Consider the following 57,671-nt stretch of genomic DNA (forward strand, 5'->3'; position numbering starts at 1 on the left):
CATCCAAAATTGAAAATGCATTTCCATCTTTTAATACAATGTCCATTAAGACAATCTCTGGCCGAGTTTTATTAATTAAATCAATGGCATCAGAAACAGAACATGAAAACCCTTCAATACTTACAGCTTCGTTTTCTTTGATTAGAATTTTTTCGAGATATTTTACTGTATCAAGATCATCTTCTATAATTACAACCTTTATTTTTTTTTTCATTGCTTTGTTAGGAAATAAACCTTTATTAGAAATAAATGATTTCAAATTTAGAATCAAAAAAGATAGGTATAATATTTATATTAAGCTTAATCAGCTTTTCATTCAATATATATGCTCAAAAAGAATATTCTTATAAAGAAATTTCTGAATATAAAATAAAACCGTTGAATGGAGAAAATTTGATCACTTTCAAAAAGATTCTTTTGGATAACGAACTAACATATGGATGGACTAAATACAATGCGTATTACAGTTATTATATGTTGAAAGAACAAAAACGTGATTCTGCCATCTTTTATGCTAACAAAGCTATAGTTATCTATGAAAGAGTAAAAAATAAGTACCCTAAAGAAGAAGCTAATCTCATTAACGCATATTTTGCAAAAGGAAGATCATATGCAGAGAATAAGGATTACCAAAATTCTACAATTGCTCTACTTAAGTGTTTAGAAATTGAAAAAAGATATCCTTCAAAAGCAAGAGGTTATCTTTTTACCGGAATAGCAAATAATCATTTAGCGATAGGAAATGATAGTTTAGCACTAAATTTTTATAAAAAAGCATTAAAAGATTCATTTTATGTTTCTACTCCGAGATCTTTAATCACAGCGCTTACCAGGGTTGGTGCACTATATGATTATGATTTTTTAAATAAAATTGATTCGGCCAAATATTATACTCATAAAGCAATTAAACGCTCTTTAGCATTAGATTATAAAAACAACCTCTCTACTTTATACGGAAATTTAGGAAGTCTTTATAAACGAGAAAATAAAATAGATTCTACTATTATATATTACACTAAAGCACATGAAATCCTAAAAGAACATAAACCAATTACTAAAGAAGGAGCATTAAAAACATCTCTTTATGATATCGCAAATTATAGTTACGTAAAAATTCATTCTGGTAAACTTGATGAGGCTATTATGGATTTACAAAGCGTTTTAGATAGCTTAGGTAAGTTCACCGAATATAATAAAGATGATAAAGGGCTTTTTCTTTCGGTATATGAAAACATGACTCTCGCTTATCAAAATAAGGGGAATTATATTAAGTCTAATGCAGTCCTGAAAGAGAAAGAAGAATTCTTAAACCAGTTTCATAAACAGCAATTAAAGCAAGAATTAGAAAAACTACAAGTTAAGTATGAAACCAAAAAAAGGAAATCTGAAATTCAACGTTTGAAGACACTTACGGCTGACCAAAAGACAATTCAAAAGCAGCGAAATATTATATTCTATAGTATTATTGCGTTAATGCTAATTTTCTTGATTGGTGTCATCTTTTATTTTTATCAAAAGAAACTCAATGATAAATTTAAAAAAGTAGTTCTGCAACAACAATTATTAAGAACACAAATGAACCCTCATTTTATTTTTAATGCTCTTAATAAGATTATTGTATTAAATGAAGAACAACCTAATAAGGTGCAGAATTATGTTTTAGGGTTGTCTAAACTAATAAGACTTACGCTTGAAAATTCTAGAGAAGAATATGTCCCTTTAGAAAAAGAAGTAGGAGCATTAGAGAATTATTTGATATTACAGTCTAATTTCTCAACAAGTTTCACGTATACTATTGAAATGGATCCTGAAATAGAATTAGAATTTTACCATATTCCTCCAATGATAATACAGCCATTTGTAGAGAATGCAATTATTCATGGAATCGCAGAAAAAAAAGAAAAAGGAATCGTAAAAGTAATATTTGAAACGAATACGGAAAACACAATAATTTGTAATGTGATCGACAATGGAATTGGGTATTCTCATCAATTTAATAAGAATATTTCTAGACCAAAGGATCATACTTCGTTATCAGAAAAAATTGTACGAGAACGATTGGCCATTTATAATAAAAAACTCAAATCCGATGCTTCTTTAGAAATTAAGGATTTAAAAAACGAAACTAATGATCGCATAGGTTCTGTTGTAAGAATAGTACTTCCTTTTTATAGTATTTAGATGCTTTCACATGTTGTTGGTTGACGCTTAGATGAAAAACAGCTTCGCTTATGTATTTGTCCTTCGAAAAAAACTTTATTAAAGGTTTCTTTATGATAGTATTATTCTTAAATCTAATATGTAAATATCATGAAGAAACAAAAATTAACATCAAAATTAACATTGTCAAAACAAGTGATCACTAAATTGCAATCTAGTAGCATAAGAGGAGGAGGTACCCAAATTTGTAGTAATACCAATGCAGGATATGGTTGCCCTCAAAGACAAACAAAGTTTTGTGATGCTTAATACCAAATGCATAAAAAATGATGTTATGCATTATTTTTTATAAAACAAAGGGATAATCAAAAAGATTATCCCTTTGTTTTTAAGTACTGACGCGATTTACGAAACTCTAAATGATACTTTCTAAAAGAGGCTCGGCCATGGCTGCTGATACATCTCTGGTATCAATAGTGATAATATGCCCGTGATATTTAAAATGATATCGAATGTGAGTCAATGCGCCTCTATAAAACCATGCAGTATTTCCTGTGTATTTAAATTTTGTATTTATGTTCTTCAGAATTGGTAAAGAAGATTTTTCTTTTGACCCTTTTTTAGGGTTGAGTGCTCTGGTTAGTTCTAAACGTTTTTGTGAACAACACGACATAATTTTCTTTTTTAAATTATTGTTTTGATGTAGCTTGTTCTAACAAACAAGCAAACCCCGATAATGCAAACCAAAGCAAGAGTATTTGACTCCAGCTCTCTCCTTTCCAAATTGCAAAAGGTAAGCTTACCCATATGCTAAGGCAATAAAAACAATCGAATAAGGATCCAAAAAATCCTTGCCCTAACCATTTCCTGATTGTAATTATGATATCGAAGGGGCCGTCTTCGGCACTACATAAATGTGTAATTCTCCAGATGCACAGCCCCTTTAAAATAAATATAAACCAATCCATTGGTTATGGAGTTGGTAAGTTTATACGTTCCATCAAAATACTTCTGTGAGCTTGATACAAGCTACTAAGCCCACTATTATACCCATTAGTAATTCGTTTACGAGCAGTGAGATGAAAAGAAAGACGCGTAAAATATTCATTAGCTTTTATCCATCCTCCTTCTGTTAATGCTGGTTGTATTCCTGCATTGATTAACCCGGCATCCGAAAATTCCTGAAGAGTTCCACTATATCCGACACAGGCATGAGGTTCGTTCCCCGATGCATTTCCCGAAGAAAATATAGTATCTCCAGAAACTGTATCAGATAGAGGAGGGTTAGGCGTATTAACTCGTAACCCAATCATCGGACCAGGGCATCTGCTCATCGTTAGAGCATAAGAATCAACAAAACCATATGGATCATTTGCTCTAAAATTGAAATTGATCTCGGTGTTAAGTTCATAGTCTTCTAAGCGATATAATCCGCAACCTGCATTTACAATTGAAGTATCTGCAAAAGTTAGAGCAGAAAGATCAAAGTTTAATGGTTTGTTATGGATGTATAAAGCAATCATATCTGTAGCATTAGCTACCGGATTACCATTACCGTCATAACCATCTACACGTACATAGAATGTTCCCGGTTTGGTTTCACCTTGCACTTTATCGTATATACTGGTCCTAAGCTGCATGTATCGCCCAATTTTATCTGGTATCCAATCTATATGATCAACATTCATTTCTCTCTGAATATTCTTGTAGGCTGGTACACTCACAGCGGGACCTCCATCAACTTTTAGTAATTGACTATAAAATGGGCCCACGTCATCCCCGTTATAATTTGGTAAATTACGTTTAGAATATCGAGGATGCTTGTAATTTTGACTAACAAATACCCAAGGAATAGTTCCTGAGCGTTTTATACGAATGGTATACCATTTTATTTTATTTTGCACGGCTGTTTTACTCACATCATACATACAACCGGTCATGTCTATAGTACCTCCCCAGGCAGCACAATCTACTTTGAAACCTGCCAGGCTACTGTTTACCGAAATTTTTCCATTTGGCTCTAAGTCATTGTTAAACCCATTACGATGCAATTGAGATGGAAAAAAAGAAGCTGTTGTATTTTGATTTCCACCTATAAAAACATTTCCTAAGCTGCCAATCAAGTTTCCGTTAAAACATGCAGACGAAGGTTGTATTTGTGATTTTGGCAAACAAAGGTTTATTCGTTTCTTGTTTGGAATATTATAATAAGGAGCACTTTCATATAAAATAGTATTAGGAGCAAGGCTAGTAACTTTTACAATTACATCTGGATACGCAACTACATTAATGTTTTCGCCTGGAGCTTGATCACTAGAATCTTCGATCCCAGGGAAACTCATATCGAATGAGAACCTAAAAATATAGTTTCCATTCATATCGGTGATCGTATCACCCAATAATCTTCTGTTCCCTTCTCCTGTATATGCATCTCCTGCTATTTCTGCGGCTGTACGGTCGTATTCCTCAAAAGTTAATGTAATATTATTTGCTGGTTCTGTATTACATCTAAAATATAACCCCTCAATGGCTTTTACCAATCTTAGATCTTTTGCTCTTGAAGTATCAACCAGAGAAACTTCTCGTTTTCTAGAACTGATAAGCTTGTAGTTTGTAGCAGCAAATTCAGAAGCTTTTTCTTTTGCTTTTTTCTTAGTTATCAAATCAGGATTCTCTAACCTTTGATATAGTAATTCTGTTTTTGGTTTCGTAGCCTCTCCTTTTAAATCGATTACCATAGGTTTAAAAGGAGCAGGGTCTGGTGGAAATGGACCTATATCTTCTGGGATCCTCTCTGGGTATATTTTTTCTATATACTTTTTGATTTTATTATTCTTTAGTGCCTCGAGTAAACCAACATAGGTGTCAATTACAAAAGGCCCTCTCCAACATGGGTTAAATAAACATCTTCCGCTATACATGGAAACATGACCATAAATAAGAAAATCATTAATGTTTACTGGTGTAGAACATTCGAGTACCAAGTCGTTAAAATCTGAATCACCTCCAGCATCATTAGATAGAATTTCGAAAGAGTGATTGCCTCCGATGGTTTTTGGAAATTTAATTTTGGTATCAGATTGTTGATATCCTCCTCCTGGATCGTTTTGTATGGCAATTGCCCATTGATCACCTGTTACATTAACGGTAGTTCCTACAGTTCCCGAGTGAGTTCCGTTTCCGGTATCCGCTCCGATGACGATAAATCTTTGAGGATAAGAAGCAGATTTTGCTTTTACCTTAACATTCCAATCCCCTTGCATTGAAATAATCATAATATACTTTTTTTAGTTAATATGGATTAATGAAGATTATAAAAATAAAATAGAAAACAATGAGTGTCAAGGTGTGTAAAACCCTTAAATCAAGGTGTTTAGACTGTGTTTTTTTAGTGTTAATACCCCGGATTTAATGAGTGGTAAAACGGTGAAATTATATGTTGAGATTTTTGTCTATATAGTAAAAAAGTGCTGCTTCATAAAAAGTAGCATTAATATTTATTAATAACTTTGTAGCGAGTTATTGATCACTTTATTACCTTTGATTGTTTCCCAGAAAATGATTATTGTTATCAATAAAATGAGTGTAGTTTCCTGAAACCTGTTTTTTATAAAAGGGATGGATTCATAAAAAATACGATACAATGAGTATGGCTAAAAATTCTATTTTCAATCGGTCTACCTACCTATTACTTAATGTTGCAAATTACATTAATATAAAATCTCCTTTTTCATAATAATTTTAACTTGATTACTAATGTATTACCTGCTATTTGAGTTTTTTCATAACAATACTCATTTGGCATAATTATCCTATCTCGAATGATTTTGTTAAGCATAGTAAAAACAGAGTTATATCGAGGTCGTATTTAAATCCATATTAAACAGATCAAAATTATGAATAGAGAAGAACTATTAAAAGCTATAGACAATAAGTATAAAGCAATGGGGCAGGATCCCGATGTACATCTATCGGGTTTATTGCATGCAGAACCTATGAAGTATTGGGATTTTATTCAGGTAGATGCCTTATTAGGACTACAAACCCAACGAACACAATTACCAGATGAGATGGTGTTTATCATGTATCATCAAATTAATGAATTATTGTTTAAAATGATCCTTTGGGAAATGAGTCAAATTTCTCATACAGAAAATATAGAACCTAAAAAATTCGAAATGCACCTTATGCGTGTGAGTAGATATTTCGATATGCTTTCGAATTCATTTGATATTATGGGCGAGGGGATGGAGATTGATCAATATATGAAGTTTAGAGATACGCTAACACCTGCAAGCGGATTTCAATCTGCACAATATCGTAAAATAGAGATTGCTTCTACAGAACTCATTAATCTAATCGATTTTAGATTCAGGAAAACTATAGATAGAAATACTCCTTATGAGTATGCTTTTGATAATATGTACTGGCAGGCAGCAGGCACAGATCATAAAACTGGTAAGAAGAGTAAATTGATGATCAATTTTGAAACGAAGTATAAAAAAGAACTGATCGAATGGATGAAAGAATATAATACAGTTAATTTATGGACAAAATTTAAAGAGCTTCCTAAAGAATATCAGAAAAATACCGAGTTGATTAATGCTATGCGCCATTATGATCATACGGTAAACATTAATTGGGTAATGCACCATTATGATGCCGCAGCAAAATATTTGGATCATGGAAAAGAAAATGTAGAAGCAACCGGAGGTAGTGATTGGCATAAATATATGCATCCAAGATATCAAAGACGCATATTTTTCCCAGAATTATGGAGCGAGGAAGAACTAGAAAATTGGGGAATTACCAACCTTAAAGGATATGAGAAAATTTCATAACCTCATTCTACCTATATGTAATTTTGATATAATGTTCAGTTCCTTAAAAACAGAACTTAATTGGCATTAAGTTCTTGCAGTTCCATTTCGGTAGCTTTTAAAAGTTTTTTTAATTTTCTTTTTGTAAATCTACAATTAGAGTTTGATATATCTTCTGTTGTACGATACATTAGGGATTCGCAATATTTAATTCGATTAGCAATGGGGAGCTTTGAGATAACATTTTTATAAAGTTGATCTAAGTTCCTTAATGAGTCTGGGGGATTCCTCTTAAATGAAAACATTATTGGCTGTAATTTTAGTTGTGTTAGGGGTTGCTGGTTTTAAAAATTAGACACTAACTGCCAAACAGAATCAAATTTCATTCCCAAGTCTACGCTAAATAGTTAAATTTTTGATAAGAGTAAGTATATTGATGTTTAACCATATTTACTATAAAACATAAGAAACTGGTAGTATGTAAAATAGGGTTGAATATGTTAAATTGTTATTTTAATACCATTTTTGCTTCTAAAACGTTATTTTTAATAACCTTAACCTACATTATCCTTTTTTGAATCTTTATATAGTATCTTTATTATTGGTTGAAGAAGAACCTTCTAACACATTATTCCAAAACATACTTGGGGTGTTTGTTACTGTTGGTATCGTTTCGATATGTATATATTATGTTTTACGATATTTAGAATCAATTTATGTTAAGTATAAGAAAAAGCCCTATTTCATTCACCTTTATTTTACTCCGAAGAAATTGCCACCGCATTTGCAGGCATTCCTGGATGAGAATGATTTTTATACTAATCTCGATAAAAAAAGAAAACGATTTTTTGCACATAGAACAGTTAGGTTTCTTGAAAACACTCGTTTTGTAGGTAGAGAAGGGTTGGTCATCGATGATTTTATGCGAATGCAAGTAACTATTATGGTTACGCAGCTAACTTTTGGGATGCGCCATTATCTATTAGAATATTTAAACACAATAGTTTTATACCCAACATCATTCTATTCGATTTTAAACAAAACAGAAAACATAGGAGAGTTTAATCCTATATCTAAGGCATTAGCCTTGTCCTGGAAAGATTTTCAGAAAGGAAATTTACATTTGGACAAAGGAAAAAGTTTGGGAGTTCATGAAATAACACATGCTATTCATTATAACTCTATAAAAAACAATAACATTAGTTGTGAAATTTTTTATGACACTTTTTTATTGTTAGAAAAGTATCTGGGTGCCGAAGAAATAAGGAAAAAGATAGTAGATTCTAAGATATTGAGAGACTATGCATATACCGATAAATTCGAATTTATTGCGGTTCTGGTTGAAGTTTTTATGGAATCGCCCAAGGAGTTAAAAAAACAATTTCCTGAGATATATTATTATGTAGTACAGATGTTTAATTTTAGATATTTTGAGGATTAATTACGATGTCATTCTTAAGAAACGATTATATTTATAACCATAAATAATTTAAATTTATATTTATATATATGGAAGAATTTCAGCAAATACTACCTGTTAGTTCACTCACCGACGAAAAAAGGGTTGCTTTTTATAAAAAGACCTATACCCATCTTGCTATGGCTGTTTTACTTTTTGTAATCGTAGAATGGATATTTTTTCAAATAGAACCTATTGTAAACTTTGCATTTTCTATGACGCAAGGATGGAGATGGCTTGTTATGCTGGGTGGTTTTATGCTGGCAACAAATTATGCAGAAAAAATGGCATTTAAGAATCATAATATCAATCAACAATATTTAGGATTATTACTATATGTTGTAGCAGAAGCTTTTATCTTTATTCCGCTTATTGGAATTGCTATGATGATTGCAGAAAGTGGGGGAGCTAATATTCTTAATCAGGCAGCAATTTTGACGCTATCATTATTTACAGGGCTTTCTGCTGTTGTTTTAATTACCAAAAAAGATTTTTCGTTTTTAAAATCGATACTTGCAATTGGTTTTTTTATTGCAATAGGACTGATTGCAGCGGGATTATTATTTGGATTTAATCTTGGTCTTTGGTTTAGTGTTGGGATGGTAATTCTGGCTTCTGGATCGATTTTATATCAAACCTCTAATATGGTACATAAATATTCTGAAGACCAATATGTAGGAGCATCATTAGGATTATTTGCCTCGTTAATGTTATTGTTTTGGTATATATTAAGTATCCTCTCTAGAGACTAATTAACACTTATTATAAATAGTAAAACCAGACTTAGTCTGGTTTTTTTGTTGCTATTTTCCTTCGGTAATTGATTTTAATATTGTTTTGGCATGAATTCTCGAGTTTTCGATAAACCAAACATGAGTGTCCATACCACCACATATTACTCCTGCCAAATAGAGATTTTTGATATTAGTTTCCATTGTTTTTTCGTTATATTGAGGATATAATTTGGCATCGTTAGAGAGTTGGATTCCTATTTTTTGCAGAAATTCGAAATTTGGTTTATAACCCGTTAGTGCCAATACCCAATCATTTTGAATACTAAATTCTCCCTGCGGTGTTTGGATATCGATTTTTTTGGGTAATATCTCTTTTATAGTAACATTGTAGAAAACTTTGATACTCCCTTCTTCAATACGATTTATGATATCGGGTCTTACCCAATATTTTACACGTTTTCCAATTTCTGGTCCACGAACCAACATTGTTACTTCTGCACCTTTTCTATAACATTCTAAAGCTGCATCTACAGCAGAATTACTCGCGCCAATAACAGCTAATTTTTGTTTAGCAAAAAAATGAGGATCTTTATAATAATGAGAAACTTTAGCTAAATTTTCTCCAGGAACACCCATAGTATTAGGAAGGTCATAAAACCCGGTAGCAATGATTACATAAGTAGAAGTATATTGTTCTTTATTGGTTTTGATATGAAAAACACCTTGTTTTTTATGTACTGTACTAACTTTTTCAAACAGATTAATGTTTAGCTGGTTAGAAGTTACAATCCTACGATAATATTCAAGAGCTTCATTGCGTTTTGGTTTGGCTTCATTACTGATAAACGGGATATTATCAATTTCAAGCTTTTCAGATGACGAGAAAAACTGCATATTAAGAGGGTAATTGTATAAAGAATTAGTGATGACCCCTTTTTCAATAATACAATAATCAAGTCCTTTTTTCTTTGCTTCAAGACCACAGGCTATACCAATAGGCCCACCGCCAACAATTATCAAATCTATATGCTTCATTAAAAATCATATTGATAAGGTTCTAATTCTAACTTTTAGAGTGATACCTTATTTTACTCTTGTAAAACTAATGATTTTTGTAATCTCAAAAGTAAAAAAGGTAGGGTTCTGTTACGAACCTCACCTTTTCTAAGTAGTGATTAACTATTATTTAATAACTAATTTTTTCATAACTGTTTTTTTCCCGAGTATAATATTCATAAAATAATTTCCTGGCGATAAAGAAGCAGTGTTTAGTATAATTTCCTGATTGATATTGAAATTGGTTTCCGAAATTTTTAACCCCGAGGCATCCATTATTTTAACCGTAATAGGAGTATTTGTTTCTACATTATTAATTTTGACTTTCACTAAGTTTTTAGAAGGGTTTGGATATACGATTACTTTAGGATTGTTGTTGTTTCTCTTTTTTATAGGTGGATCAATTGGTTTTTTTTTACCTTCTTCTATAGTATAAAATTTATTTACTCTTAGTTTGATATATGTATCGACATTTCCTGATGGCCAATAGATAGTTAATTTATCGATTTTTGGAGCTTTACCAAGTCCAAAATGAACTCGTAAGCTATTATGGCCCATAAATGTATTTGACGCAGAGACTTCTCTTTTTAGCGTTACCAATTTTCCTTTGATTTTGGTCATTAGTTCTAATCGAGTTCCTAGTGCGGCTTTATTTGAAGGATTACCAATAAGTTTAATATTTACAAAATGATTTTTTATTGCTAAATCATTTCTAAAAAGTCCTTTTACGCCTTGGCCAACAACAAAGAAATCTAAATCACCATCATTATCGTAATCCCCAATAGTTGCCCCGGTAGAGTTTCCAGAAGTGGCTGTATTAATAAGATTAGTATTATTTTCTGTAAAAGTTCCATCTCCATTATTAACAAAATACCCACTACCCGTTGTGCTAGAAGCTGTAATGATGACATCTAAATCACCATCATTATCAAAATCTCCCCAGGCATTGGCTAAGTTTTGATTGTTACCAGCCGTAAATGGGGTATTGGTACTTTGATATGCACCAGAATTATTAATATAAAATTTGTTTTCGACTCCAGAATAGTTGGTAAGACAAATATCGAGATCACCATCGTTATCATAATCGATTGCATTATAGCATTGCCCATCTTGTGGATCTTCTGCAAATGAGAGATCGGTATTGGTTAATTTTACAAATCCTTCATTTCCGGTTTCGACTTGTAGGTTTTTAAATAAAAAATCGCGCTTGATTCCTGTAGGACCAGCTGCAGGACCACTGGCGATGAATAAATCTGTATCTCCATCTTCATCATAATCAGTCCAATTAGATACCGTATAGGCTGCTTTTTCTGTAAGAAAATCGTAGGGTTCTGTTACTTCGGTAAAGGTACCATCACTATTTCCTCGATATAAACGATTAGGAAATCGATTTGTCCCAAGAAATAAGTCGGCAAAGGTTAAAATAAAATCAACATAGTTATCATTATTATAATCACACCATTGTACACTCCAGGTTGCAGAATTGATTGTGTTTAAAATTGTATTCGTTTCTGTAAATTGACCATTACCGTCGTTAGCATAAATTCTGGTTTGCAAAGTAGACGGTGCCGTAAACCGTGAATAGATTAGGTCGAGATCTCCATCATTTTCATAGTCTGCCCAGCTACAACTGTTAAGTGATGTGGCAGTAGGGATTGTTGTACTACCATCTGCAATTTTAAAATTTCCATTCCCAAGATTTTTGTAAATGGTTCCGGCATAAAATAGATCTAGATTGCTATCATTATCAATATCTGTCCATCCTGTGCCAAAATAGGTTCCTCGAATAGTCGAATCGGATACTATAGGATTAAGACTGTCTTTGATAAGTGTAAACTTTTGCGCAAAAGCGGTAATCGTAAAACTGTAAAAAATGAATAAAAATAAAGTTCTCATAAGCTCAAGATTTTTAAGAGTTATAAGATTAAAGTTCATTAAAACGGGAAGGGAATAGGTTTAGAATTATAATTTTTAACCTTTTTATACTATTAAGAGAGTATTCAAACTATAACTGGCGTTAATTATTCTGAACTTCTAATTTTTTTCTTTTATATTCAGAAGGAGTACAATTGAACTTATTTTTGAAAGCAGTATTAAAAGTAGCTTTGTTATTAAATCCAACATCAAAATAAATCGTTTTAATACTAGCTTCAGAATTTTTTAGAAGTAGTTTTTTAGCTTCTTCTAATCTATATTCGTTTATAAATTGGTTAAAGTTCTTCTTAGATTTTTCGTTTATAAGTTTTGAAAGTATGTGGCTAGAAAAACCGATATTATCTGCTAATTGTACTAGGCGTAAATCATTGTTTAAATATGGTTTATTTGTTTTAATATATGACAATAACATATCGTAAAACTCATCCTTGGTAGACTCGGTTAATTCCTGATGATTTTCTTCTTTCAAAAATAGATTAGATAATAATTCTCCGTTAAAGATAGAAGGTTCTTTATATACCATATAACCAATGCCATAGATAGCTATAGACATTGAGAAAGAAATTGCATAATCCCAATGTATGTTGAAAAAAGAGAATTTAACCAATACATAATAACTTATATAGGCGATAATAAAGACTAAGAATAAATTGATAAGGAAAGTAGACCATTTTTTTCTGATCATTTCGTATTGAGACTTTTTATCGCTTTTATGAAAGGTGATAAAATCTTTTATGATGATTATATAAATTATTAGTGATAAAGCTACCAGCCAGGGAGAGCGAATCGACCAAAAGAGATAAAAAAGAAAATCACCTTTATAATCTTTAACGTTTTGAAAACCTTCTGATGCAATAAGATAGTATCCGTTAATAATAAATGATAAGATCGCTGGTGCAAAGTGGTACCATCGTATTTTGAAGTTTTTACTGTAAAATCTTGTAATATATACATACAGCAGAGGTCCAAACGCGAGATACCAGCTAGAGTCAAAAAAATAAAAATAAGGATATACAGACCCGTAATTAGTCCAGAAAAATACGTATTGCAGTAGAATAAAAGAAAAACCTAAGATAAGTAAAACAACAGGAAGGTTATTTATCCTTCCTGTTTTACGAATACTTAAAATAATACTTAAGAAGAACCCTAGTGAGCTTACGATTAGGAAAATTGATGTCCAGGTATCAAAAGACGGAATAGGATTCTGTTCCATTTTGTATAGACTAAGTGTTTATAATCTCTTTTAATTCTTTAATGGTTTGGTTAGGATTAGTACTTTTAAAAACAAAACTTCCGGCAACTAATACGTCCGCTCCGGCATCTATAAGTTGTTTTGCGTTTTTATTGGTTACTCCTCCATCAATCTCAATTAATGTGCTTGCATTATTTCGTACAATAATTTCACGAAGTTGTTTTACCTTTTTATAAGTATTTTCGATAAATGATTGACCACCAAATCCAGGATTTACGCTCATTATGCATACCAGGTCGATATCATTAATAACATCTTCTAGTAAACTTACATTGGTATGTGGGTTTATAGCAACGCCCGCTTTCATTCCTTCTGCTTTAATAGCTTGCAATGTTCTGTGTAGATGTGTACAAGCTTCATAATGTACAGTAAGAATATTACTTCCCAGATCAGCAAAAGTTTTAATATATCGATCTGGATCAACAATCATAAGGTGTACATCAATTGTCTTGGTAGCATGTTTTACGATATCTCGCAAAACAGGCATCCCAAAAGAAATGTTGGGAACAAAAACACCGTCCATAATATCTATATGAAACCAATCTGCGTCACTTTTGTTAATCATTTCTACATCGCGTTGCAAATTAGCAAAATCTGCAGCTAATACTGAAGGGGCTATACGTTTTGAAGCCATAAATCTATGTTGTTTCCCGCAAAAGTACTATTTAATATATTTATCCTTTGAATTTACTATAATAAAAATCTTCTTTTTTCGCTACTGTTTCAAGAAAAGAAAAAACGGTAGCTCCTCGTATACTTGATATCTAGTCTTGCTAAGCATAAACTTTTATTGTTTAATAGTGCAAAAACAGGAATTCTCTTTTTTTAATAAATTTAGATGATAAATGATGTAGGTTGTGTAATTAGAGCAAGCTCTATTTTGAAAGCTTATGATAGTCTGTAGTTAATTGAATTTCATGAATTTTTGAGCTAGATATGAAATACTTTTGTAATGTTCTGGATTATGTTCTTCTTCTTTTTTTAAGAATTGATGTAACTCACTTTGATTGTAATGATCAGATATTACTGTAAATGAAGAACGAGATTCTGAGAAGGAAGAGCTTAAGATTTCTTTATCCAGCATCTTAATGATATTATAGTGTCGATGATCTTTTCTTATCTTTTCGAACATCATTTTAACGGTTTGTTCTTCACCTTCTAGAATTTGAAAAAAATTTCCTTCAGAATATATCAATATCCCCATAAGACCAATTGCATTATTATTAAGCCTAACATAATCCATAAGCTCTGTCATATCAGAATTTGATATGTTTGGATTTACGGTGCTAACATAACTTATTATATATCTCATGATGAATAATATATTAAGAGGGGGGTAGCTACTTAAATATACGAATTTTGAGATACTTTTACTAGAATATTGGGGGTTCTGTTAGGGGAAATTGTAATATTTATGTGTAAAAATGTTTTTTTTATGGGTTCCCGTAAAGTTTTTACGGATTACCGTAAGAAAAAACCTCCGGTAATCAGCCGGAGGTCATTCATCAATCAAAAAACGAACAGTTATGTTATAAAACTGTTTGTAACCGCAATTTAGGAATTTATCCTAAATAAGTCTTTAATATTTTACTTCTAGATGTATGTTTTAATCTTCGAATTGCTTTTTCTTTGATTTGACGTACACGTTCACGTGTAAGATCAAAAGTTTCTCCAATTTCTTCAAGAGTCATTGGGTGTTGATCTCCAAGACCAAAATATAATCGTATTACATCTGCTTCTCTAGGAGTAAGTGTTTCTAGAGCACGCTCTATTTCTGTACGAAGAGACTCGTGTAATAGTGTCCTATCAGGATTTGGTGACTCTCCAGAATTTAATACATCATAAAGATTAGAATCTTCTCCTTCAACAAGGGGAGCATCCATACTTACATGGCGTCCAGAATTCTTCATCGATTCTTTAACATCGTTGATGGTCATATCTAATTCTTTTGCAATTTCTTCGGCACTTGGTGGGCGCTCATGTGATTGCTCTAAGAATGCATATGTTTTATTGATCTTATTGATCGAACCAATTTTGTTTAATGGTAAACGAACAATACGAGATTGTTCTGCCAACGCCTGTAGAATAGATTGACGAATCCACCATACAGCATAAGATATAAACTTAAATCCACGGGTTTCATCAAAACGTTTTGCAGCTTTAATTAGTCCAAGGTTACCTTCATTAATTAAATCGGGAAGAGTAAGTCCTTGATTTTGATATTGTTTTGCAACCGAAACTACGAATCTAAGGTTAGCCTTTGTTAGTTTTTCAAGAGCTCTCTCATCACCAGCTTTTATACGCTGAGCTAATTCCACCTCTTCATCTGCAGTAATAAGGTCTACTTTTCCTATCTCTTGCAAATACTTATCTAGCGATGCAGTCTCACGATTTGTTACCTGCTTCGTAATTTTAAGTTGTCTCATCTATAGTTCTCCTTGAAATTTAATTTTGTGAATATTTAGGGCCTTTTATCTATTATACGTAATATGTTATAGAAATGTTACAAAAAGATTGTTTTTTTATGAGAGATATTCTTTTGTTTTACTTGTTATCTATTGTTAACAGGGGTTTTGAGGCGGTTTGATTATTTTTTATAAAATTCGTTGTTTTTTTAAAAAAGACTCAAAAAACAACGAATTTTATGAAGAATGTAGAAAACAATGTGGTAGTATTAATATGGTTTAAAACTCATAAGAAACCCCTGTCTGAATTGTAAAGTATAAAGGTCGATAACTTTCAGAATTTTGACTTGCATTTTTTAATTGATACTTCAGTAAAGGCTCAACATTGAAAAATATTTTTTTAGATAGCTTATATCGAAGATTTGCGCCAATATTAATACTGAAATTTGTTTTCAGAATATTAGTATTGCTCCCTAATTTAAAATTATTAGAAGTAGTATGTATTTTAATATTGTTTTCATCAAGAAATAGAAAACCTAATTCTCCTATTAGCGCTGTGCTAATTTGATTATCTAAGATTTGATATTGTAATCCAAATAAAACCTCATTATAAATAGTCTTTTGTATTAGGTCTATCTTTTCAGAATTTTCTATAGTATTATTTGCAGGTAAAATTATTCCCAAATCATTAAGTATAATAGGTAATTGATCGGTTGGAACATTGTTTATTTTGTTACTTAGTTTTAATCGATTATATCCAACCCTTAGTGCTATTTTTTCTGTGTAGTATGTCTTAAAAAGAACACCATAACTTAAGCTTATTCTGCCACGATTTGTGTTTTTTGCAAGATGGTTGCTTATCAAAGATCCATTAGGAGCTATTGTATATGTTGGGGTAACATGTACTCCGATACTAAATTTTTGAAATGGCTTTTTCTTTATAGGAGTCATATATACTAATGTATCCTTGTTTTTACGATTATTGATGGATGTATTCTTTTTGGATGCTATTAGAGTTGTTAGGGAATCATCTTTATTTTCTTTAAGCTTTTCGTTTTTAGACGCTCTGTTGCGACTATTGTTTAAAATTTTATCCGATTTATTTCTTATTTGGTTTGTAATTGAAGTTGAGGATATTGATGTCTTTTTATTTGTAGGATTAGTTTTTGCATTAGAATTAGTAGAGTTTTGGGTGTTTTTTATTTCTTCGACACCTTTGTTCATAACATTTTTTACCCGGGGTGCTTGTTTACTAGTTCTATGAGTAGAAAGAGGCATTTTTCTGGTTACTATAAAACTAGAATTCGAAACATTTTTATTTGATGACAAACCAATACCATTATTAGTTTTACTATCTAATATAGACCAATTATTATTTGTTGTACTGTTGTAGATGTCATTGATATCAGATTTTGATTTGAGTGATACCAATACCGTCGTAATAATTTCATTACTGGGTAATTGCAGTTTGCTGTTTTTTGGATCTATTTCGTCACAGTTTTCTAGAGTTGCTGGTATTTTTATAGTAGTATTAGTTGAGTTTTCTGTGATGATATTACTATTATACGTATCTGCTGCAAAAAGCATTAATAATAAGAGAAATATAAGTACACCTACTACTTTTGCCCAATAAGAAAGCTTATCATCTTCTTTTTTGGGTAACTTAGGTTCAATATCTTCCCAGGATAAATTACTAGGTGATTGATCAAAGCCTTTAAGTTTTTCTTTAAAAGCTTTTCCTATGTCTTTTGGGTCAGCCATTACTTATTGCAATTTTTTTTAAACAATTGTTATTAGATGTTATTTTGGTTTTCAATATAACTTTTGCTCTATGCAGGTTCGATTTTGAAGTTCCTTCAGAAATATGTAACATTTTGGCTATTTCCTTATGAGAATACTCATCGAGTTCATATAAGTTAAAGACCAATCTATATCTATCTGGTAATTCTTGTATGTATTTTAGTAATTCATCTAATGAAAGATTTAGTGTTTCAGAATCAATTTTAGTATCTGCGATGTTCTCTTTGTTTATGTTTATATCAGTAAAAGGAGTTTTTTTATACTTGTCGATAGCTTTATTAATCGTTATTCTTTTCATCCACCCTTCAAAAGAACCCTTAAAATTATATTGATTTATCTTTTTAAAAATTGTAATAAAAGAGTCTTGTAAATTATCTTCTGCTTCATTGTAATTTTTGCAATACTTAAGACTCAAAGCAAAAAGTGTGTCCCTGTAAAGGTGAAACAATTCACTTTGCGCTTTCCGATTGTTTTTTTGGCACTTCTTAATTAACTTCCTTGTGTCCAATTGGTTTTAAGCTTAATAAAGACTATGTACTGAAACCTGAAATGTTTTTTCTAAACAAAAAAGAATTCGATTTTTGTCTTCAATTTTCATTATGCGATACTTAAAATAACACATAAATTATTACTAGTTTACTCTTTTAGACTGAATTGTTTTAAATGGTTGCGTAAAAGGGATGAAAAAAAATAAAATTAATAGCAAAAACATGTTTTTATGGCATATAAATAAAGCAATCTTTCCTTTTTTTAGGAAAGATTGCTAAAAATAATAATTAACTCTCATCATTATTATTGCAGGCTTCAGCAAATAAAACTATTCTAATTATTTTGGATTCGTTTGTATCTGTGTTTTTGACTCTAACAAAAACTAATTGGGGGTTAGTTGTGTTTAGATAAGCAGATGAATCTAATATATTTATTTCTTGTTCTGCATATTCATAGGTTTGATAAAATGATAATGTTAATAAAGAAGTATCTACATTTTCCTGAAAAGAAAGAATGCAGTCTTTGTAATCATTAAAAACAAAATTGGCGGTATCTTCAAAATTTTTCAATTCACATTCTTTAAATTCTACATAATCACATGAGTTTTCGACATTGCATTGTCTTTTGATGATGTATGTATCGGTTTCATTAGATATTTCAACAGTTTCATCATCTATTATCAAGGCTTTCCAATCAAAATTCCAATCTTTGGCTGTTTTAGAATCTCCTTCAAGATGGATATTAATATGTAATTTGCCTTCAAGGAAAAAGGATACCCATGAGGTTCTATGCGCATTACCTTTATCATAAAAAATACCGGTTCCGTCATCATAAAAATCTAATAGCGCATCATTATAGTTTTGGTTATTGGTTAAAGAAGTGATTTTCCAGACGCAATTTTTCTCTAATATTCTATTACAATAGATAATAATCTCTGATTCGATACAAGCTTCGATTGTTTTTTTTAATTCGGTATTGTCCTGTATGCTAAACGAACTACCATCTTCTAGAATGGTAGTTATAGGATAACTTAGGCCTATTGCGTCATTGCTTTCTTCTGATTCTTCCAAAAGTCCTACAAAATCAATATTATTATAGACTATTCTGCTATCTACAATTTCAGAATCTTCATTAAAAAGATATATATTAAAAGGGTAAACAAAAGTGATACAGATCGGTTCATCATCTTCATTCTTATTTTTAGAAATATTTTTTAAAGAGTCAAAAAGCTCTGAATCTGTTTCTATTTTTTGAATATTATCCGGAAATAAGTCAAAGGATTCATTATGGCAGGAAACCATAGAAATTAGTAGGGTGCTAAGTAGTAGGGTTTTAAATGTTGTCATGATTACATTATTTAAAGTCTTTGTCTAATAGACTAGTAGTCTTTAAATGGTTGCGTAACATTAACTAATTTATCCCAATGTAATAATAAAGGAACATGTTGGAGAGAGGTGTACTAAGGGTTTAGATAGGTACCGGTATCTGAATGAAATAAAAAACGCCTTCAAAATTCTTGAAGGCGTTTTTAAATAGTATAGAAAATTAATTTTCTTTTTTATCTCTATGAGGTTTTCGATTATTACCTTTTGATTTATCACCTTCGGGTCTTGGAGGTCTTGGTAATAATGCTTTTCTAGATACTTTTTCTTTACGAGTTCTAGAGTCAATTCCAAAATATTTTACATCAAAGACGTCACCCATGTTTACAACATCGCTAACATTCTCTGTGCGTTCCCATGCCAATTCTGAAACGTGAAGTAAAACTTCGTTACCAGGAGCTTCCATATATTCTACTACAGCACCAAAATCTAACATTTTGATTACTTTCACTTCATATACACTACCAACCACAGGTTTAAAAGTAATAGCATCGATTTTTGCTAATACAGCATCAATTCCTTCCTGGCTTGTACCAAGAATCTCTACATTTCCTTCTTCGGTAACAGGATCTTCGTTGATAACAATGGTAGTTCCTGTTTCCTTTTGTAATTCTTGAATTACCTTACCTCCAGGGCCAATTAAAGCACCAATATAATCTCCAGGAATTGTTCTGGTTACCATTTTTGGAGCATGAGCTTTTACATCTGCGTTTGGTGTTGCAATAGTATCTGTTAATTTTCCTAGAATATGAATACGGCCATCGGCTGCTTGCTTTAATGCATTTACCAAAATTTCATAAGAAAGACCTTTAACTTTAATATCCATTTGGCAAGCTGTTATACCATCGGCAGTACCGGTTACTTTAAAGTCCATATCTCCCAAGTGATCTTCATCACCTAAGATATCAGATAAAACTGCGTATTTTCCTGTTTCACCATCAGAAATTAATCCCATTGCAATACCAGAAACTGGTTTCACCATTTGTACTCCGGCATCCATCAATGCCATAGTTCCAGAACATACAGTTGCCATAGAAGACGAACCATTAGATTCTAGTACTTCTGATACTACACGCACAGTATATGGGCAATCAGCAGGAATCATTCCTTTTAGGGCACGTTGTGCCAGATTCCCGTGACCAACTTCTCTACGAGAAGTTCCTCGTATAGGTCTTGCTTCACCGGTACAGAAAGGAGGGAAGTTATAGTGAAGGTAGAATGTTTCTTCTCCTTCATAAGATGGCATGTCAATTTGATTTGCCTCTCTAGAAGTTCCCAAAGTTACTGTTGCTAATGCCTGAGTTTCTCCTCGTGTAAATATAGAAGATCCGTGAGTTGATGGTAGATAATCTACCTCACACCAGATTGGTCTAATCTCATCAGTTTTACGGCCATCTAAACGTAATCCTTCGTTTAAAGTAAGATCACGAATTGCAGTTTTTTCTGCTTTAGCATAATATTTAGATACTAGATCCCCAAAATCTTCAAGTTCTTCTTCAGAAAATGTAGCTATTATTTCTTCTTTTATTTCAGAAAAAGCCAAACCACGTTCTTTTTTAGATGATCCTGCTTTTGCAACAGCATATACTTTGTCATATGCCATTTCATGAATTTTCTTAGCTAAATCTTCATCTTCTCTTTCTGGATCGTACTCTCTAACTTCTTTTTTCCCAAAGGCTTCTGCTAATTTAAGCTGAGCAGCACATTGTACTTTTATATGATCGTGAGCGAATTTGATAGCTTCCACCATTTCTTCTTCGCTAATTTCTTTCATTTCTCCCTCAACCATCATTACAGAATCTGCAGAAGCACCAATCATCATGTCGATATCTGATTCTTCTAACTGTGCTCTTGTTGGGTTGATGATAAATTCACCATTTACACGTCCTACACGTGCTTCTGAAATAGCACATTCAAAAGGGAAATCAGATAATTGTATCGCTGCAGATGCTGCTAATCCTGCCATTGCATCTGGCATTACATTCTCATCATGCGACATTAACTGAATCATCACTTGAGTTTCTGCGTGATAATCTTTTGGGAATAGTGGTCGTAATACACGATCTACCAATCTCATGGTTAGTACTTCGCCATCACTTGGTCTTGCTTCTCTTTTGAAGAAACCACCAGGATAACGACCAGATGCTGCAAATTTTTCTCTATAATCTACTGTTAATGGTAAGAAATCGACATCACTTTGTTTGTAATTTGAAACAACCGTACATAATAACATACACTTGCCAGATTGCACAACAACAGAACCATGAGCCTGTTTTGCTAATTTTCCGGTTTCGATAGAAATTTCTCTACCATCACCAAGGTCAATGACCTCTCTATAAACTTTTGGAATCATAATTTTTTTGATTCTAACATATCAGCGTATCGTATAGATAATCCTGATATGTTTAATTAAACATTGGTTTCCGTCTTACTCGGACGGACAAGGTTGTGTTGTTGTAGTAATTGCGCGACCAATGAAAAACTAAGGCATGCATTTGTACTCTAGTGAAGTACAAATGTTTTTTAATTATTTAATATAAAAAAAGAGGCACGCAGCCTCTTTTTATTACTTTCTTAATCCTAATTCTTTTACAATTGCACGGTATCTCATGATATCCTTTTTAATAAGATAGTCTAACAGATCTCTACGTTTTCCTACCAACTTTACCAAAGAACGCTCTGTATTATAATCTTTACGATTCTTTTTTAAGTGCTCAGTAAGATGAGTAATTCTGTGAGTAAACAATGCAATTTGACCTTCTGCAGAACCACTGTCGTTCTTTCCTTTACCGTGCTTTGCGAAGATTTCTTCTTTAACTTCTTTTGTTAAATACATTCCAATATTATTTAAATGATTTTTATGTATCAATAGCTCTTTGCTATTAGCGTGCAAATATAATATTTTTTGAATTAGAAACGCATTTTATATGAAAAAACATAATGCAATTAAACGTTTTACATAATATATAGTCTTAGTATGGTAACGTTAAAATTAAATATTATGAAAAGTAACTTATCTAAATTTAGTTTAATCACATTATTTTTTTTGATTTTAGTAGGATGTAATAAAGATGATGCTGAAGATCAATTAGTAACATCTTTTTCCACCGAAGAAACCGAACTTAATGCCAAGGTAGACAATTCAACCGAGGTAATAAGTGATACATTTTTACAAGTGTATGAGTATGAGGAAAGTGCTGCGAAAAGCCCAATTCATCCTTTTATACCAGACTGTGCAACTATAACTATTAAAGTTACAGATACTTCTAAAGAGGTAACTGTAGATTTTGGTTCTGAAGGGTGCGAAGTTAGAGGAGGACGTATCGTAAAAGGAAAAGTTAATATGTCATATGTGGTAGATACAGAAGCAATGACAAAAATTATTAACTATACGCTCGAGGACTTTTTTATTGATGATATGAAATTTGTTGGATCTAAAACAGTAACCAGGCAAAAAGCCAACGATAATGGTAATCCTCAATATACAATGAATCTTGATTTAACGATTACTTTTGCTGATGGCACGCAGGCAACCAGGACAGGATCAAAGGTTCGCGAATGGATTGAAGGCTCTTTTAATGGTAATTGGGGAGATAATGTGTTCTTAATTACAGGTGCCTGGGAAACTAATTTCAAAAATGGAAACACCCACAGTACTACAATTACAACACCTTTACGACGAGAAGCTAGTTGTAGGTTTTTGGTGAGTGGCGTTGTTGAGTTAGTAAGAACGCATTATAGTGGTTCATTAGATTATGGTAACGGAGCGTGCGATAATTTAGCTGTATTTACCAATGATAATGGAGAAGAACGTGAGATTCGACTATGATCTGTAAGTTTTTGATGTGATTATATAAAAAGGCCCGACTTTAAGTCGAGCCTTTTTGTATATAACTAGATGTATTATATCTTAATTTGCCAAAGGACGATTTAGAATTAAACTTAGATATAAGTTTATTTTTTGTTTTAGTTCATGTCTTGGAGTTATAAAATCCAGAAAGCCATGTTCTTTTAAGAATTCGGCAGTTTGAAAACCTTCGGGTAATTCTTTTCCTGTGGTATCTCTTACAATACGTGGTCCGGCAAATCCAATTAATGCTCCTGGCTCTGCAATATTTATATCACCTAACATAGCAAAAGAAGCTGTTGTACCTCCTGTTGTAGGATCTGTACATAATGATATATAAGGTATTCCTGCATCTGCTAATTGAGCTAACTTGGCAGATGTTTTTGCCAATTGCATTAGTGATAATGCAGCTTCCATCATACGAGCACCTCCTGATTTGGAAATAATCATAAATGGAATTTTGTGTTTTAGTGAATAATCGGCAGCTCTTGCGATTTTTTCACCTACTACACTACCCATAGAACCTCCAATAAATGCAAAATCCATACATGCAATAACTAAATCATTGCCATAGGATTTTCCTACAGCTGTTCTTACTGCATCTTTTAAATTTGTTTTTTCTTGTGCGTCTTTAAGACGGTCAACATATTTCTTTTTGTCTTCGAATTTAAGAGGGTCTTTTGAGGTAACACCTTTATCAAGCTCTTTAAATTTATTATCATCAAATAGGATTTCAAAATATTCTTTACTACCTATTCTTACATGGTATCCATCTTCTGGACTTACATAGAAGTTTTTTTCGAGTTGTTCTGCATCTACAATTTTTCCCGTTGGAGATTTGTACCAAAGTCCTTTAGGGACATCCTTTTTGTCTTCGGTAGCAGTTTGTATACCTTTTTGTGTTCTCTTAAACCAAGCCATATAGTTTTATTATAATTAAAAAAAGCTGAAACTCATTTAAAGAGTTTCAGCTTAAGTTTTCAGTCTTCTATAATGTATTTACATTATTTAAATCCTCGAATGCCTTTTTAAGACGGTTCTTAAAGGTAATTTCTCCTTCTCGTAACCATTTTCTAGGATCGTAATACTTTTTATTAGGTTCTTCTGACCCATCAGGATTACCTATTTGTGTCTTCAGATATTCAATATTATTGGTCATATAATCACGAATACCTTCATTAAATGCAAATTGCAGATCGGTGTCAATATTCATTTTAATAACTCCGTATCCAATTGCTTCTCTTATTTCTTCAACAGTAGAGCCACTTCCTCCATGAAATACAAAATCGATGTGGTTATGCTCGACTTTATATTTTTCTGAAATAAACTCTTGAGAGTTTTTAAGTATTTTAGGTGTTAATTTTACATTACCTGGTTTGTATACACCATGTACATTACCAAAGGCTGCCGCTACAGTAAATTTATCACTTACTTTGCTTAACTCTTCATATGCATAGGCAACTTCTTCTGGTTGTGTATATAGCTTAGAATCATCTACATCACTATTATCTACACCATCTTCTTCGCCGCCAGTGATTCCTAGTTCGATTTCTAAGGTCATACCCATTTTGCTCATACGAGCCAAATATGCTGCACAGATTTCGATGTTTTCTTCGATTGGTTCTTCAGATAAATCGATCATATGTGAGCTGTACAATGGTTTTCCGGTTTCTCTGTAAAATTCTTCTCCGGCATCTAATAAGCCATCGATCCAGGGAAGTAGTTTTTTTGCACAGTGGTCAGTATGCAAAATTACGGGTACTCCATAGGCTTCAGCCATTAAATGTACATGTTTGGCACCTGCAACTGCTCCTGCTATTGCAGCCTTTTGATCTTCATTAGAAAGGCCTTTTCCAGCATTAAACTGCGCCCCCCCATTAGAGAATTGAATAATTACAGGAGAATTTAACTCTGCAGCAGTTTCTAAAACGGCATTAATCGAATTAGAACCGATTACATTAACTGCAGGTAATGCAAAAGCTTTCTCTTTTGCATATTTAAAAATTGCCTGGACTTCGTCTCCTGCAGCAACTCCTGGTTTGATGTTGTGACTCATAATTTAGTTTTGGTTTATAAGGCTACAAAAATAGTAAAATTATACGGAAACCGATAGGATTAAAATAATCATTAAAACGGGTAGAGTTGTGGTTGTTTTAATTATTATGATTGTTGGTTTTTTACGAAAATGAAATATGCGAGTGTTTTATGTTCTAATTAAACTATCTAAGATACAGATGAGCTAAAAAGGATAATTAATCCCAAAATTATAAACAGCTTCAGAGAAGTTATATCCTTTAAACCATCGTTTATCCTGGTCTCTGGCTGGATTAAAAGTCTTAAATCCTATATCAAGTCTTAAAACGAAAAAATTAAAGTCATATCGAAACCCGAAACCACTTCCTACGGTCATTTCCCGTATATCATCTAATTTTGAAAACGTAGCATCTTCTTCTTCTACATTATCCAGAACATTCCAAATGTTTCCGGCATCAATAAATAATGCTCCATGTAATGATCCCAAAATTTTGTATCGGTATTCTGCATTTAGCGCAATTTTCATATTAGCTTCATTAAACTCATCTCTTCCGCCGGTACTTCCTGGCCCCAGATCATATACCAACCATGCTCTATTGTCATTGGGTCCGCCACCAAAGAAACTTCGCGCAAAAGGAACACTGTTAGAATTGCCATAAGGAAGAGCAATTCCTCCAAAAGCTCTAAAGGCAACTACATTTTTTCTTCCTAAATCCCAATGTTTTATATAATCTAATTCTGTTTTTGCATATTGAGAAAATTCTACACCAAATACTTCAAAACGTTTATTAGAATTTTCTTTTAATCCCGATATGTTCGAAATAGCACTTAATACATTACCAGCTAATTCTACTTTAGCTCTAAATCTCGAGTAACTTTCATCATAAAGATTTTCTCTATTGTTCTTTGTGTATGTGTAACTCGAAGCAAATATTAAGTTATCTTCGGTTAATCTTACCTTTCTTTCATTTATATTTCGAATCTCTTGTAATTGATCCGGTGTTAGATCGGGATCAGGTGTAGCGCTTAAGGATTGTGCTATAAAACCATTTGCTCCACTAGGTATTTGTAATACAGCATTATCTATATTTGGAGTGCCTGTATCTGGTTGAGAAAAGAATGGTGAATCTACATCAAGAACTCTTGTAGCAATATTATTTAACCTATTAAATGAAGTGTTATAAATGTTAAAATAATTACTGGTATTTAAGTTTCTAACGTATTGTATATTTACAAGATCAAATTGATTGGTTAGGATATTGCTGGGTTTCCATCGATAATTAAATACTCCTGTAGCATTTTGTTTGTCAAGACCGATATTTTGCTGAACATTCATTCCGAAAATAAGATTAGTGGTCGGTGACATATGTTTTGGAATAATTTTATTGGTCCTAAGTGGGAAAAGTATTTTTGGAAATGATAATTTTACATCTGCTCCTACTTCTGATATGTTAAAGAATTTTTGACCACCATCTACTGCATCGCTAGAAGAACCAATACTTCCTCGAGCCGAGATTTCTAAAATTTCGGCACCTCCAAAAACATTTCGTATTAAAAGAGATCCCCCGAAACCAATACCAAAAGCCTGAATATTTGAAGTCGATACATCAAAATCGATATTTGTACTGTATTTTTTTCTTGGAGTTAATAGAATACTAGCAATAAGATTTTCTCCAGATGGATCGTTGGGATCAATCTCATAATTTATGTTAGGGTATTTAAATGTTCTTAAGTTATTAATTTGGTTATAAGTATTTGTGCGGTCTTTATCTCTAAAGATCTCACCAGGAGTGATAAGAACAGAATTTGTAATTGCCTTACGGGTGTATTTTATTTTGTCATACCCATAGATGTTATATCCTTTATAAAAAGTGCTATCCTTGGGTTTTTGATTTCGATTTTGATATGAATAATCGGTAAAAATATTCACTTTACTTATTTTATGAACCTTAAAGGGAATTCTGGCAGTAGAATCTCCATAGGTAATAGAACGATTCTTTATGAGTAAATTTAGGTTTACCTTGTGACCTGTATTAATTGTATCGGCATCAAATTTTATAAATTCTTTTTCAAAGTGATAGAGTCCAGAATTTCGGTATAATGATGTTAGTCTTTCTCGTTCTGCTTCTATATCCAGAGTTTTGTATTGTTTTCCTGAAACAATTGTAGATTTTTCAGTATTAAGTTTGTAAATAGAATCCGCAACCTTGGACTCTATTCTAGTTTTAAGTGAATCAATAAAATAGGGTTGGTGCGGTTTTACATAATAATCTACCGTTGCGGTTTTGTTATCTTCTGTATTAATTTTATAATCTGCTTCAATATTAAACCAGCCGTTATTCCAATAGTAAGCTTGTAATCTTTTTATAGAGCGTTTTACTTTTGATTCATCAATAATTGAAGGAGGCTCTCCTGTACTTTTAAGCCATTCATTAATACGAGATAATCCTACACCTAATCTATCTACTTGCTTTTTTGAAAGAAACTTGGTGATTCGTTTTTCTCGTTTAGGTTTTCTTGTTAGCCAATCTTGATATAAAGAATCTTGATTTACACTGGCTAGATTATATATGTGAAGCCTAATAGGAATCCCTAATAGTTTAATATTGGGTTTTTGATATAGTTGATTGTACAATTTTGGGTCCTTAGTTTTAGCACTATCAACATAAATTTGATTTTTTTTCAAAAGATATTCACTCTCAGGAACTCTCTTTACCGCATTACACGAAAATAAAAAGATGCTAGTTAAGGTAATTAATAATATTTTTGTCAGAAAGTGTTTCAACCTGTATTCATTCATTGATTCAAAAATACACTATTTGTATGGTTAGCAAAAACCAAAAGAAATTAATAAAGAGTTTATATCAAAAAAAATACCGAAAACAACATGGATTGTTTGTTGCAGAAGGTAAAAAAGTGATTAAGGAGTTACTTGCAGCTAATCTTAGGCTTCATTCTCTCTTTACATTAGAGGTGGGAATCTTTGATGTTTCTACGACCTTAGAGTATGGTATTACAGAGGAGGAGTTAAAACAGATTAGTTTTTTAACTACCCCGCAAGTTGCATTGGCAGTATTTCATATCCCTGAAGTGAAAACAACAAACTCAAGCGGTTTGATTTTGGCATTAGATGATATTAGAGACCCTGGTAATTTGGGAACGATAATTCGTCTTTGTGATTGGTTTGGGATACAGGATTTGGTGTGTTCTTTACAAACGGTAGATTGTTATAATCCCAAGGTGGTACAAGCTACAATGGGATCTATTACAAGGGTAAATATTAGTTATGTGAACTTAAAGGATTTTTTAACTTTAGAAACACCAAATTCCAGAGTTTTTGGCACTTTTATGAATGGAAACTCTATTTATACAGAGAAATTACCTAAAGATGCTATTGTTATAATGGGTAATGAAGCAAATGGAATTTCTGAAGATATCCAGAGTCTTATTAAAGATAGGATAACGATTCCGCAATTTGGATCAGATCAAAAGACAGAAAGTCTTAATGTTGCTACCGCAACAGCTATTGTGCTTAGTGAATTTAGAAGATCTTAACTAAGTAAAATTATTGAAACGTGAAATTTATAAAAATCCCTCTTGTCGACATTTTGTCAATAGTCGAAGTATAGGGACTATTAGGATCATTATCTTTTACCAATTCATCAGACATAGCAAAAACTCCTCTTATAGAAGGAGTAAATTTGAAATACTGTAAATATAAATCTATACCAAAACCAATTTCATAATAATTAGTATTGGTTTTCATTCTAAATTGTCCTACACTATTATCATCGGGATTATCTTCGTTACTAGATAAGTTTATAGAGGTAGAAACGCCTCCAACAATAAAAGGTTTAATATTATTGATTCTTTTGGTCGATATTTTTAACAATAAGGGCACATGAACATATGTTGATTTAACCTCTCGTACAGATTCAAGATCAGAAGTGAATTGAGGATTCGAAAATCTTAGATTTCGAGTGTTAAAAGTAACCATAGGTTCTAATCTAAGATCAAAATAATCATTTAACCTCAGATTCCCTAAAAGACCTACACTAAAACCTATAGATTCGTCATGTATAATATCGGTTTCTGGTGCATCAGTTGTATAATCAAAATTAAAATCATAAAGGTTAAATCCAAGAATATAGCCATAACTGAATCTTGGCTTATCGAAGTTTTGAAGGTTTTGTACCTTTTCTTTAGAAAATAACTGTGCACTCATGTTTTGAGTACATATTAAAACAACTATTAAGATAAATATTCTTTTCATCTAAATTAAAATTAACCTTTTAATGGTTTAACCCTCTCATTTATTATGGCACTATTATTTTGTAGCTGTGTAAATTGTAGCCACACCAAAAGTTTGTGGGTTATCTTTGACTTCTATAAACCCGATTTTTTTCAAAATATTGTTGAAGGCTTCTCCATAAGGAAAAGCGGCAGCACTTTCGCTTAGATAAGAATAAGCAGATTTATCCTTTGAGAATAACCTGCCGACAAGCGGTAGTATTGTTGTCGAATAAAACTTGTATCCTTGTTTATATGGGGTTTTCGTAGGAATAGAAGTTTCCAAAACTACAAAAATCCCTCCGGGTTTAAGAACTCTAAATACCTCTGAAAGTCCTTTTTCTAAATTTTCAAAATTTCGTACCCCAAAAGCTACGGTTATCGCATCAAAATAATTTTCATCATAAGGAAGGTTTTCACTATCTCCTTGTACCATATTAATAATGGTGTCTAATTTTTTTATTGCAATCTTTTGCCTTCCAACTTCTAACATTCCTGTAGAAATATCAAGGCCAATGATTTCTGATGCCCCTGTTTTTGATAGATTTATAGCCAGATCACCAGTTCCTGTAGCAACATCCAAAATTCTTTTAGGATTTGTTTTGCTAACAAGTTTCACTACTTTTTTACGCCATTTTACATCAATGCCAAAAGAGATAACACGATTTAACCCGTCATAATTCTCTGAAATAGTATCAAACATCTCGGCAACCTGTTCTTTTTTAGACCGGGTCTTATCTTTATATGGAGTTATTTTTTCTGACATTAAAAAAAATTTAGGCAAATATACATTTTTGATATTGAACTAATCCTGAGTTTTGTTGTTTAAGCAAAAAAATGTGATTTTGTTCTATAATAAAGGTTTTTGTAAGCTGTGATTTTTGATTACAGAATGATAAAAATACGATCAGAAGTATCAGAATTGAAGTTGGAGATCATCAAATTTTACCAGTTAGTCAATTTACATTATCTTTGTACGCTTTTATATTCTAAGACATTACTTCTTGTTATTTTGAAGTGTAGTATTTAGTCTTAGTTTGATTTTATCTTTAGATGGAAAACAATAAACAAAACCAATGAAAATCATAATCGCCGGAGCTGGTGAGGTAGGATTTCATTTGGCGAAATTACTCTCGTTTGAATCCCAGGACATTACTCTTATAGATACAGATAAGGAATGCCTCAATTATGCAGATACTCACCTTGATATTAGAGTTATTAAAGGAGATTCTACTTCAATAGCTATTTTAAAAGAAGCAAGAGTAGATAATGTAGATATGGTAATTAGTGTTACCTCTAGCGAAACGACCAATATTACAATATGTGTATTGGCAAAACAGCTTGGAGCTAAACGTACAATTGCCAGGATTTCGAATACAGAGTTTATAGAAAATAAAGAAGAAGTAGGATTTATTAAATTTGGTATTGATGAGCTTATTTCTCCAGAGGCCTTGGCAGCTAGTGAAATAGAATTATTGCTTAGTCAATCGGCATTTCACGGGAGTTACGAATTCGAGAATGGTGCACTAACGATGGTAGGAACTACCTTATCTAAAGAAGCATTATTTGTTGGTAAAACGGTGAGACAGGCAGCAGAGGTGTTTCCAGAATTACACTTTATGCCTATCGCAATTCAACGCTCCGGAACTCAATATACTTTAATTCCTAGAGGAGATACTACTTTTAAAGAAGGAGATCAAGTGTATTTTGTAACTTCTAAAGGTGGAGTAGAAGAGTTGTATAAGTTAACCGGAAAAGTTAAAGAACAAATCAAGAATGTAATGATTCTGGGAGGGAGTAAGATTGGTTATAAGACTTCTCGTGACCTTTGTGATCATAAATTTAGAGTAAAACTTATTGAGAAAGATAGAGAGAAATCTTTTGATCTTGCCGATGAACTACCTAATGCTTTAATTATTAATGGTGATGGGCGAAATGTAGAACTACTACAAGAAGAAGGAATAGATGGGATGGATGCCTTTATAGCGGTGACAGGAAATTCTGAGACTAATATAATGTCTTGCCTGGTAGCTAAGTCTAAGGGAGTGAGAAAAACTATTGCATTAGTAGAAAATATGGATTATTTTCAGCTGTCTCATTCTATAGGTATAGATACCTTAATCAATAAGAAACTTCTGGCTGCAAACAATATTTTTAGATTTATTAGAAAAGGTGAGGTTGTAGCAATGACCAAACTTAATAATATGAATGCCGAGCTGTTAGAGTTTATTGTTAAATCTTCTTCAGAAGTAAGTGATAATTTAATCAAAGATTTAGATTTTCCACGTTCTGCTATAATTGCTGGAGTTATTAGAGATGAAGAAGGGATGATCCCGCTAGGAGATTTTTATATTCAGGCCGGAGACCGGGTAGTGGTATGTTGTTTGCCAAAATCTATTAAGAAAATAGAAAAGCTTTTCCTTTAAGATGTACAGATTAAACTATAAGATTATCTCACATATCATGGGGCTGTTGTTACTCTGTAATGGCGGGTTTATGCTAATCGCCACTGGTATTAGTTTTATCTATAAAGATGGAGTTACTTTAGAGATCATGATGGCATCTTTAGCGACGATGTTTATTGGGATTATCTTAATGTTTTTAACGAGAGAGCATCAAAAAGAAATCAATAAACGAGAAGGGTATATTGTTGTAACCTTTGGATGGATATTTATGTCTCTTAGCGGAACCTTACCTTACTTATTCTCGGGAGCAATACCATCTTTTACGAATGCTTTTTTTGAAACCATGTCGGGATATACTACCACAGGTGCGTCTATTCTTAATGAAATAGAGATTATCCCTAAAGGAGTTTTGTTTTGGCGCAGTTTAACGCATTGGATTGGAGGCATGGGAATTATTGTATTGGCCATTGCTATTTTACCATTGTTAGGAATAGGAGGGATGCAACTGTTTGCTGCAGAGGCACCTGGGCCAAGTGCAGATAAATTACACCCTAGAATTACAGATACTGCAAAACGATTATGGTTGATCTATTTTGGATATACCGTTGCAGAAACTATTCTTTTAAAACTGGCAGGAATGAATTTCTTTGATGCAATAAACCATGCATTAAGTACATTGTCTACAGGAGGGTTTTCTACTAAAAATGCAAGTGTTGCCTACTGGAACGATCAACCGCTGATACAATATATTATCATACTGTTTATGTTTTTGGCTGGGATGAATTTTGTGCTTAGCTATTTTGGATTTAAGGGTAAAGTTCAGAAAATCATAAAAGATGAAGAATTTAAATTTTATGCCCTTTCTGTTATTATATTTACAGCAATAGCTACTCTTGTAATATATAGTAAAGCAGATATGTCTATTTCCTCTATTGATCATCCAATGGTGTGGGGAGAAGCAGAAAGTGCTTTTCGTCATGCGTTATTTCAAGTACTTGCAGTAATTACTACTACAGGTTTTGTAAGTGCAGATTTTACAATGTGGACATCGTTTTTAACAGTTTTTTTCTTTGGAATCATGTTTCTGGGTGGTTCTGCCGGATCTACCTCGGGAGGTATAAAAGTAGTACGACATTTAATAACTATTCGAAATGGGATTTTAGAATTTAAAAGAACGCTGCATCCCAGAGCAATATTACCCGTAAGATATAATAGAAGATCTGTCTCTAAGGAAATCGTATTTAATATACTTGCATTTTTTATATTATATATGCTTTCCTTTATTATTGGTTCTGTGGTGTTAGGTGCATTAGGATTAGATTTTGAAACCGCGATTGGTGGAGCAGCTTCTTCTCTAGGTAATGTAGGTCCTGCTTTTGGTAAACTTAGCCCAGTAAATAACTTCGATGTACTACCAGCCTTTGGAAAATGGTGGTGCTCCTTCCTTATGCTAATAGGAAGGTTAGAACTCTTTACAGTACTTATACTTCTTACTCCGTTTTTTTGGCGAAATAGATAATAAAATAACTTGGCTTATTGCATTTGCCACTCCCAGGTCGCAGAAGAATTTGGTACTATTGGCCATAATTCGGCAACTTTTTTGATAGTGTCTTTTACAGTTCCTTTTATGCTTTTTAGTTCTCTATCTTCAATTAGAAAAATATCTAATATTGATTCATAAAATCTAATGTAGTTAGTGCTAAACTCTTTTTCGGGTTTGATGTTTAAGATTTCATCATCTGTGTGAGAGACGTCAAAGTTTTCTTTAAAAATTTCAAGGACATTTTTTTTGACGATACGTTCCTTTTCTAGAGTATCCATAACAATTGGTTTTAAGTTGGTTCTTTTTGAATACTTGTTTTTTGTAAAACAAATATTCGGGATATGGCAAAAGTATAACTCTAATTTCGTTTATTTAGTATAGAAGACAGTTTTAAAAATTGTAAAAAAAGGTTAAAATTTACTTAACGTTTGCTAAAAAAATATGCCAATACCTTATTTTATAGGCATTGGCATATTTATAAAAAGTTAAAACCGTTACATTATTAGCTCACGGCTTCTTTAATTCTTTTGGTCGCTTCTTTGATTTCTTCTGTACTGGCAGCATATGATATTCTAATACAATTGCTATTTCCAAAAGCAATACCTGTTACTGTGGCAACATTAGCTTCTTCTAATAAAAACATTGAAAAATCTGTAGCATTTTCGATGGTGTGTCCTTGTAATGTTTTACCAAAGTAATAAGAGATGTCAGGAAAAACATAAAATGCTCCTTCTGGTTCATTACATTCGAACCCAGGAATCTCGGATAATAGCCCTAGTATTAGTTTTCTTCGTTCCTTAAACTCATCAACCATATATTGAATTTTGCTAACCGGAGCCTCAAGAGCAGTAATTACAGCTCGTTGGGCAATACAATTAGCTCCACTAGTTACCTGACCCTGCATTTTATTACATGCGCGAGCGATAGAAGTGGGTGCTCCAATATATCCTATTCGCCATCCTGTCATAGCAAAAGCTTTAGCAACCCCATTAACAGTTACCGTTCTGTTGTACATATCCTCAAATTGTGCCATAGAAGCATGACTACCAACATAATTAATATGCTCATATATTTCATCACTTACTACTATAATATTAGGGTATTTCTGTAGAACGTCTGCCAAAGCTCTTAGTTCTTCTTTACTATAAATAGATCCACTTGGGTTACAGGGAGAGCTATACCATAGCATTTTGGTTTTTGGCGTAATCGCTTTTTCGAGCTGTTCGGCGGTCATTTTAAAATCCGTATCAATAGAAGTTTTTACTTCTACAGGAACTCCCCCAGAAAGTTTTACAATATCACTATAACTTACCCAGTAAGGACATGGTAGAATTACTTCATCCCCAGGGTTAATGTATACTTGAGCAACATTATAAAGAGATTGTTTTGCTCCAGTAGAAACAACTATTTGAGAGTGGTCATAAGTAAGACCATTATCACGTTTAAATTTAGTGATAATTGCATCTTTTAACGCTACATATCCATCAACCGGTGTGTAGGAGTTGTAGTTGTCATTTACAGCTTGTATAGCAGCTTCTTTAATAAAATCTGGAGTGTTAAAATCTGGTTCTCCAAGACTAAGACCAATAATATCCTTCCCTTCGGCTCTTAGTTCACGCGCTTTTGCAGCCATTGCTAATGTAGCTGATGCTTTAAGCGCATTGATTTTGTCTGATAATTGTATGCTCATTTCTGATACTTGTGTGCTCATTTATCTGGTAAATAAAAATTATGATTGTATGGCAGGCTTCATCCCCATTTCTTTAAGGTGTTTAAAATGGGCAATAATAGCTTTGCGTGTGGTTTTGTACTCGTTATATGGTAAATTAAATTCTAAAGCTGTTTGTTTTACAATTTTAGAGATTTTAGTATAATGAATATGACTTATATGAGGGAAAATATGATGTTCTACCTGATGATTTAAGCCGCCAGTAAACCAATTTACTAATCTGTTTTTTGTAGAAAAATTAACTGTAGTAAATAATTGATGTACGGCCCAGGTGTTTTTCATAGTTCCTGTACTATCCGGTACTGGCATTTGTGCTTCTTCTACCATATGTGCTAATTGAAATACTACACTTAATATTAATCCTGCAACATAATGCATTATAAAAAATCCTATTAAGATTTTCCACCATGCGATAGACATAATGATCATAGGAATTACAATCCAGATCAAAAGATAAATAATTTTAGTTATTACTACAGTACTCCATTGTTTTAATGGGCTAGGTAATTTACCATAAGAAAGCTTACGAGCAAGATAGTTTTTAGTTTGCTTAAAATCTGTGGTCAACGCCCAGTTAAAAGTTAGTAAACCATAAAGGAATATAGAATAATAATGTTGAAACTTATGAAAACGTCTCCATTTTGAATGTTTTGTAAAACGAATTACTCGACCAGCATCCATGTCTTCATCATGACCATGAATATTTGTATACGTATGGTGTAAAACATTATGTTGTACCTGCCAGTTGTATACATTACCCGCCAGAATATACATACTACCACCCATTAGCTTATTGATCCATTTTTTTGAGGAATATGAACCATGATTACCGTCATGCATGACATTCATGCCCACGCCAGCCATTCCTACTCCCATTACTATAGTAAGTAGTAGCATCCACCATTGTGAAATATCAAGGGTGAGAATTAAAAAATAAGGAGTCAGAAAAATAGAAAACATAACGATAGTTTTAATATGCAATCGCCAGTTTCCTGTTCGTTTAATATTGTTGTCTTTAAAATATTGATTTACACGTTTATTCAATGTTTTAAAGAATTTAGCAGAATCTTCTCTGCTAAAGCGTATGTTTGGTGCAGTCATGAGCTTGAGGTTTATGATCAAACGATATTTGTCATAATTATATTGGGTAAAGTTAGGTATTTAAATTTTTTTAAGTTCCTAAAAAGAAGTAAAATATCTCATCTTAAGGTGTATTTTTGTGCTTTAATTACTATTTGATGGATATTCTACAAAAATACTTTCAGAACATAACTGAAGAACAAAGATTACAGTTCTCGAGACTTGGAGATTTATATACAGAATGGAATGCTAAAATTAATGTGATCTCTCGTAAAGATATCGAATCTTTGTATGAGCGTCATATTTTACATTCTTTAGGAATCGCAAAGATTCTAGAGTTTAAACCGGGGACACATGTACTGGATGTGGGTACTGGCGGCGGTTTTCCTGGGATTCCGTTAGCGATTTTATTTCCCGAAACTCAGTTTTATTTGGTGGATGTTATTGCCAAAAAGATCAGAGTGGTCAATGAAGTGGCAAAAGCATTAGATTTACATAATATTAAAGCAGAACAACGAAGAGCTGGTACTTTTGATAGTCGTTTTGATTTTATAGTAAGTCGCGCAGTAACTAATATGCCTGATTTTGTAAAGTGGGTACGAAAAAATATTGCCAAAAAAAACAATCACGAATTACAAAACGGGATTTTATACCTTAAAGGAGGTGATCTTACTGAGGAACTAGCTTTATTTCCTAAAGCAATACAACACAATCTTTCTGATTATTTTGAAGAAGAATTTTTTGAAACAAAAAAAGTAGTGTATTTACCGCTGAAATATAAAATATAAAGAAAAAGGAGTTTTGATTCGTTTAAAACTCCTTTTTTGACAATTGTTTTAACTATTTATATGTTAATAATCTGTATACCCTACTTCACCAGGAGTATAGAAAGTATCCATGATAGGTTGGGTTAATGCAATGTTGTTTTTTAATTTTTCAATAAGATTTGGATTTGATATGTACGGCCTTCCTATATAAGCTAGATCAATTCCTTTATCCAGTACAGTTTCAGCCTCTTCTGCGGTATTTATATTTCCTCCTGTGATAATTGTTCCTTTAAAAATATTCTTAATTGTTGTAACAATATCTGTCGGAAAATCTGGTGCTCCCATACCACGATGGTCTACAATGTGAATATATGCTATATTAAGTTTTGATAACTCTGCAGTTAAGTAACTATACATTTCTACTAAATCATCATATGTACCTTGCATATCGTTAAAAACACCATAAGGAGAGATTCGTATACCTATTTTATTTGCGCCAATAGCATCAATGGTTCTTTGTGTTAATTCTAATAAGAAACGAGTTCTGTTTTTATAAGAACCTCCGTACTCGTCGTTACGAATATTAGATGCTGGATTTAAAAATTGATCAAGTAAGTAACCATTTGCACTATGAAGCTCTATTCCGTCGACCCCTGCTGATACTAAATCGGTTGCTGCTTGTATGTATTCGTTTTGAGTTTTTTGTATTTGTTCTATAGTCATAGCTTCAGGAATGGCATAAGGGCTAATTCCTGATAAGTCGGTGTGAATTTCTCCACTTAGCTGTATGCTTGATGGGGCTATAACCTTTTCGCCTTCTGGTAAATTTGGAGTCGCAGAAGCTCTTCCGCAATGCATTAATTGTACAAAAATTTTACTGTCTTTGTTATGTACTTTTGAAGCAATATTTTTCCATCCTTCAATTTGAGCATCGGTAAAAGCTCCAGGAATTCTTGCATACCCTAATCCATTAGGAGATGGCGAAGTTCCTTCAGTTATAATTAAGCCAGCATCAGAACGTTGTTCATAATACAATGCCATAATATCATTTGGGATGTTTTTGATTGCTCTATTGCGAGTCATAGGAGCCATGACAATACGGTTTTTTAAAGTAATTGAACCTAAGGAATATGGTTGAAAAATTTTCATTTTGTATGTTTTTTGTATTAAAAGTTTATAAAAGTAATTATTAATAGTTTCTAAAAGAAACATTTGTATTTTTGTATTCTAAAAAAATGGTAACCTCGATGTAACTAATGGGGTTGTTTAACCAAAAATTAAGAATTATGAGTAGGAAATTAATTCATAATCCAAATCATTGCCCAATGATTCATGCAACGAATATTATAGGAAATAAATGGGCGCCTATTATTATTTATGTTTTAGGAGAGCGTAAGTTAAGATTTGGGCAATTGGTAGTTTTTGTAGAAGGAATTAGCAGAAAAGTGTTAACAGAACAACTTAAAGAATTAGAACAAAAAGAGGTTGTGAAGCGCGAATCATTTGCAGAAGTCCCGCCCAGAGTCGAATATTCTTTAACAGAATGGGGAAAAGAATTATTACCTATATTAAGTCAATTGTGTGCTTGGGGCTCTGGTATTAGTACTGGTAGAGAAGATGAAAAAAATGTTGCAGTACAAAAGAGGGTTTAACTTAGGAATGCTCTTTTACCAAAATAATATATTGTTTAACTGTTATTACGATGTTTTTTATGTCATTGATAATTAATGGTTTATTCGGTTTTTGTGTGCATTTCTAGTATAATTCTTTGTCTTTGGAATAAAACTTGATGTTTTATTGGTGATACGAATTTTTAAATAGGACGAATATGTTGATAAGTTTTAAACCGATAGCCGGAAAGAATCTGGAGGATGCTATGGCTATCCCAAAGCATTATGCTTTGGTGGTACATAAGAATGTAAAACAAGTTATTCCCTCAAAAGAGGTTACTTCCGTATTCATCGAACGAATAAAAATTGGTTATCACTCAAGTATAGAATTAAGCATGTAGTTTAAGACTACAATTCAAAAATACTCTCTGGCGCTTAGGGTGTCAGAGAGTATTTTTTTGCCCAAAAAACACCAAAACTCACCTAAGAAGCGATTTTTTTTGACCTTAGATGCCGTTTTTTTTCATCTAAGAAGCCGATTTTTTTGCTCTAGACGACCAAAAATACTACTCAAAAACACCACTTTAAAGCAAAAAAAGTCTTAAAATACTCTAAAAAAAACAGGCTGATTTACGCTCTTTTTTACATCAAAAATCGATTAAAATAGAATGATTTTTCGGGGAATTTTCAGCCCGAAAAAAACCTTTGTGTATGCCTCTGGCTGCAATTACTTTAGTTGCTATATATCAGTAATACCTTTCATCTTACTTACGCTTGATACACAATCCAATTTTCGCTTCAATCAAAAAAAATAAACCATTCACTAAAAAAATAGGATAAGAATACAGATTTCCATTAGGATGTTAGGAGCCTTATTTTTTTGCCTCACTTATAAGAACGAAGCGTCTCGATTTCTAATGTACTGTTTAAACTTATTAGCTGCCCCAAAATAGAGAAATTTAACTTATGATTTCTTTAGCTGTTTTTTACATAACATTAACACTATAAGTATTCTGAGTTCCGAAAAATGAAACTGGCATGTTTTACTATTGCATCAAGAATATCAATTTTAACAACCTAAAAAATCCAACTTATGACAATAATACAGCACAATCTTCACAGATAATAATATCTAAAGACCAGAGGCCATTTATGGTTCACATTCTAGACACTAGAACCATGTTTTTGACTTCTTGATCAAATATTTGAAAATAAGAGGTTTTTCCTCTTATCGACCCTCTCTATTACTAACCCCATTTTTGGTAATACTATATATCTGTATTAACTATTTTTTATTCACAAAATCATGAAAAAACAATTAATTCCTTTATTAATTCTTGTATGGGGTGCTCACGTGAGTGCGCAAGTAGCCTCTGGAGATAAGCTTGAATTTACTTACGACACAGCAGGAAATCAGACATTAAGAGATGTACCTGCTCCTGCTAAGGCCAGCGATGAAGTATTCGAAACTGTACAAAATGATGAGATCAACATAGAGAAAGAGAGCATTGCAAATGCCTTTATAGTTGCTCCTAATCCAACCAATGGAGAAGTCACTTTACAATGGAAACCAGAACTGTCTGAACAAATCACTTCGATCGAACTGGTTAGTCTTGTCACTAGTCAAAGATCTGCTATTTCTTTTAGGAGAAATAATTCGGTAAGTATTGATCTCTCAGAAAAGGCAGCAGGATTATACCTGGTGATCTTTCACTTAAATAATGACACTGTATCAACCGTACAGAAGAAAATTATTAAACTCTAAAAACAGTCTATGTGGCGGTTTATCAACCGCCTAACTCGTATTACAAATTTAAAACCTATAATAGATGAAAACTAATCTATACATTACCTGTGTCTGGATGTTACTCCTCACGGGTATACTATCGCGTGCTCAAGATAGCACAAACCTTAATCCAAAAGACGAATTTACGTATCAAACACATACAGCATCGGTAGAAGAACCAGAAACTTTATTCTTATCAGGAGGAGAGCCAGCAGCAACCAAAACAGCAACTGCTTCCAGAAGCAGCAGTTCTGGTATTGGGGAAACATCAGGATCTCTATCTGTATCTCCTGCAGGAGGTGCTAATTATGTTGTGCCTATTGCTGTACCGCCAGGAATCGGAGGGGTAGCACCCGAAATAGCAATTTCTTATGATAGCCAGGCCGGAAATGGTATTGCGGGATGGGGCTGGAATGTCTCTGGCTTATCGGTTATCAAAAGAATTCCTGCCACCCAATATCATGATGGTGGTATTGACCCTGTAGATTTTGATGCCAAAGATCGATTTGCCCTCGATGGTCAACGACTCTTATTAAAGAGTGGTACCTATGGTGCTAATGGCGCAGTATACGAAACCGAAAATTACTCTAACCTGAAAATCACTTCATTCGGGACCTCGCCTTATGGCACATCCTATGGACCCGCATATTTCGTAGTACAGTATCCAGATGGGTCGGTTGGGCATTATGGAAATAACACCAACTCGAGATCCAGATTAGAATATGCTCTTACATATTGGGAGAACCCATTAGGAATTCGTATCAATTACTCGTATCGAACTGTTAGTGATAAGAACATTATTAGTATTGAAAAAATTACCTATGGTGCTAAAGGAGCGGCAGCCTCTATTAATGAAATTCGTTTTGAATATGGAAACCGTACCCGTAACGAAAATTCCTATATTAACGGAATTCTATTTATACGAGAAACCTTACTTAAAGAAATTAAGGTATTTGGTAATGGTACTCCCTATAGAAATTATGTCCTTAATCATGATGCAACCACACTGGGGTATGATCGTGTGATCGGTATACAGGAAAAAACAGGTGATAATACACAATCGCATTCCCCTATCCTTTTTACGTATCCAATAACGGCTTCTACTGTAACACATACTCCCACCACGTCCAACCTGGGGGTGGTAAATATTGAGCAACGAAATGCAGAAACGGTATCTTTAGACCTTACAGGTAATGGTAAAATGGATTTTATCGTCTATCCCAAAAACACTAAAGATAAATTCTGGATATTTAAAGGGGATAAATTTAATATTCCATCTACTATTAATACCGGGGGTAAGTTCGAGAAAATATTTCCTGTTACCTTACTCAACCAGCAAAACAAGCTTTTGGCAGGGCAGGGACTTACCGTAATACAAAATAAAAGCGATAATAAGGTTGATTTTAAAGTATATTCAAATGGTACGGTGCATCCCATCTATTTACAATATACCAAAACATGGACAGCACCAGCACCAACAGATTGTGTAAGAATACCCCAAAACTACATATCAGGTGATTTTAATGGGGATGGGCTTACCGATATCGTAGCGGTAAGCGGAAGATGTAGAACGACCAATACAGCCAAAGTAACCTTGATTAATCTCGATAAAAGGCTGACCTCTAATTTTGCGATACATACAGGGACTTTGCAGAGTGCATTATCTGCATCTGATCGCTTATTTCCGGCAGATGTAAATGGGGATGGAAAAACAGATATACTACAGATCAAATCCGGTCAAATTTATGTGTATACCATAACCGATAATAATGCTTTACAATTACTATGGAAAAACACTACCCCAATTATTAAATCAAATCTCCCTGTATTGTTAGGAGATTATAATGGAGATGGTAAAGCCGATTTTTTAATGCCTCATAAAAATAATACTACTGCTTTTAACCTGTTTGCATCAAAAGGAAATGATTTCCTGGTTACATCGCATAGTAATGGATTTAGGTTTAATGCTACTAATTTTAATGGTAGTAATGGGGTATTGTCGGGCTATAACTTGATTCCTGTAGATATTAACGGAGATGGAAAAACCGATATCATAGATTATTCGACCACCACTACCAATAATAGTACTACGGGAACACAAAACGTAAAGGTTTTTTATAATAAATCCCCTAGTTCATTTACGTCTGCTCCCAAATTTACCGAAGGAGGAAGTATTTCTGTAAATACCAATTTAAAACATTTTCCTATTCCTATTTTCTTATCCTCTAATCAACCTAATTATGCGTTAGAGTTTGCCTCGATAAGTAATCAATGGATATCATCATTTTCGTTTACTCAGGACCATAAAAAAGATGTCACTTTAAAAAACATCTCTAATAATGGGGTTGGCTACCATATTACTTACAGCAATCTAAATACCGAGAATCAGGCAGGCCCTCCTGTCTATACCCGTGGCTATGATCAATTCTACCCTTATGTAGATATTGCAGCAGCTTCGGGGATTCAACTGGTAAGTACAATAGAACGCTCTTTGTTTGCAGGTGGCCCAAGGGTAAAGAAAGAATTTTATTATAAAGGAGCCGTATCTAATCTCGAAGGTCTTGGTTTTTCAGGATTTCAGTATATGGCCAGTAGCAATTGGCATACAGACGGGTCAGATCGTATATTTAACAATTACGTCTATAACCCTCGGCTTAGAGGGGCGGTAATTCAGGAATATCAGACACCCTCTACCCATCGGTTTGGTACTATTCCATCAGACTATATCTATAGGATTGATAATACCTATAGACATAGCATAGCTTCAAATAAGATGTTTAAGATGTATCTAAAATCTTCAATACATCTCAACCAACTGTTGGGAACAAACATCAGGAAAAGTTTTCTATATGATTCTTATAACAATCCTATCAGAGAAACCGTCAATTATGTTGGGACAGGAACCACTACAACCTCTATTGCCAATATAAGTAGTACCTCTGGTTCTAACTATTATATCGGTAGGCCGACTACAAAAAAAATAACATCTACTATAGGTAGCGATAGCTTTTATAGTGAAGAACGCTATACCTATTCTGGGGCGTTGATGACCAGAAAAGACACCAGGGGTAATGGTACAAGATCTCTTACAGAAATGTATCGACATGATGCCTTTGGAAATATTACCGAAATTACTGTACGCCCTTTTAGAGGAGCCCAAAGAAGAACCAAATATGAGTATGAAGCTTCTGGGAGGTTTCTTAAAAAATCAACTGATCTAGACGGGCTGCAAACTACGTATGAGTATAATGCCAGTACAGGGATGCTGACCAAGGAAACCGATCCTTATAACCTGTCTACAAATTATCAATACGATAAGTGGAACCGACTTGTCAAGGCCACGGATTATTTAGGAAATAGCGCTACAACCAGCTATGTAGAAAGCAAGCAATATTATTACACGGTAACCCATACAGCTGCAGACGGTAGTATGATATCATCCCAGTATGACCCGTTACAGCGTAAAGTTAATGATCGCAAAATAAGCCAGGGAGGACAGTGGATACAGGTAACCTATGAGTACGATGCCCTGGGGCGTTTATCCCGACAAAGTGAACCGCATTTCGGCAATGCACCTACCCAGTGGAACACAACCGAATATGATCGCTACAGTAGGATAAAAAGACAATCCTTATATACAGGAAAAAACATCGACTATTCCTATAACAAACTAACCACAACCGTAAATGATGGTACCAAAACCGTGACCACGACCAGGGATGCGATGGGCAATGTGGTTAAGGTAAATGATCCGGGAGGAACCATTACGTATACCCATTTTGGTAACGGAGCCATAAAAACATCTAGCTATGGTGGGGTTACCCAGACCATAGAGCAAGATAAATGGGGGCGTAGAACCAAATTAACAGATCCATCGGCTGGGGTATATACCTACGAATACAACGGTTTTAATGAGATTACCAAAGAGGTAGGGCCCAAAGGTACAACAGAGTATACTTATACGTATACTGGCAAAATCCAAAGCATTAAGGTTACAGGGGATCATACCAATATGACTACCAACTATAGCTATGATAATTCTACCAAATTGTTAAGTGGTATATCGGGTTCTGATGTAATTAATGGCAAAATGTACAACTATGTCTATGCGTATGATAGCTATAAACGTATACAAAGCCTTACCGAAGATACCGGATCGGCACAGTTCGAGAAGCAATACTCCTATGATAGCATGGGGAGATTGCAACAAGAACAGTATAAAGCTACAACCGCAGGAAAAACCAGTACCAGTAGCTTTACCTATAGTTTTGATACTTATGGCGCTTTTACCGGGATCGACAACTGGAACATAAAAACCCGAAATGCGCGTGAGCAAATCACCGATATCCAGCTGGGTACAGGGCAAGTACAACAAACCCGGTTTGATGCCTATGGTTTTGTAAAAAGCAATACTGTTGCCGATCCCAACCAAAACAAAAATGATATAGAAAACACCTATGCATTTAACCCTATTCGTGGCACCCTGTCTAATAGAACCCATAAAGTAGATGTAACGGGGCATACTGCAAGTTATAGTGAAACCTTTACCTATGATTCGCAAGATAGGCTTACAGAAATAAGCGGGCCTTTTGCCAGGACCAATGCTTATGATGGATATGGACGTATTACCAATACTTCTGCCATAGGAGGCCTTGCCTACCAGGGAGGCAGCAAGCAGTATCAGCTTAAAGAAATGACATTAAATGCTGCCGGGGCACAATTTTATCAAAACCACGCGCTACAGCAAATTACCTATAACGCTTTTAAAAAACCTGTCGATATTCATGAAGCCGACAAAGGAAGGGTAAGTTTTGAGTATGGCCCCTTTCATAATCGTACAGGAGCATGGTATGGGGGATTAGCAACCGATAAAACCCAACGAAGGTATCATAAACAATATGCATCGATCATCCCTGCAGAGATTGTACACGATACCCAGGAAAACAGTTATAAGTTTGTCTTTTTTAATGGGGGTGATGCCTATAGCGCGCCCATTGCCAAAATAGAAAAGTTTACCAGTGACACTAGCGATGGGGGATCGATATATCACCTGCAACGGGATTACCTGGGGAGTATTTTAAACATCACCAAACAAGTCGAAACTGGCGGTGTCACCTCTGGGGTATTGCAAGAAAGCAGGCAATTTGGTGCCTGGGGTACTGTAGATGCATTCTGGTCACAAAGCGGGAGCACCACAATGGATCATAATAGCTTGTTGGATCGTGGATATACCGGGCATGAGCATTTTGGGGAGGTAAGCCTGATTCATATGAATGGCCGTATGTATGATCCCCAGTTAGGTAGGTTCTTATCACCAGATAATCATATCCAGAACCCTTACAATACCCAAAACTATAATCGATACGGGTATGTGCTTAACAATCCCCTGATGTATACCGACCCCAGTGGTGAAACCATGCAAGAAGAAGGTGAAGGAGGAACCGGTTGGATATATTGGGCCGTGGTAGGAGTAGTTAGTGCCTATCAAAGTTTACGGGGAGCCCCAATCGGAAGATGGTTAGAAGCCAATCATGAACGTAGAATGAGAGATGTTAATAATTTCTTTGATCGCATATTTGGTGGTAGTGGTAGCAGTGCTAAACCCACCACTATAGAATACAACCAGACCCAGGTGATGAGTGACCCGCTTATGAACCCTAATCCTGGTATTGCGGCTACATATATGAGTAACGGCGGGGGTGGTTTAGACCTAATGCACAGTTCTTTTGTGGCTTTTCAGGCAGGTCAATTAAATTATGTGGCCAGTATTACCAGGGGGATCAAAACCTTATTTACCAATCCTTCTTCCCTTTTTACGGTAGATACCTATCTTAGTGCCGTATCCCAGGGGATAGAAATGGCATACCCGCATTTTAGGGCAGCACGTACTAATAGCAGGTTACAACAAGCTGCTGGCACAGGGGATGTTAATCATGTTTTCTATGCTTTAGGAGGAGAGTCTGCGAATTTACAAATGGAATCTTTATCTTTGATACCAGGTGCTGGTATTGTTGGTAGGGCTGGAAAGGTTGCTAGGGGAGTACCTAAACTTTTACAGAGATTTAATAGTGTAGAAAGTCTTGTTGGAAATGCAGGTAAACTTAAACGATTAAAAGGAGGTCTTAGACAGGGATCTATACAAGGAAATGCAAATGATATCTTTAAAGGACTATCTCAACAGTATGGAGCTAAAGTACAGATCAATGGGGCAGAAATGTTTTTTAAGTCAGGAGATATTAGAATCGGTTTACATAATGCAGCGAAAGGTGGTGGAGTCCCTACACTTCACATAAAAAATGCAAGTCAATTATATAAAATAAGAGTTATACCATGGTAGAACATGTCCAATTGTTAAATAAGTATGCTTCAGAAGTGTACTCAATGTATTCACAAACAATTTCAGAAAATCAATGGGGTAATAAAAGTGTTGCCTTAGAATATCTAAAAAAGTACTATTTATCAAATGAAGATTATTTAAAAAACTGGAAACCAATTCAAAACACCATTTTTAAAAATCAGGATAAAGGATTGCCTGATGTGGTGTTTAAAGATGATTTTTCTTTACTTGCTATTCGTGGCGGAATTTTATTTGAAAAAGAGGACTTTGAAAATTTACAGAATTGTATTGAAGAAGTAGGAGATACAAAACTGATTATCGTTCAAAATGATTATGGAAGGAAGTTAAAAGTTCCTCCTTTCAGAATGATATATCCATCAGACATCACTTGGGAAGAACTCATGAGTGGTAACTTTATCTCTACAGCTATTTTTGAAATGTTTGCTAACGAATATTTTGTTTTTAGTGAGAGTGGAAGCTGGGGGAAATATTCAGCTAACGACTATGAACACCCACTTGATTTAATTGGTTTTAAGCCTCAATATGCTTCTGTTTTTAAGAAACAATTTAAGCAACCACAAGAAGAGTGGGATGAAATAAAAGAATGGTTACCATTAAAATACAAAGAATTGATTAAATAAATTGAAAGCCATCCTTAGGGGTGGCTTTTTCTTTAAGATGTCTGCTAGGGCCAGTTATATTGCTAATGTTTTTTATGGTTTCTAGGAGAGTATTTGATATAAAAACCAGGCCTATGCCTTCTAATAAAATTGCTAAAGATGCTAGTTTTGCATTGAAATCAATAAAAATTGAACGAAACCTTGACACTAATATTTATGGTCCTAAAGCAATTTAATTAGGTAATTTAAAATGGAAATAGAAATGTTTAATTTTCTAAAAAGAAAAAAGTATAAATTACCAAAATCTTCTAAAATTGAAGAAAAGGATATTTTATTTTTGAAGAATTTAGTGTCTATATTACCAGATGATTACTCGTTTCTAAAGGAGCAAGTTAGCGCTAATTTTATAGTGAGTAAAAGACCTATGGTTTTACAGCAAGAAGGAAATATCTCTTTTGCATTAGATGAAAAATTATTTAATAAATACAAAAAGGAATCTTTCCCAGAGTCATCAGAAATAAATAACATTAAAATTAAGAACAAAAAAACAGAATTAATGAATATTATTAATATTCATCTACTTAGTGGTACTATTTGGGGGTATTACTTGGATCCAGATACATCATTTAGTGATTTGAATTTTGAAGAATTTGACACTTCTAATATTGAATTTAAACAATATAACAATGATGATAAATTAAAAATTGAAGAAATCATATCATTAGACAAGCAAAGTCCCGTAAGAAAGTTTTTGGATATCGAAAACACTTTCAAAATAGAAATTGATGAAGGAAACTTCTATGTTATTAAAGACTTAGGCGATGGTAATTATCTTTCAATGAACGAAAAGGGCGCTGTTTTTGGAATGATACATGACCCATATGAAGTAGAAAAACTTTTCGATAATAAGGAAGCTTTTTTCAATGATCTAGAACTAGGTAACTTTAGTATAGAACAATACTATAACAAAAAGATGGGTGGGTAAAACATCTCTCTTATTATACTAAAATAAAGCAGCTACAGTAACATGTTTATTGTAGCTGTTTTTCTATGCTTTAGGAGGAGAGTCTGCAAATTTACAAATGGAATCTTTATCTTTGATACCAGGTGCAGGAGTGGTTGGTAGAGTTGTTAGGGGAAGTACAAAGTTTCTAACACAAGGTAGATTTCCTAATGCAGCTAACAAGTTTGGCCAACATTCAGGAGAATGGTCTCAGTGGGGCTCCATTTCCAAAGAAGCATTTCGCAACAGAGCAATTAAACTTGCGGATAGTCCGATTGGCGCTCATATAAGAGGTTTTACATCTAAACAAGGATATGGTTTTAGATTTAATACTCGAACAGGAGAATTTTTAACCACTCACCCTAATGGTACCATTCAAACCTTCTTCAGACCAAAACAAGGTTTGAATTACTATCTAAAACAAGTACAGAAATATGGAAACTAAACAAAATAGACATGGTAATTATCAATGCCCTTGCTGTAAATATTATACCCTAAATGAAAAGCCAGATAACACATTTCAAACCTGTCCAGTGTGTTTCTGGGAAGATGATGGAATCCAATTACATGATCCGGATTATGAAGGTGGAGCAAATGAGATGAACCTTAATCAAGCTCGAAGAAACTTCAAAGATTTCGGTGCAATAGATTTGCAATTTAAAGAGCAGGTCAGGCCACCATTAAAAAAAGAATTAGAAGATTAAATGTAGAGCCCTTACAGAAATGTGGGGGCTTTTTTTTAGCAAACTGCATCAACCGGAGATGTTAACAATGTTTTCTATGCTTTAGGAGGAGAATCTGCGAATTTACAAATGGAATCTTTATCTTTGATACCAGGTGCAGGAGTGGCCGGTGGAGTGGGAAGTGTCGTTAAGGGAAGTAGCAAGTTTTTAAGAGGAGGAAAAACCTTTGCTCAGTTTAAATCTTCTTATTGGGCAGGACGTATAAAACCTAAACTAGATCCAATAATTAATCCTAAGACGGGTCAAGTTTGGAAACAATATACTGAACTTCACCATAGGTTTATACCTCAAAGAGCTAAATGGGCTCCTGATTGGCTGAAGAATAATAGACTGAATCTAACTCCTGCATCCAGTTTACGTCACGCTCAAATGGACCCATATCGTGCTAGATTTGCTCCCAAATGGATTAAAGAAATGTATAATTTAAAATGGAAATAGAAATGTTTAATTTATTTAGTAAGAAAAAACTGATCACTGATAGAGATTATGAGTTTCTAATTGCAATAGCGAAGGCTCTCCCATCAGATTACTACTATTTGGCTAATCAAGTTTCCAAAGATTTCATTTTAGATAAAAAGGTAAATCAATTGGGGGATGAAGGTACTTATACACTTGTTTTAAATTCAGAATTAGAAACTAAATATTCGGATAAGTCTTTTCCACAGTTATTTATAATCAAAGATATTAGTATTTGGAATAATATTAAGAGTTCTTTCGAGCAGGTAGAATTGCATATTCTTGAAGGCATGCTAGCGGGTTTTAAGATTAATGCGAAATTAGCTGAGTTAAATTTTAGAAAAATTGACACATCAAAAATTAAAGAAAGGCACTTTAAAAACGAAGAAAAGGAATTCCTAAAGAATCTAATTGGTGAGGTATCTAAGAGTGTTTTATCTCAACTAGATGTAGAATCCACATTTAAGATTGAAATTCCCGAAGGAAACTTCTATGTTATTAAAGACTTAGGCGATGGTAATTATCTTACAATGAACGAAAAGGGTGCTGTTTTTGGAATGATACATGACCCATATGAAGTAGAAAAACTTTTCAATAATAAGGAAGCTTTTTTCAATGATCTAGAATTAGGTAACTTTAGTATAGAACAATACTATAACAAAAAGATGGGTGGATAAAGTATCTCTCTTATTTTACTAAAATAAAGCGGCTATGGTAACATGTTTATTATAGCTGCTTTTCTATGCTTTAGGAGGGGAGTCTGCGAATTTACAAATGGAATCTTTATCTTTGATACCAGGTGCAGGAGTGGCCGGTAGGACAGGAAATGTTGCTAGGACGAGTAATGCTTTGGCAAGAGCATCGAAAGCATCGTTTACAGCAGCTGATGATTTAGGTTCAATATTTGTTAAAAATAAACACCTGAATATAGGTTCTGGCAAATTTGCAAAATTCAATACAACTGATATTGGAATAGCAAGACAAATTGTCCAAGAAGCTTTACGCTCACCCAACGCACAGTTTTTATCCAACCCTAATTTGTCGAACACATTTAGGGTACGTACTAATTTAGGAAGAGTAATTGGTACTAAAGGACAAACTTCTGTTAGAGTAATAGTTGGATTTGACGGCAAAGTAATAAATGCTTTCCCAATCAAATAATTTATATTATAATGAAAATAGAATTTGAAATTACTTCAATACCTGAAGAAAATAAAAAGCAGTATTTTGTTGCTTATTTAGAAGGGACTTTAAGAATCTTCATGAAAGGAAAGCTTTTTTTTGATTCCACTGATTTATTAATTGCCGAACTTGGTATTTTATTAAGAAGATGGGTTGAGAGAATAAGAATTGATCAGTTTGTTGATTTTCTTTATGAAACGATGGATAGTGATGAATCTCCAATACTTTTATTTAAATATAATGGGAAAGATGGTTTTTTAATTGAATCTGTATGGCGAGAATTTGATGCAGATAAAGCTATAGATAAGGATGAATTACTAGAAGCGGTTGAGGACTTCTTACACAGGTTGGATATTGAGTTAAATCAAAAGGGTAATGTGAAATTAAAAGAGCTTATGGAATAAATTGAAATAACTGCTGAGGAGTAATTATACTTATCAAAGATTTGGAAGATGGCAATTATCTTTCAATGAACGAAAATGGGGCTATTTTTGGAATGATACAAGACCCATATGAAGTAGAAAAACTTTTCGATAATAAGGAAGCTTTTTTCAATGATCTAGAATTAGGTAACTTTAGTATAGAACAATACTATAACAAAAAGATGGGTGGATAAAACATCTCTCTTATTTTACTAAAATAAAGCAGCTACAGTAACATATTTATTGTAGCTGTTTGTTTTTTATAAATCTTACTTCATCATAAATCCTTTAGAAAACAGAATTAGAGCTTGTAGAGAGGAATTTTAATCTAAATCACTAAGGTTAACTCGCATTTCAATAAGATGCTTTTTAAAACCAACTTTTTCATAAGCTCGTATGGCTCTTGGGTTTTGATCATAAACTGTAAGGCGTATTTCTTCTAGATTTTTACTTGCAAACCAATCACATAGGTATTTTATGATTTTCTGGCTAACACCTTTTCCTCTATGTTGATCTTTTACATACATAAAACCGATATAGCCCAATTGTTTTTGTTTGAAGAAGTTTTTTCGGTCACGTATCTGCCCATAACCACTTCCAACGATCTCTCCTTCAATCTCGGCAACAACAACCTCTGTGTGATCAGATAAGATATAATCCTTAACACTATAATAGCTTATTTTTTTATCCTGTATCAATGTAGGATCCATTGGGCGCTCTGCCTCAATAATTTTTTGTTCAAAATCCAAAAGAATAGGTAGATCTTCTATTATAGCTGTTCTTATAATCATACTAGGTTGCAATATGTTGTTTTTTTTGTTTTGAGCAAAAGATACATGTATTATTTAAATCTACCAATTCGGAGTTTTGGCAAGAGGTCCATAATCTTCAGTCCAGTTTTTTTCTCCTACTTTTTTTAATCCTAATTTGGCAATCCAATAAGGTAATTTTGAAAGCTTTTCGCGCTTTTGATTGCGGGCTCTGGTCCAGTCGATACGATTATTTCTGTTTTTAGAAAATGTAGCGGCCATGGTGCTCCAATCTTCATTTTTTAATAAGCCAGATAATACAATAGCATCTTCAAGAGCTAAAGCACCACCTTGTGCCATAAAAGGAGGCATCCCGTGTGCTGCATCTCCTATAAGAACAACTCTGCCACTACCCATAACGGGTAGTTTAGGAAGCTCTTCCAGATCATTCCAGTAGGCATTATCAGGGTTCCATTCGTTAAGAATTTCAGGAACCGGAGAGGCAAATTTTTTAAAAGGCTCCATGTATTGCTTTTTGTCAAATGTTTTAAAACCTTTTGTTTTTCTATTTACGTAACAATATGCCGAATTCTCATCGATAGGGATGATGAGAAATTGCCCTACAGCATTTATAAATAAAGTCCAGGAATTGATATCTGTTGGCTTTTTAATGATAAAACGACATACTTGTGCAGTTACTTTTCTTAATGGGATATCTCCCAAAACTAGATTTCGGGTTTTAGAGTATAGTCCATCTGCACCGATAACCAGGTCATACTCTTCTTTAGAGCCATTTGATAGTTCTATTACGACAGAATTCGGGTTTGTTTTTAAACTCTTAATAGTAGTGTTAAAAGAGATATCAATAGTATTTAATCCATCAATAAGAATATCATGAAGTACTTTTCTTTTTATGCCCAGACATGGCTTTTCTCTTCCCCATATTTTTTCGAGATCCAAATCGAGTATTGCCTCTGCTTTGGCGTTCTTTATATTGCGATAATCTATAATAAACCCTTTCTCTCTTGCAGTAGCTGCAAGTCCTATTTTGTCTAAAGCAACAACTCCGTTAGAAGGTAAATATAATCCGGTTCCGGATATTTGCCATTCTGGCTGTTTTTCAATTATCTTGATGTAATATCCTTGATTTTGAAGTATTCTTGCGGTTGCAAGACCAGCAATACCTCCTCCAGCAATTACTATTTTTTTCATATTAAGTTGGTGTGTGATTTTGAGTAAATTTAGAGGTTTTAAGTGGTATGCCCAAACAAAAAAAAGTGCCATTTGGCACTTTTTTATATCTATAATTTATTGAGATTATTCTCCTAAAAATGGGTATCTATAATCTGCTGGAGAAACAAATGTTTCCTTGATCATACGAGGTGATACCCAACGTAATAAGTTGAGGTACGAACCTGCTTTATCATTTGTTCCCGAAGCTCTGGCTCCACCAAAAGGTTGTTGCCCAACAACTGCTCCTGTACATTTGTCATTGATATAGAAGTTACCAGCACAGTTTTCTAATGCTTTAGTTGCTTCTGCAGCCGCATAGCGATCTGTAGAGAAAATTGCTCCAGTTAAAGCATACTCACTGGTTCCGTCAACCAATTTTAGAGTTTCATTCCACTGGTTGTCATCATATACATAAATAGTAATTACAGGACCAAATAATTCTGTACACATTGTAGTGTATTTTGGATCTTGTGCAACAATTACTGTTGGTTCTATAAAATATCCTTTGGATTTATCATAATTACCACCAGCTATAATTTCTACATCAGCATCGGTCTTGGCTTGATCGATATACTTAGCCAGTTTGTCGAATGACCCTTCGTGTATCACCGCAGTAATGAAGTTACTCATGTCTTCTGGCGATCCCATTTTAAAAGAATTAACATCTTCTATTATGTATTTCTTTACATCAGGCCATAAACTTTTTGGGATATAAGCTCTGGATGCAGCACTACATTTTTGTCCTTGAAACTCAAATGCTCCACGAGAAATACCGGTTGCAACTTGTTTTGCATTTGCACTAGGGTGAGCCATAATAAAATCCTTACCACCAGTTTCTCCTACAATTCTTGGGTAGGTTTTATAATTATGAATATTAGTTCCGATTTTTGCCCAGATATCTTTAAATACGTGAGTGCTTCCTGTAAAATGTATTCCTGCAAAATCAGGACTGGCTAATACAGTATCTGTAATCATTACAGGATCTCCATATACTACATTGATCACACCATCTGGTACGCCAGCTTCTTTAAAAATATCTACAATAACTTTTGCAGAATAGATCTGACTATCACTTGGTTTCCATACTACAGTATTTCCCATTAGTGCGGCACTGGCAGGAAGATTTCCTGAAATCGCAGTGAAGTTAAAAGGAGTAATTGCATATACAAATCCTTCTAATGGTCTGTACTCTAATCTGTTCCAGGCTGCAGATGTAGAATCTGGTTGATCTTCATATATCTGAGTCATATATTCTACGTTAAAACGTAGGAAATCTATAAACTCACATGCAGCATCAATTTCTGCCTGAAATATATTTTTAGACTGCGCAAGCATAGTAGCTGCGTTAATCTTTGCACGGTATGGTCCTGCGATAAGTTCTGCAGCTCTTAAAAATACAGCAGCACGTTGTTCCCATGCTAAGTCAGCCCATTGCTTTCTGGCTTCAAGTGCCGTGTCAATTGCTTTTTGTACATGTTGTTTTTCTGCCTTATGATACGTTCCCAGATTATGCTGATGATCGTGTGGAGGCGACATAGTAGCAGTGTCACCTGTTCTTATTTCTTCACCATTAATATATAAAGGTACGTCTACGGTAGTATTATACATTGCTGAATACGCTGCCAGAACTTCTTCTCTTTCCGGTGTTCCGGGAGCATATGACTTTACAGGTTCGTTTATTGCAGTAGGAACTTGAAAAAAACCTTTTCCCATGATGTAATGTGTTAATTTAAATTAGTAAGATGTATTTATCTAATGAATTTGTTATTCAAGATAGCAAAGATAGAAAATTATATAGGCTAAAATCTATTTTAACCTTTTATACCAAAAAAATCTGTAAAATGCTCGAATTCATATTTTCTTCTTCATGTTTTTGGGGTTGTGTTCATCTTTTGTATTGCAGGCTATTTTAGAATAATCATAGGATGTTATAAAGAGTTGTTTCTTCATTTGGCATCTAAAGATATAGAGTATGTATTTTTTTTGTAAGTTGTGAGATATTTAGCCGACCCAAAATTTATGTGTACAGTTACTTTAGTCCCAACTCAAGAAAATAATTTTATACTAACCTCTAATCGTGATGAGGCGGTAAATCGAAAAACATTGTTTCCTGAATTTTATCAGGTAAATAAAACCAGGATGCTGTTTCCCAAAGATGCCGTTGCTGGTGGCACCTGGATAGGTGTTAGCGATAAAAATACTATGATTTGCTTGCTTAATGGCGGGTTCGAAATCCATGAAAGATCGTCGTCATACAGACAGAGTAGAGGAGTTGTTGTGAGAGATTTATTGGGAGCCGATGATTTAGAGAAGGCAATTCATGCATATAATTATAAAGGGATAGAGCCTTTTACAATTGTAGCTGCAAATTGGCAATCTGATCTTTTGCTTTTTGAACTGGTTTGGGATGGACAACAAAAACATCTTAGGAGATTAGAAAAGAAAACCCATATATGGTCGTCTTCTACTTTGTATACTAAAGATATGAAAGCAACACGTAAAAAGTGGTTTGCTTCTCATGAAAACCAGAATGTGCTATCTCCGAGAACACTTTTAGATTTTCATAAAAATGCAGGAGTAGGAGATAAGGATGTTGATCTGCAAATAGATAGGGGGTTCTTGAAAACCAGAAGTATTACTCAAGTTGTAAAGAATGAAGAAGAACTTTCTATGCGATATGAGAATCTGCAAAATAAAGAAATAAGCACTGTTGTTTTTGAAGCTATAACAGCTTAAGAAAACTATCTAAATTTATGCAAAATTGAATTATACAGGTAAAATAATTTCACTTGCTTATCCTGATACATTTGTAAAACACTCAGATGAACCTTCGACCAAAGTACTTTTGGCACTGGGATTAGGAAAACATAGTTATATTAAAGCCGGGCACGCTGCTTTTGTTCTTATTGAAAATAAAACAGGCCAGGCCGAATACTATGATTTTGGAAGATATATTACTCCGCAAGGATATGGCAGGGTAAGAAGTGCCGTTACCGATGTAGAATTGGCTATTCCGTTTAAAGCTATTATTACACCTGAGAAAAAATTAGGTAACGTAGAGGAGTTTTTGCTTTGGTTAGAAGCGAATCCTGATAAGACACATGGTGATGGCCGATTAGTTGCATCGGTATGTGACTATATTTATTATGAGGAGGCAAGAGATTATGTGTTGTCTGTTCAAGAGAAAGGAAGTATTCCTTATAAAGCTTTTGGAAAAGAAGGAAGCAATTGTTCTCGAATTGTTACCGATACGATTTTGGCAAGTACAGATTATGCTAAAATCAGAAAGCCATTATTACGTAATAAACTATTTACACCTAGTCCTCTGGGAAATGTAGAAAAAGCAGCCATAGGTAATCCGATTTATCAAGTAGAACAAGGGAAGTTGCATGTGTATCCGGGATCTGTTTTTAAAGAAAATCTCACTAATTATTTTGATAAAAATATACCCGAAACCAAACATAATCAAACTGTAAGACCAAAAGAGGTTTTAAAAAATGCTCATTTTCTTTCGGGTACAGGTAGTAGTGCGTATTTTATATTAAACAAATCTTTAGAAAAGGATCTATTCGAAATTAAGAGATATACCGAATGTGGTAAAGAAGATTTTAAGGGGCTCTTTGCTGTTGCAGAAGGGTGTTTTAATATCTTAAAGAGTTATAGTTTTGTGTATGATTCTAATTGTAAGTACTGTCATGTAGAGCAAAACGGAAAGAAGATCAGGTTCGAATTGGTAAAGAGAATTGTTAATTAAGTGCAAAAGGTGCGCTTAATTTGAAACCAGGGATCATGACCTTAAATTTTCTGGTAGATGTAAAATTAACCATATTGTAGTGCCCTTTCATTGCTCCAAAAGGAGAACTAAGTAAGCAACCACTATTATATGTATGGGACTCACCAGGCTTTAAAACTGGCTTTTTACCAATTACACCTTCACCTTCAACAATCTCAGTATTATTTAAAGCATCTTTGATTTCCCAGAAACGGGAAGTAAGTTGTACAGAATCTTTACTTTGATTTTCTATTGTAATTCGATAACCAAAGGCAAAGTGAATCTTATAGTTCTTATAGAACGTACCTTCAAAAGTTGTATCCACCGAAATTTTTATTCCTCTGGTAATTTGCTGTACCATATCAAAATATAAACACAGATCCTATTATTGTTAATACAGAACCGATTCCTGCTAAGATAAAAAATAATACATTCACAAGCAGAAATTTAACAATTGTTTTGATTCTTCCTTGGTTATAAAATTTCCGCATAGCTTTATATAGATAAAATAAGAAAACAAGCATTGCAATCCCAAAAAGAGCATTAATGTTGGTGATTTTGGCAATCAAAA

General features: G+C 33.5%; 54 protein-coding genes (2 of these 54 only partly in view). 25 read left to right on the plus strand and 29 right to left on the minus strand.

All coding sequences use genetic code 11. The annotated features are described in order from the left end of the window. Positions 1 to 214, minus strand: the start of a protein-coding gene (locus tag NNL09_RS12405) for a LytTR family DNA-binding domain-containing protein (protein ID WP_196910827.1). Its footprint begins 536 nt before the window's first position; the window shows 214 of its 750 coding nt (coding positions 1–214); it begins with the start codon at positions 212 to 214; the stop codon falls past the left edge of the window. Between the two features lie 203 nt (positions 215 to 417). Here NNL09_RS12405 and NNL09_RS12410 point away from each other — a divergent pair, with 203 nt between their 5' ends. Both NNL09_RS12410 and NNL09_RS12415 read left to right on the plus strand, forming a co-directional pair. After that, positions 418 to 2,181 (plus strand): histidine kinase, encoded by a 1,764-nt coding sequence (locus NNL09_RS12410; RefSeq protein ID WP_196910828.1) that lies wholly within the window; start codon positions 418 to 420, stop codon positions 2,179 to 2,181. 129 nt (positions 2,182 to 2,310) lie between these two features. Continuing rightward, positions 2,311 to 2,469, plus strand: coding sequence for a class I lanthipeptide (locus tag NNL09_RS12415; protein ID WP_160170078.1), 159 nt, complete (start codon positions 2,311 to 2,313; stop codon positions 2,467 to 2,469). 106 nt (positions 2,470 to 2,575) lie between these two features. Here the strand turns inward: NNL09_RS12415 and NNL09_RS12420 are convergent, their stop codons facing one another. Genes NNL09_RS12420 through NNL09_RS12430 form a run of 3 tightly spaced genes read right to left on the minus strand, consistent with a single transcriptional unit; the run spans position 2,576 to position 5,435 of the window. Next, on the minus strand, positions 2,576 to 2,833 hold the full coding sequence (locus tag NNL09_RS12420) for a hypothetical protein (RefSeq protein ID WP_196910829.1): 258 nt from the start codon (positions 2,831 to 2,833) through the stop codon (positions 2,576 to 2,578). 16 nt (positions 2,834 to 2,849) lie between these two features. Then, the gene (locus NNL09_RS12425) at positions 2,850 to 3,128 is read right to left on the minus strand and encodes a DUF1360 domain-containing protein (protein ID WP_025665012.1); all 279 of its coding nucleotides are present in this window, start codon (positions 3,126 to 3,128) and stop codon (positions 2,850 to 2,852) included. 3 nt (positions 3,129 to 3,131) lie between these two features. After that, a complete protein-coding gene (locus tag NNL09_RS12430) occupies positions 3,132 to 5,435 on the minus strand; it encodes a hypothetical protein (RefSeq protein WP_196910830.1) in 2,304 nt (767 codons plus the stop codon). A gap of 621 nt (positions 5,436 to 6,056) precedes the next feature. Between NNL09_RS12430 and NNL09_RS12435 the strand changes: the two genes are divergently transcribed. The 3 genes from NNL09_RS12435 (at position 6,057) to NNL09_RS12445 (ending at position 9,191) form a co-directional block, all read left to right on the plus strand. Continuing rightward, entirely contained in the window at positions 6,057 to 7,001 is a 945-nt protein-coding gene (locus tag NNL09_RS12435; RefSeq protein ID WP_025665010.1) for a tryptophan 2,3-dioxygenase family protein, read from the plus strand. Between the two features lie 553 nt (positions 7,002 to 7,554). Continuing rightward, complete coding sequence (locus NNL09_RS12440) at positions 7,555 to 8,421, plus strand: zinc-dependent peptidase (protein ID WP_025665009.1); 867 nt, start codon at positions 7,555 to 7,557, stop codon at positions 8,419 to 8,421. Between the two features lie 68 nt (positions 8,422 to 8,489). Then, positions 8,490 to 9,191: a Bax inhibitor-1 family protein gene (locus tag NNL09_RS12445; protein WP_025665008.1), complete on the plus strand. Its 702-nt coding sequence runs from the start codon at positions 8,490 to 8,492 to the stop codon at positions 9,189 to 9,191. 51 nt (positions 9,192 to 9,242) lie between these two features. Here the strand turns inward: NNL09_RS12445 and NNL09_RS12450 are convergent, their stop codons facing one another. The 11 genes from NNL09_RS12450 to rpsO form a co-directional block, all read right to left on the minus strand. Continuing rightward, entirely contained in the window at positions 9,243 to 10,208 is a 966-nt protein-coding gene (locus NNL09_RS12450; RefSeq protein ID WP_196910831.1) for a YpdA family putative bacillithiol disulfide reductase, read from the minus strand. A 147-nt stretch (positions 10,209 to 10,355) separates the two neighbouring features. Further along, complete coding sequence (locus NNL09_RS12455; RefSeq protein WP_196910832.1) at positions 10,356 to 12,125, minus strand: FG-GAP-like repeat-containing protein; 1,770 nt, start codon at positions 12,123 to 12,125, stop codon at positions 10,356 to 10,358. 121 nt (positions 12,126 to 12,246) lie between these two features. Then, positions 12,247 to 13,377, minus strand: a complete 1,131-nt coding sequence (locus NNL09_RS12460; RefSeq protein WP_196910833.1) for a helix-turn-helix domain-containing protein — start codon at positions 13,375 to 13,377, stop codon at positions 12,247 to 12,249. A 10-nt stretch (positions 13,378 to 13,387) separates the two neighbouring features. Continuing rightward, complete coding sequence (gene rpe / locus NNL09_RS12465) at positions 13,388 to 14,050, minus strand: ribulose-phosphate 3-epimerase (RefSeq protein ID WP_025665004.1); 663 nt, start codon at positions 14,048 to 14,050, stop codon at positions 13,388 to 13,390. A 270-nt stretch (positions 14,051 to 14,320) separates the two neighbouring features. Continuing rightward, a complete protein-coding gene (locus NNL09_RS12470; RefSeq protein ID WP_196910834.1) occupies positions 14,321 to 14,728 on the minus strand; it encodes a BLUF domain-containing protein in 408 nt (135 codons plus the stop codon). A gap of 250 nt (positions 14,729 to 14,978) precedes the next feature. Next, complete coding sequence (locus tag NNL09_RS12475) at positions 14,979 to 15,842, minus strand: RNA polymerase sigma factor RpoD/SigA (protein WP_024772554.1); 864 nt, start codon at positions 15,840 to 15,842, stop codon at positions 14,979 to 14,981. A gap of 258 nt (positions 15,843 to 16,100) precedes the next feature. Next, on the minus strand, positions 16,101 to 17,582 hold the full coding sequence (locus NNL09_RS12480; RefSeq protein WP_196910835.1) for a hypothetical protein: 1,482 nt from the start codon (positions 17,580 to 17,582) through the stop codon (positions 16,101 to 16,103). Then, positions 17,575 to 18,129 (minus strand): RNA polymerase sigma factor, encoded by a 555-nt coding sequence (locus tag NNL09_RS12485; protein WP_196910836.1) that lies wholly within the window; start codon positions 18,127 to 18,129, stop codon positions 17,575 to 17,577. Before NNL09_RS12485 ends, NNL09_RS12480 begins: the two co-directional genes overlap by 8 nt. Before the next feature lie 268 nt (positions 18,130 to 18,397). Then, the gene (locus NNL09_RS12490; RefSeq protein WP_196910837.1) at positions 18,398 to 19,456 is read right to left on the minus strand and encodes a hypothetical protein; all 1,059 of its coding nucleotides are present in this window, start codon (positions 19,454 to 19,456) and stop codon (positions 18,398 to 18,400) included. A gap of 199 nt (positions 19,457 to 19,655) precedes the next feature. Further along, entirely contained in the window at positions 19,656 to 21,845 is a 2,190-nt protein-coding gene (locus tag NNL09_RS12495; RefSeq protein WP_196910838.1) for a polyribonucleotide nucleotidyltransferase, read from the minus strand. 213 nt (positions 21,846 to 22,058) lie between these two features. Further along, positions 22,059 to 22,328: a 30S ribosomal protein S15 gene (gene rpsO, locus NNL09_RS12500; RefSeq protein ID WP_025664998.1), complete on the minus strand. Its 270-nt coding sequence runs from the start codon at positions 22,326 to 22,328 to the stop codon at positions 22,059 to 22,061. 165 nt (positions 22,329 to 22,493) lie between these two features. Between rpsO and NNL09_RS12505 the strand changes: the two genes are divergently transcribed. Continuing rightward, positions 22,494 to 23,321: a hypothetical protein gene (locus NNL09_RS12505; protein WP_196910839.1), complete on the plus strand. Its 828-nt coding sequence runs from the start codon at positions 22,494 to 22,496 to the stop codon at positions 23,319 to 23,321. Between the two features lie 81 nt (positions 23,322 to 23,402). Here the strand turns inward: NNL09_RS12505 and accD are convergent, their stop codons facing one another. From accD to NNL09_RS12520, 3 genes are all read right to left on the minus strand, one after another. Continuing rightward, entirely contained in the window at positions 23,403 to 24,260 is an 858-nt protein-coding gene (gene accD, locus NNL09_RS12510) for an acetyl-CoA carboxylase, carboxyltransferase subunit beta (protein WP_025664996.1), read from the minus strand. Positions 24,261 to 24,327: 67 nt separating this feature from the next. Further along, positions 24,328 to 25,395, minus strand: a complete 1,068-nt coding sequence (fbaA, locus tag NNL09_RS12515) for a class II fructose-bisphosphate aldolase (protein ID WP_196910840.1) — start codon at positions 25,393 to 25,395, stop codon at positions 24,328 to 24,330. A 183-nt stretch (positions 25,396 to 25,578) separates the two neighbouring features. After that, positions 25,579 to 28,059, minus strand: a complete 2,481-nt coding sequence (locus NNL09_RS12520; protein WP_317193929.1) for a BamA/TamA family outer membrane protein — start codon at positions 28,057 to 28,059, stop codon at positions 25,579 to 25,581. A gap of 137 nt (positions 28,060 to 28,196) precedes the next feature. Between NNL09_RS12520 and NNL09_RS12525 the strand changes: the two genes are divergently transcribed. Further along, a complete protein-coding gene (locus tag NNL09_RS12525; RefSeq protein ID WP_196910842.1) occupies positions 28,197 to 28,928 on the plus strand; it encodes an RNA methyltransferase in 732 nt (243 codons plus the stop codon). Positions 28,929 to 28,938: 10 nt separating this feature from the next. On the opposite strand, the gene NNL09_RS12530 is transcribed toward NNL09_RS12525, so the two are convergent. Together NNL09_RS12530 and ubiE are read right to left on the minus strand one after the other, a co-directional pair. Beyond that, entirely contained in the window at positions 28,939 to 29,646 is a 708-nt protein-coding gene (locus NNL09_RS12530) for a porin family protein (protein ID WP_025664992.1), read from the minus strand. 54 nt (positions 29,647 to 29,700) lie between these two features. Beyond that, positions 29,701 to 30,429: a bifunctional demethylmenaquinone methyltransferase/2-methoxy-6-polyprenyl-1,4-benzoquinol methylase UbiE gene (gene ubiE, locus NNL09_RS12535; protein WP_074408407.1), complete on the minus strand. Its 729-nt coding sequence runs from the start codon at positions 30,427 to 30,429 to the stop codon at positions 29,701 to 29,703. 310 nt (positions 30,430 to 30,739) lie between these two features. Between ubiE and trkA the strand changes: the two genes are divergently transcribed. Both trkA and NNL09_RS12545 read left to right on the plus strand, forming a co-directional pair. After that, a complete protein-coding gene (gene trkA, locus NNL09_RS12540; protein ID WP_025664990.1) occupies positions 30,740 to 32,089 on the plus strand; it encodes a Trk system potassium transporter TrkA in 1,350 nt (449 codons plus the stop codon). Between the two features lies 1 nt (position 32,090). Then, the gene (locus NNL09_RS12545) at positions 32,091 to 33,587 is read left to right on the plus strand and encodes a TrkH family potassium uptake protein (RefSeq protein WP_025664989.1); all 1,497 of its coding nucleotides are present in this window, start codon (positions 32,091 to 32,093) and stop codon (positions 33,585 to 33,587) included. Between the two features lie 14 nt (positions 33,588 to 33,601). On the opposite strand, the gene NNL09_RS12550 is transcribed toward NNL09_RS12545, so the two are convergent. From NNL09_RS12550 to NNL09_RS12560, 3 genes are all read right to left on the minus strand, one after another. Continuing rightward, entirely contained in the window at positions 33,602 to 33,889 is a 288-nt protein-coding gene (locus tag NNL09_RS12550; RefSeq protein WP_025664988.1) for a hypothetical protein, read from the minus strand. Positions 33,890 to 34,113: 224 nt separating this feature from the next. Continuing rightward, the gene (locus tag NNL09_RS12555) at positions 34,114 to 35,301 is read right to left on the minus strand and encodes a pyridoxal phosphate-dependent aminotransferase (protein ID WP_025664987.1); all 1,188 of its coding nucleotides are present in this window, start codon (positions 35,299 to 35,301) and stop codon (positions 34,114 to 34,116) included. A gap of 39 nt (positions 35,302 to 35,340) precedes the next feature. Next, complete coding sequence (locus tag NNL09_RS12560) at positions 35,341 to 36,441, minus strand: acyl-CoA desaturase (RefSeq protein ID WP_025664986.1); 1,101 nt, start codon at positions 36,439 to 36,441, stop codon at positions 35,341 to 35,343. Positions 36,442 to 36,578: 137 nt separating this feature from the next. On the opposite strand from NNL09_RS12560, the gene rsmG reads away from it, so the two are divergent. Continuing rightward, positions 36,579 to 37,208: a 16S rRNA (guanine(527)-N(7))-methyltransferase RsmG gene (gene rsmG, locus NNL09_RS12565; RefSeq protein ID WP_196910843.1), complete on the plus strand. Its 630-nt coding sequence runs from the start codon at positions 36,579 to 36,581 to the stop codon at positions 37,206 to 37,208. A 63-nt stretch (positions 37,209 to 37,271) separates the two neighbouring features. On the opposite strand, the gene NNL09_RS12570 is transcribed toward rsmG, so the two are convergent. Next, positions 37,272 to 38,336 carry an alkene reductase gene (locus tag NNL09_RS12570; RefSeq protein ID WP_196910844.1) on the minus strand — a complete coding sequence of 355 codons (1,065 nt, stop codon included), beginning with the start codon at positions 38,334 to 38,336 and terminating at the stop codon, positions 37,272 to 37,274. 137 nt (positions 38,337 to 38,473) lie between these two features. Here NNL09_RS12570 and NNL09_RS12575 point away from each other — a divergent pair, with 137 nt between their 5' ends. From NNL09_RS12575 to NNL09_RS12635, 13 genes are all read left to right on the plus strand, one after another. After that, on the plus strand, positions 38,474 to 38,839 hold the full coding sequence (locus tag NNL09_RS12575) for a helix-turn-helix domain-containing protein (RefSeq protein ID WP_231389197.1): 366 nt from the start codon (positions 38,474 to 38,476) through the stop codon (positions 38,837 to 38,839). A gap of 176 nt (positions 38,840 to 39,015) precedes the next feature. Next, positions 39,016 to 39,198 carry a hypothetical protein gene (locus NNL09_RS12580; RefSeq protein WP_196910845.1) on the plus strand — a complete coding sequence of 61 codons (183 nt, stop codon included), beginning with the start codon at positions 39,016 to 39,018 and terminating at the stop codon, positions 39,196 to 39,198. Positions 39,199 to 40,103: 905 nt separating this feature from the next. Continuing rightward, positions 40,104 to 40,562: a T9SS type A sorting domain-containing protein gene (locus NNL09_RS12585; RefSeq protein WP_196910846.1), complete on the plus strand. Its 459-nt coding sequence runs from the start codon at positions 40,104 to 40,106 to the stop codon at positions 40,560 to 40,562. A 64-nt stretch (positions 40,563 to 40,626) separates the two neighbouring features. Continuing rightward, positions 40,627 to 46,920, plus strand: a complete 6,294-nt coding sequence (locus NNL09_RS12590; RefSeq protein ID WP_196910847.1) for an FG-GAP-like repeat-containing protein — start codon at positions 40,627 to 40,629, stop codon at positions 46,918 to 46,920. A 44-nt stretch (positions 46,921 to 46,964) separates the two neighbouring features. Then, positions 46,965 to 47,561: a hypothetical protein gene (locus tag NNL09_RS12595; protein WP_196910848.1), complete on the plus strand. Its 597-nt coding sequence runs from the start codon at positions 46,965 to 46,967 to the stop codon at positions 47,559 to 47,561. 241 nt (positions 47,562 to 47,802) lie between these two features. Then, positions 47,803 to 48,525 carry a hypothetical protein gene (locus tag NNL09_RS12600; protein WP_196910849.1) on the plus strand — a complete coding sequence of 241 codons (723 nt, stop codon included), beginning with the start codon at positions 47,803 to 47,805 and terminating at the stop codon, positions 48,523 to 48,525. A 97-nt stretch (positions 48,526 to 48,622) separates the two neighbouring features. Continuing rightward, positions 48,623 to 48,988: a hypothetical protein gene (locus NNL09_RS12605; RefSeq protein WP_196910850.1), complete on the plus strand. Its 366-nt coding sequence runs from the start codon at positions 48,623 to 48,625 to the stop codon at positions 48,986 to 48,988. Further along, positions 48,978 to 49,247, plus strand: coding sequence for a CPCC family cysteine-rich protein (locus NNL09_RS12610; RefSeq protein ID WP_196910851.1), 270 nt, complete (start codon positions 48,978 to 48,980; stop codon positions 49,245 to 49,247). Before NNL09_RS12605 ends, NNL09_RS12610 begins: the two co-directional genes overlap by 11 nt. A gap of 108 nt (positions 49,248 to 49,355) precedes the next feature. After that, positions 49,356 to 49,724 carry a hypothetical protein gene (locus tag NNL09_RS12615; RefSeq protein WP_196910852.1) on the plus strand — a complete coding sequence of 123 codons (369 nt, stop codon included), beginning with the start codon at positions 49,356 to 49,358 and terminating at the stop codon, positions 49,722 to 49,724. A 2-nt stretch (positions 49,725 to 49,726) separates the two neighbouring features. Beyond that, positions 49,727 to 50,419 carry a hypothetical protein gene (locus tag NNL09_RS12620; RefSeq protein WP_196910853.1) on the plus strand — a complete coding sequence of 231 codons (693 nt, stop codon included), beginning with the start codon at positions 49,727 to 49,729 and terminating at the stop codon, positions 50,417 to 50,419. Between the two features lie 97 nt (positions 50,420 to 50,516). Continuing rightward, positions 50,517 to 50,903 (plus strand): hypothetical protein, encoded by a 387-nt coding sequence (locus tag NNL09_RS12625; protein WP_196910854.1) that lies wholly within the window; start codon positions 50,517 to 50,519, stop codon positions 50,901 to 50,903. Between the two features lie 11 nt (positions 50,904 to 50,914). Then, entirely contained in the window at positions 50,915 to 51,328 is a 414-nt protein-coding gene (locus NNL09_RS12630) for a hypothetical protein (protein ID WP_196910855.1), read from the plus strand. Between the two features lie 65 nt (positions 51,329 to 51,393). Beyond that, entirely contained in the window at positions 51,394 to 51,540 is a 147-nt protein-coding gene (locus NNL09_RS12635) for a hypothetical protein (RefSeq protein ID WP_196910856.1), read from the plus strand. A 129-nt stretch (positions 51,541 to 51,669) separates the two neighbouring features. Here NNL09_RS12635 and NNL09_RS12640 read toward each other — a convergent pair whose 3' ends face one another. From NNL09_RS12640 to pruA, 3 genes are all read right to left on the minus strand, one after another. Further along, a complete protein-coding gene (locus tag NNL09_RS12640) occupies positions 51,670 to 52,137 on the minus strand; it encodes a GNAT family N-acetyltransferase (RefSeq protein ID WP_196910857.1) in 468 nt (155 codons plus the stop codon). A 60-nt stretch (positions 52,138 to 52,197) separates the two neighbouring features. Next, entirely contained in the window at positions 52,198 to 53,307 is a 1,110-nt protein-coding gene (locus NNL09_RS12645) for an FAD-dependent monooxygenase (protein WP_196910858.1), read from the minus strand. Positions 53,308 to 53,412: 105 nt separating this feature from the next. After that, on the minus strand, positions 53,413 to 55,041 hold the full coding sequence (gene pruA / locus NNL09_RS12650) for an L-glutamate gamma-semialdehyde dehydrogenase (RefSeq protein WP_196910859.1): 1,629 nt from the start codon (positions 55,039 to 55,041) through the stop codon (positions 53,413 to 53,415). 306 nt (positions 55,042 to 55,347) lie between these two features. Here pruA and NNL09_RS12655 point away from each other — a divergent pair, with 306 nt between their 5' ends. Further along, a complete protein-coding gene (locus tag NNL09_RS12655) occupies positions 55,348 to 56,064 on the plus strand; it encodes an NRDE family protein (RefSeq protein ID WP_025664979.1) in 717 nt (238 codons plus the stop codon). A 25-nt stretch (positions 56,065 to 56,089) separates the two neighbouring features. After that, positions 56,090 to 57,082, plus strand: a complete 993-nt coding sequence (locus NNL09_RS12660; protein WP_196910860.1) for a DUF6695 family protein — start codon at positions 56,090 to 56,092, stop codon at positions 57,080 to 57,082. On the opposite strand, the gene apaG is transcribed toward NNL09_RS12660, so the two are convergent. Both apaG and NNL09_RS12670 read right to left on the minus strand, forming a co-directional pair. Further along, the gene (apaG, locus tag NNL09_RS12665; RefSeq protein WP_025664977.1) at positions 57,075 to 57,461 is read right to left on the minus strand and encodes a Co2+/Mg2+ efflux protein ApaG; all 387 of its coding nucleotides are present in this window, start codon (positions 57,459 to 57,461) and stop codon (positions 57,075 to 57,077) included. The two genes, NNL09_RS12660 and apaG, sit on opposite strands and share 8 nt — an antisense overlap. A 1-nt stretch (position 57,462) precedes the next feature. Further along, positions 57,463 to 57,671, minus strand: partial view of a DUF3667 domain-containing protein gene (locus NNL09_RS12670; protein WP_025664976.1) — the end only. It continues 946 nt past the right edge of the window; the window shows 209 of its 1,155 coding nt (coding positions 947–1,155); its start codon lies off the right edge, out of view; its stop codon occupies positions 57,463 to 57,465.

The sequence above is a fragment of the Aquimarina sp. EL_43 genome, from assembly GCF_943422735.1.
Lineage (GTDB): Bacteria > Bacteroidota > Bacteroidia > Flavobacteriales > Flavobacteriaceae > Aquimarina > Aquimarina megaterium.

Coding starts and splice junctions, on each gene's coding strand:
- NNL09_RS12415 (WP_160170078.1), top strand. CDS start 2,311: ATGAAGAAACAAAAATTAACATCAAAATTAACATTGTCAAAACAAGTG.
- NNL09_RS12420 (WP_196910829.1), bottom strand. CDS start 2,833: ATGTCGTGTTGTTCACAAAAACGTTTAGAACTAACCAGAGCACTCAAC.
- NNL09_RS12425 (WP_025665012.1), bottom strand. CDS start 3,128: ATGGATTGGTTTATATTTATTTTAAAGGGGCTGTGCATCTGGAGAATT.
- NNL09_RS12430 (WP_196910830.1), bottom strand. CDS start 5,435: ATGATTATTTCAATGCAAGGGGATTGGAATGTTAAGGTAAAAGCAAAA.
- NNL09_RS12435 (WP_025665010.1), top strand. CDS start 6,057: ATGAATAGAGAAGAACTATTAAAAGCTATAGACAATAAGTATAAAGCA.
- NNL09_RS12445 (WP_025665008.1), top strand. CDS start 8,490: ATGGAAGAATTTCAGCAAATACTACCTGTTAGTTCACTCACCGACGAA.
- NNL09_RS12450 (WP_196910831.1), bottom strand. CDS start 10,208: ATGAAGCATATAGATTTGATAATTGTTGGCGGTGGGCCTATTGGTATA.
- NNL09_RS12455 (WP_196910832.1), bottom strand. CDS start 12,125: ATGAGAACTTTATTTTTATTCATTTTTTACAGTTTTACGATTACCGCT.
- NNL09_RS12460 (WP_196910833.1), bottom strand. CDS start 13,377: ATGGAACAGAATCCTATTCCGTCTTTTGATACCTGGACATCAATTTTC.
- rpe (WP_025665004.1), bottom strand. CDS start 14,050: ATGGCTTCAAAACGTATAGCCCCTTCAGTATTAGCTGCAGATTTTGCT.
- NNL09_RS12470 (WP_196910834.1), bottom strand. CDS start 14,728: ATGAGATATATAATAAGTTATGTTAGCACCGTAAATCCAAACATATCA.
- NNL09_RS12475 (WP_024772554.1), bottom strand. CDS start 15,842: ATGAGACAACTTAAAATTACGAAGCAGGTAACAAATCGTGAGACTGCA.
- NNL09_RS12480 (WP_196910835.1), bottom strand. CDS start 17,582: ATGGCTGACCCAAAAGACATAGGAAAAGCTTTTAAAGAAAAACTTAAA.
- NNL09_RS12490 (WP_196910837.1), bottom strand. CDS start 19,456: ATGACAACATTTAAAACCCTACTACTTAGCACCCTACTAATTTCTATG.
- NNL09_RS12495 (WP_196910838.1), bottom strand. CDS start 21,845: ATGATTCCAAAAGTTTATAGAGAGGTCATTGACCTTGGTGATGGTAGA.
- rpsO (WP_025664998.1), bottom strand. CDS start 22,328: ATGTATTTAACAAAAGAAGTTAAAGAAGAAATCTTCGCAAAGCACGGT.
- NNL09_RS12505 (WP_196910839.1), top strand. CDS start 22,494: ATGAAAAGTAACTTATCTAAATTTAGTTTAATCACATTATTTTTTTTG.
- accD (WP_025664996.1), bottom strand. CDS start 24,260: ATGGCTTGGTTTAAGAGAACACAAAAAGGTATACAAACTGCTACCGAA.
- fbaA (WP_196910840.1), bottom strand. CDS start 25,395: ATGAGTCACAACATCAAACCAGGAGTTGCTGCAGGAGACGAAGTCCAG.
- NNL09_RS12525 (WP_196910842.1), top strand. CDS start 28,197: ATGGTTAGCAAAAACCAAAAGAAATTAATAAAGAGTTTATATCAAAAA.
- NNL09_RS12530 (WP_025664992.1), bottom strand. CDS start 29,646: ATGAAAAGAATATTTATCTTAATAGTTGTTTTAATATGTACTCAAAAC.
- ubiE (WP_074408407.1), bottom strand. CDS start 30,429: ATGTCAGAAAAAATAACTCCATATAAAGATAAGACCCGGTCTAAAAAA.
- trkA (WP_025664990.1), top strand. CDS start 30,740: ATGAAAATCATAATCGCCGGAGCTGGTGAGGTAGGATTTCATTTGGCG.
- NNL09_RS12545 (WP_025664989.1), top strand. CDS start 32,091: ATGTACAGATTAAACTATAAGATTATCTCACATATCATGGGGCTGTTG.
- NNL09_RS12550 (WP_025664988.1), bottom strand. CDS start 33,889: ATGGATACTCTAGAAAAGGAACGTATCGTCAAAAAAAATGTCCTTGAA.
- NNL09_RS12555 (WP_025664987.1), bottom strand. CDS start 35,301: ATGAGCATACAATTATCAGACAAAATCAATGCGCTTAAAGCATCAGCT.
- NNL09_RS12560 (WP_025664986.1), bottom strand. CDS start 36,441: ATGACTGCACCAAACATACGCTTTAGCAGAGAAGATTCTGCTAAATTC.
- rsmG (WP_196910843.1), top strand. CDS start 36,579: ATGGATATTCTACAAAAATACTTTCAGAACATAACTGAAGAACAAAGA.
- NNL09_RS12570 (WP_196910844.1), bottom strand. CDS start 38,336: ATGAAAATTTTTCAACCATATTCCTTAGGTTCAATTACTTTAAAAAAC.
- NNL09_RS12575 (WP_231389197.1), top strand. CDS start 38,474: ATGAGTAGGAAATTAATTCATAATCCAAATCATTGCCCAATGATTCAT.
- NNL09_RS12580 (WP_196910845.1), top strand. CDS start 39,016: ATGTTGATAAGTTTTAAACCGATAGCCGGAAAGAATCTGGAGGATGCT.
- NNL09_RS12585 (WP_196910846.1), top strand. CDS start 40,104: ATGAAAAAACAATTAATTCCTTTATTAATTCTTGTATGGGGTGCTCAC.
- NNL09_RS12590 (WP_196910847.1), top strand. CDS start 40,627: ATGAAAACTAATCTATACATTACCTGTGTCTGGATGTTACTCCTCACG.
- NNL09_RS12595 (WP_196910848.1), top strand. CDS start 46,965: ATGTATTCACAAACAATTTCAGAAAATCAATGGGGTAATAAAAGTGTT.
- NNL09_RS12600 (WP_196910849.1), top strand. CDS start 47,803: ATGTTTAATTTTCTAAAAAGAAAAAAGTATAAATTACCAAAATCTTCT.
- NNL09_RS12605 (WP_196910850.1), top strand. CDS start 48,623: ATGGAATCTTTATCTTTGATACCAGGTGCAGGAGTGGTTGGTAGAGTT.
- NNL09_RS12610 (WP_196910851.1), top strand. CDS start 48,978: ATGGAAACTAAACAAAATAGACATGGTAATTATCAATGCCCTTGCTGT.
- NNL09_RS12615 (WP_196910852.1), top strand. CDS start 49,356: ATGGAATCTTTATCTTTGATACCAGGTGCAGGAGTGGCCGGTGGAGTG.
- NNL09_RS12620 (WP_196910853.1), top strand. CDS start 49,727: ATGTTTAATTTATTTAGTAAGAAAAAACTGATCACTGATAGAGATTAT.
- NNL09_RS12625 (WP_196910854.1), top strand. CDS start 50,517: ATGGAATCTTTATCTTTGATACCAGGTGCAGGAGTGGCCGGTAGGACA.
- NNL09_RS12630 (WP_196910855.1), top strand. CDS start 50,915: ATGAAAATAGAATTTGAAATTACTTCAATACCTGAAGAAAATAAAAAG.
- NNL09_RS12635 (WP_196910856.1), top strand. CDS start 51,394: ATGAACGAAAATGGGGCTATTTTTGGAATGATACAAGACCCATATGAA.
- NNL09_RS12640 (WP_196910857.1), bottom strand. CDS start 52,137: ATGATTATAAGAACAGCTATAATAGAAGATCTACCTATTCTTTTGGAT.
- NNL09_RS12645 (WP_196910858.1), bottom strand. CDS start 53,307: ATGAAAAAAATAGTAATTGCTGGAGGAGGTATTGCTGGTCTTGCAACC.
- pruA (WP_196910859.1), bottom strand. CDS start 55,041: ATGGGAAAAGGTTTTTTTCAAGTTCCTACTGCAATAAACGAACCTGTA.
- NNL09_RS12655 (WP_025664979.1), top strand. CDS start 55,348: ATGTGTACAGTTACTTTAGTCCCAACTCAAGAAAATAATTTTATACTA.
- apaG (WP_025664977.1), bottom strand. CDS start 57,461: ATGGTACAGCAAATTACCAGAGGAATAAAAATTTCGGTGGATACAACT.